The sequence below is a fragment of the Streptomyces sp. NPDC046261 genome, from assembly GCF_040646235.1.
Classification (GTDB): domain Bacteria; phylum Actinomycetota; class Actinomycetes; order Streptomycetales; family Streptomycetaceae; genus Streptomyces.
The window spans coordinates 1-57,671 of the sequence record NZ_JBEYZU010000028.1 but is presented as its reverse complement, the minus strand read 5'-3'; the positions used below and the strand labels follow the sequence as shown (position 1 = coordinate 57,671).

40 protein-coding genes, 1 other RNA gene and 2 pseudogenes (1 of these 43 running past the window's edge) are annotated in these 57,671 nt (G+C 73.2%); 32 read left to right on the top strand and 11 right to left on the bottom strand.

Translation table 11 applies throughout. The features are described 5' to 3' along the window. The 4 genes and pseudogenes from ABZ956_RS29110 to ABZ956_RS29095 form a co-directional block, all read left to right on the top strand. On the top strand, nucleotides 1-635 hold the end of the coding sequence (locus ABZ956_RS29110) for an LpqB family beta-propeller domain-containing protein (RefSeq protein ID WP_361899981.1). The gene continues 1,201 nt to the left of window position 1, outside the view; only the last 635 of its 1,836 coding nucleotides appear in the window; its start codon lies off the left edge, out of view; its stop codon occupies nucleotides 633-635. 135 nt (nucleotides 636-770) lie between these two features. Next, nucleotides 771-1,496 (top strand): phosphoribosyltransferase family protein, encoded by a 726-nt coding sequence (locus ABZ956_RS29105; RefSeq protein WP_361899978.1) that lies wholly within the window; start codon nucleotides 771-773, stop codon nucleotides 1,494-1,496. 350 nt (nucleotides 1,497-1,846) lie between these two features. Then, nucleotides 1,847-2,536, top strand: a complete 690-nt coding sequence (gene raiA, locus ABZ956_RS29100; protein WP_361899975.1) for a ribosome-associated translation inhibitor RaiA — start codon at nucleotides 1,847-1,849, stop codon at nucleotides 2,534-2,536. Nucleotides 2,537-2,837: 301 nt separating this feature from the next. Further along, a pseudogene (locus tag ABZ956_RS29095) lies at nucleotides 2,838-3,506 on the top strand (response regulator transcription factor); the annotation flags it as partial. A 13-nt stretch (nucleotides 3,507-3,519) separates the two neighbouring features. On the opposite strand, the gene ABZ956_RS29090 reads toward ABZ956_RS29095, so the two are convergent. Together ABZ956_RS29090 and ABZ956_RS29085 are read right to left on the bottom strand one after the other, a co-directional pair. Beyond that, nucleotides 3,520-4,692, bottom strand: coding sequence for a crosslink repair DNA glycosylase YcaQ family protein (locus ABZ956_RS29090; RefSeq protein WP_361900002.1), 1,173 nt, complete (start codon nucleotides 4,690-4,692; stop codon nucleotides 3,520-3,522). An 80-nt stretch (nucleotides 4,693-4,772) separates the two neighbouring features. After that, nucleotides 4,773-5,366, bottom strand: a complete 594-nt coding sequence (locus tag ABZ956_RS29085) for a GNAT family N-acetyltransferase (RefSeq protein ID WP_361899972.1) — start codon at nucleotides 5,364-5,366, stop codon at nucleotides 4,773-4,775. A 224-nt stretch (nucleotides 5,367-5,590) separates the two neighbouring features. Here ABZ956_RS29085 and secA point away from each other — a divergent pair, with 224 nt between their 5' ends. After that, entirely contained in the window at nucleotides 5,591-8,419 is a 2,829-nt protein-coding gene (gene secA / locus ABZ956_RS29080) for a preprotein translocase subunit SecA (protein WP_361899969.1), read from the top strand. A 66-nt stretch (nucleotides 8,420-8,485) separates the two neighbouring features. Here the strand turns inward: secA and ABZ956_RS29075 are convergent, their stop codons facing one another. Continuing rightward, entirely contained in the window at nucleotides 8,486-8,926 is a 441-nt protein-coding gene (locus ABZ956_RS29075) for an Rv3235 family protein (protein WP_361899966.1), read from the bottom strand. 295 nt (nucleotides 8,927-9,221) lie between these two features. On the opposite strand from ABZ956_RS29075, the gene ABZ956_RS29070 reads away from it, so the two are divergent. The 4 genes from ABZ956_RS29070 to ABZ956_RS29055 all read left to right on the top strand — a co-directional run bounded on the left by ABZ956_RS29070 (nucleotide 9,222) and on the right by ABZ956_RS29055 (nucleotide 17,058). Next, nucleotides 9,222-9,725, top strand: a complete 504-nt coding sequence (locus ABZ956_RS29070) for a hypothetical protein (RefSeq protein ID WP_361899963.1) — start codon at nucleotides 9,222-9,224, stop codon at nucleotides 9,723-9,725. Between the two features lie 97 nt (nucleotides 9,726-9,822). Next, nucleotides 9,823-10,485, top strand: a complete 663-nt coding sequence (locus ABZ956_RS29065) for an HAD hydrolase-like protein (RefSeq protein ID WP_361899999.1) — start codon at nucleotides 9,823-9,825, stop codon at nucleotides 10,483-10,485. A gap of 328 nt (nucleotides 10,486-10,813) precedes the next feature. After that, nucleotides 10,814-15,820 (top strand): NAD-glutamate dehydrogenase, encoded by a 5,007-nt coding sequence (locus tag ABZ956_RS29060; RefSeq protein WP_361899960.1) that lies wholly within the window; start codon nucleotides 10,814-10,816, stop codon nucleotides 15,818-15,820. 83 nt (nucleotides 15,821-15,903) lie between these two features. After that, a complete protein-coding gene (locus tag ABZ956_RS29055) occupies nucleotides 15,904-17,058 on the top strand; it encodes a hypothetical protein (RefSeq protein WP_361899957.1) in 1,155 nt (384 codons plus the stop codon). On the opposite strand, the gene ABZ956_RS29050 is transcribed toward ABZ956_RS29055, so the two are convergent. Then, nucleotides 16,986-17,483 (bottom strand): GtrA family protein, encoded by a 498-nt coding sequence (locus ABZ956_RS29050; protein WP_361899954.1) that lies wholly within the window; start codon nucleotides 17,481-17,483, stop codon nucleotides 16,986-16,988. The two genes, ABZ956_RS29055 and ABZ956_RS29050, sit on opposite strands and share 73 nt — an antisense overlap. A gap of 174 nt (nucleotides 17,484-17,657) precedes the next feature. Between ABZ956_RS29050 and ABZ956_RS29045 the strand changes: the two genes are divergently transcribed. The 6 genes from ABZ956_RS29045 to ABZ956_RS29020 all read left to right on the top strand — a co-directional run bounded on the left by ABZ956_RS29045 (nucleotide 17,658) and on the right by ABZ956_RS29020 (nucleotide 26,414). Beyond that, nucleotides 17,658-18,737, top strand: a complete 1,080-nt coding sequence (locus tag ABZ956_RS29045; protein WP_361899951.1) for an NDP-sugar synthase — start codon at nucleotides 17,658-17,660, stop codon at nucleotides 18,735-18,737. A gap of 71 nt (nucleotides 18,738-18,808) precedes the next feature. After that, nucleotides 18,809-19,648 (top strand): polyprenol monophosphomannose synthase, encoded by an 840-nt coding sequence (locus ABZ956_RS29040; RefSeq protein WP_361899948.1) that lies wholly within the window; start codon nucleotides 18,809-18,811, stop codon nucleotides 19,646-19,648. A 15-nt stretch (nucleotides 19,649-19,663) separates the two neighbouring features. Further along, nucleotides 19,664-21,157, top strand: a complete 1,494-nt coding sequence (locus ABZ956_RS29035; RefSeq protein ID WP_361899946.1) for a hypothetical protein — start codon at nucleotides 19,664-19,666, stop codon at nucleotides 21,155-21,157. After that, a complete protein-coding gene (locus tag ABZ956_RS29030) occupies nucleotides 21,154-22,404 on the top strand; it encodes a glycosyltransferase family 87 protein (RefSeq protein WP_361899943.1) in 1,251 nt (416 codons plus the stop codon). Before ABZ956_RS29035 ends, ABZ956_RS29030 begins: the two co-directional genes overlap by 4 nt. Nucleotides 22,405-22,407: 3 nt before the next feature. Further along, nucleotides 22,408-25,263 (top strand): CDP-glycerol glycerophosphotransferase family protein, encoded by a 2,856-nt coding sequence (locus ABZ956_RS29025; RefSeq protein ID WP_361899940.1) that lies wholly within the window; start codon nucleotides 22,408-22,410, stop codon nucleotides 25,261-25,263. Continuing rightward, a complete protein-coding gene (locus ABZ956_RS29020; protein WP_361899937.1) occupies nucleotides 25,260-26,414 on the top strand; it encodes a glycosyltransferase in 1,155 nt (384 codons plus the stop codon). The genes ABZ956_RS29025 and ABZ956_RS29020 overlap by 4 nt, the downstream gene beginning before the upstream one ends. A gap of 44 nt (nucleotides 26,415-26,458) precedes the next feature. Here ABZ956_RS29020 and ABZ956_RS29015 read toward each other — a convergent pair whose 3' ends face one another. Beyond that, nucleotides 26,459-28,111, bottom strand: a complete 1,653-nt coding sequence (locus ABZ956_RS29015; RefSeq protein WP_361899934.1) for a glycosyltransferase family 2 protein — start codon at nucleotides 28,109-28,111, stop codon at nucleotides 26,459-26,461. Between the two features lie 218 nt (nucleotides 28,112-28,329). On the opposite strand from ABZ956_RS29015, the gene ABZ956_RS29010 reads away from it, so the two are divergent. Beyond that, nucleotides 28,330-29,802: a glycosyltransferase family 39 protein gene (locus tag ABZ956_RS29010; protein WP_361899931.1), complete on the top strand. Its 1,473-nt coding sequence runs from the start codon at nucleotides 28,330-28,332 to the stop codon at nucleotides 29,800-29,802. A gap of 42 nt (nucleotides 29,803-29,844) precedes the next feature. Here the strand turns inward: ABZ956_RS29010 and ABZ956_RS29005 are convergent, their stop codons facing one another. The 4 genes from ABZ956_RS29005 to ABZ956_RS28990 all read right to left on the bottom strand — a co-directional run bounded on the left by ABZ956_RS29005 (nucleotide 29,845) and on the right by ABZ956_RS28990 (nucleotide 36,858). Then, nucleotides 29,845-30,729, bottom strand: a complete 885-nt coding sequence (locus tag ABZ956_RS29005) for a carbohydrate ABC transporter permease (protein ID WP_361899929.1) — start codon at nucleotides 30,727-30,729, stop codon at nucleotides 29,845-29,847. After that, nucleotides 30,729-32,072, bottom strand: a complete 1,344-nt coding sequence (locus ABZ956_RS29000) for a sugar ABC transporter permease (RefSeq protein ID WP_361899926.1) — start codon at nucleotides 32,070-32,072, stop codon at nucleotides 30,729-30,731. The genes ABZ956_RS29005 and ABZ956_RS29000 overlap by 1 nt, the downstream gene beginning before the upstream one ends. An 18-nt stretch (nucleotides 32,073-32,090) precedes the next feature. Next, nucleotides 32,091-33,500 (bottom strand): ABC transporter substrate-binding protein, encoded by a 1,410-nt coding sequence (locus ABZ956_RS28995; protein ID WP_361899924.1) that lies wholly within the window; start codon nucleotides 33,498-33,500, stop codon nucleotides 32,091-32,093. Between the two features lie 157 nt (nucleotides 33,501-33,657). Continuing rightward, entirely contained in the window at nucleotides 33,658-36,858 is a 3,201-nt protein-coding gene (locus ABZ956_RS28990; protein ID WP_361899996.1) for an FtsK/SpoIIIE domain-containing protein, read from the bottom strand. Between the two features lie 481 nt (nucleotides 36,859-37,339). Here ABZ956_RS28990 and ABZ956_RS28985 point away from each other — a divergent pair, with 481 nt between their 5' ends. The 4 genes from ABZ956_RS28985 (at nucleotide 37,340) to ABZ956_RS28970 (ending at nucleotide 43,253) form a co-directional block, all read left to right on the top strand. Further along, on the top strand, nucleotides 37,340-39,151 hold the full coding sequence (locus ABZ956_RS28985) for a serine/threonine-protein kinase (RefSeq protein ID WP_361899921.1): 1,812 nt from the start codon (nucleotides 37,340-37,342) through the stop codon (nucleotides 39,149-39,151). Nucleotides 39,152-39,333: 182 nt separating this feature from the next. Further along, nucleotides 39,334-40,707 carry a serine/threonine-protein kinase gene (locus tag ABZ956_RS28980; RefSeq protein ID WP_361899918.1) on the top strand — a complete coding sequence of 458 codons (1,374 nt, stop codon included), beginning with the start codon at nucleotides 39,334-39,336 and terminating at the stop codon, nucleotides 40,705-40,707. A 200-nt stretch (nucleotides 40,708-40,907) separates the two neighbouring features. Beyond that, a complete protein-coding gene (prfB, locus tag ABZ956_RS28975; protein WP_361899916.1) occupies nucleotides 40,908-42,014 on the top strand; it encodes a peptide chain release factor 2 in 1,107 nt (368 codons plus the stop codon). A 252-nt stretch (nucleotides 42,015-42,266) separates the two neighbouring features. Beyond that, nucleotides 42,267-43,253, top strand: coding sequence for a hypothetical protein (locus ABZ956_RS28970; protein ID WP_361899913.1), 987 nt, complete (start codon nucleotides 42,267-42,269; stop codon nucleotides 43,251-43,253). Between the two features lie 88 nt (nucleotides 43,254-43,341). Here ABZ956_RS28970 and ABZ956_RS28965 read toward each other — a convergent pair whose 3' ends face one another. Continuing rightward, nucleotides 43,342-43,536, bottom strand: a complete 195-nt coding sequence (locus ABZ956_RS28965) for a hypothetical protein (RefSeq protein ID WP_361899910.1) — start codon at nucleotides 43,534-43,536, stop codon at nucleotides 43,342-43,344. A gap of 275 nt (nucleotides 43,537-43,811) precedes the next feature. Between ABZ956_RS28965 and ftsE the strand changes: the two genes are divergently transcribed. From ftsE to ABZ956_RS28935, 6 genes are all read left to right on the top strand, one after another. Continuing rightward, nucleotides 43,812-44,501 (top strand): cell division ATP-binding protein FtsE, encoded by a 690-nt coding sequence (gene ftsE, locus ABZ956_RS28960; protein WP_071961958.1) that lies wholly within the window; start codon nucleotides 43,812-43,814, stop codon nucleotides 44,499-44,501. 19 nt (nucleotides 44,502-44,520) lie between these two features. Beyond that, complete coding sequence (gene ftsX, locus ABZ956_RS28955; RefSeq protein WP_361899906.1) at nucleotides 44,521-45,432, top strand: permease-like cell division protein FtsX; 912 nt, start codon at nucleotides 44,521-44,523, stop codon at nucleotides 45,430-45,432. A gap of 120 nt (nucleotides 45,433-45,552) precedes the next feature. After that, the gene (locus ABZ956_RS28950; RefSeq protein ID WP_361899904.1) at nucleotides 45,553-46,773 is read left to right on the top strand and encodes a S41 family peptidase; all 1,221 of its coding nucleotides are present in this window, start codon (nucleotides 45,553-45,555) and stop codon (nucleotides 46,771-46,773) included. 18 nt (nucleotides 46,774-46,791) lie between these two features. Next, nucleotides 46,792-47,295: an SsrA-binding protein SmpB gene (smpB, locus tag ABZ956_RS28945; protein ID WP_361899901.1), complete on the top strand. Its 504-nt coding sequence runs from the start codon at nucleotides 46,792-46,794 to the stop codon at nucleotides 47,293-47,295. 132 nt (nucleotides 47,296-47,427) lie between these two features. Next, nucleotides 47,428-47,797, top strand: a transfer-messenger RNA (tmRNA) gene (ssrA, locus tag ABZ956_RS28940). Nucleotides 47,798-47,923: 126 nt separating this feature from the next. Next, nucleotides 47,924-49,111: a hypothetical protein gene (locus ABZ956_RS28935; RefSeq protein WP_361899898.1), complete on the top strand. Its 1,188-nt coding sequence runs from the start codon at nucleotides 47,924-47,926 to the stop codon at nucleotides 49,109-49,111. A gap of 42 nt (nucleotides 49,112-49,153) precedes the next feature. Here the strand turns inward: ABZ956_RS28935 and ABZ956_RS28930 are convergent, their stop codons facing one another. Beyond that, nucleotides 49,154-50,980 (bottom strand): FAD-dependent oxidoreductase, encoded by a 1,827-nt coding sequence (locus ABZ956_RS28930; protein WP_361899895.1) that lies wholly within the window; start codon nucleotides 50,978-50,980, stop codon nucleotides 49,154-49,156. Nucleotides 50,981-51,218: 238 nt separating this feature from the next. On the opposite strand from ABZ956_RS28930, the gene ABZ956_RS28925 reads away from it, so the two are divergent. From ABZ956_RS28925 to ABZ956_RS28900, 6 genes and pseudogenes are all read left to right on the top strand, one after another. Continuing rightward, the gene (locus tag ABZ956_RS28925; RefSeq protein ID WP_361899892.1) at nucleotides 51,219-52,175 is read left to right on the top strand and encodes a LysR family transcriptional regulator; all 957 of its coding nucleotides are present in this window, start codon (nucleotides 51,219-51,221) and stop codon (nucleotides 52,173-52,175) included. A 443-nt stretch (nucleotides 52,176-52,618) separates the two neighbouring features. Beyond that, on the top strand, nucleotides 52,619-53,215 hold the full coding sequence (locus ABZ956_RS28920) for an ABATE domain-containing protein (protein WP_361899889.1): 597 nt from the start codon (nucleotides 52,619-52,621) through the stop codon (nucleotides 53,213-53,215). Between the two features lie 194 nt (nucleotides 53,216-53,409). Continuing rightward, nucleotides 53,410-53,931 (top strand): sigma-70 family RNA polymerase sigma factor, encoded by a 522-nt coding sequence (locus ABZ956_RS28915; protein WP_361899886.1) that lies wholly within the window; start codon nucleotides 53,410-53,412, stop codon nucleotides 53,929-53,931. Then, complete coding sequence (locus ABZ956_RS28910) at nucleotides 53,928-54,671, top strand: zf-HC2 domain-containing protein (protein WP_361899883.1); 744 nt, start codon at nucleotides 53,928-53,930, stop codon at nucleotides 54,669-54,671. The genes ABZ956_RS28915 and ABZ956_RS28910 overlap by 4 nt, the downstream gene beginning before the upstream one ends. Nucleotides 54,672-54,827: 156 nt before the next feature. Continuing rightward, complete coding sequence (locus ABZ956_RS28905) at nucleotides 54,828-57,134, top strand: UvrD-helicase domain-containing protein (protein WP_361899993.1); 2,307 nt, start codon at nucleotides 54,828-54,830, stop codon at nucleotides 57,132-57,134. A gap of 379 nt (nucleotides 57,135-57,513) precedes the next feature. Next, nucleotides 57,514-57,671 (top strand): annotated as a pseudogene (locus ABZ956_RS28900) (NAD-dependent malic enzyme); the annotation flags it as partial.

Here is a 57,671-nt window from a genome sequence, read left to right as displayed (position 1 = left end):
CGCTGGGCGATGCCCGGTTGAACGTGCAGGGCGGTACGCCCGCGAAGGCGGGGCTGACGGCGCCGAGCTGGGACGGGCTGGGTGATCTGTGGGTCGCCGACCAGGACCAGGAGCGGCCGCGGCTGCTGCGGCTGGCCGGCGGTACGGGTACGCCGGAGGAAGTCCGGGTGCCCGGGCTCGACGGCGGGCGGATCACGGGCCTGCGGGTGTCGGCGGACGGGGTACGGATCGCGCTGCTGGTGACGAAGGGCGACCATACGGTCCTCAAGCTTGGCAGGGTCGAGCGGCAGGGGAGCGCGGGGCGGCCGAGCCTGTCGGTGCAGGAGCTGCGCTCCGTCGCGCCCCGGCTTGAGGAAGTGAACGCCGTTTCGTGGGCGGGCGCGAGCCGACTGCTGGTGGCGGGCAGCGAGCAGGGCGGACTGCAGCAGTTGCAGTACATCGAGACGGACGGTTCCCAGACCAACGGTTCGGGGCTGCCGGGCATCACCAGTGTGCGCGGTGTGGCCGCTCCTGAGACCCCCGGCAAGGCGCAGACGCTGGTCGCCGAGGGCGAGGGCGGGATCGTGCGGCTGCAGCCGGACACGAACTGGAAGCTCGTGGGCAAGGAAGGCTCGGCGCCGGTCTACCCGGGGTAGGGGCCGGTCACCGGGCGTACGCGCGTACACGGCTCCACGGAGGTGTCCGGCCCGCGCGGAGCCGCTGGTCATGGGGCCGTGCGGGAGTTATCCACAGGGGTGGCGGGCTCGCGGCGGCGGCGGGACAGTGGGTGCATGGGCGGGTGGTGGCAGGAGATCGCCGGTTTGGTGCTGCCGGCGGATTGCGCGGGGTGCGGCAGGCCCCGGGTTGTGCTGTGCGGTGAGTGCCGCGACGCGCTGTGCGGACGGGCGGCGCGACGAGTGTGGCCGGACCCGGTGCCGGCGGGGTTGCCGCCCGTGCACGCCGCCGCGCGGTACGGCGACGCGGTGCGGTCGGTGCTGCTCGCGCACAAGGAGCGGGGTGGACTGCCGCTGGCGGAACCGCTGGGCGCCGCGCTGGCGGGCGCGGTGCGGGTGGCCGGTTGCTCAGGTGCGGGGTGGGGCGTACGGGCCCGCAGAGGCCCATTGCTGCTCGTCCCGGTGCCTTCCGCGCGGCGCGCGGTGGCCGGGCGGGGCCACGATCCGGGACGGCGGATCGGCCTGGCGGCGGCCCGGGCGCTGCGGTCGGCCGGGGTGCCCGCGCGGGTGGCGGCGGTGCTGCGGCTGTGCCGGGCCGTCGCAGACCAGTCGGGGCTCGACGCCGGGCAGCGCAGGGTGAATGTGTCGGGGGCGATGGGGGTAGTCGGGGGCGTGGACCGCCTCTGGAGGGAAGGAGGGCCGGTCGTGCTGGTCGACGATCTGATGACGACCGGAGCCTCGCTGGCGGAGGCCGCGCGTGCGGTCTCGGGGGCCGGCGGGCGGATCGTGGGAGCCGCCGTGGTCGCCGCTGCTCCACGAGCTTTCGAATCCAACCGGAACTGACGGAGAACGCCCTTCGTTCCTGATGGAAACGGCGGGAAAACACCTGAATGGAGGTACGTTGAGGTAGGGGGTACCGACGGGCTTCCGAGCGAGATATGTTCGGTTGTGAGGAATGGCAAGGGCTATGCCTCATATCTCCGATTGGCGCGCTTCGTATGCCTTCGATGAAGCTTGTGACAAGTACGTGTGACAAGCGGGAAGCGCCAGGAAGCGATGGGGTGCAGATCTTGTCGACGGGGGAGGAGGAGGTGAAAACCGCCTAGTCGGTGGCTCCGGGTATCCCCGGGGCCTGATGCAAGAGGGATGCGCTCCGCAACCTTCGGCGGGGCGATCCGGGAACGGAGTTCTGCGTGGACATCGTCGTCAAGGGCCGCAAGACAGAGGTCCCCGAGCGGTTTCGCAAGCACGTGGCCGAGAAGCTGAAGCTGGACAAGATCCAGAAGCTTGACGGCAAGGTGATCAGCCTCGACGTGGAGGTGTCCAAGGAGCCCAACCCCAGGCAGTCTGACCGCTCCGACCGCGTGGAGATCACCGTGCGTTCCCGTGGACCGGTGATCAGGGCGGAGGCCGCAGCGACGGATCCCTACGCCGCGCTCGATCTGGCCGCGGGCAAGCTCGAGGCGCGGATGCGCAAGCAGCACGACAAGCGTCTCGCCCGCCGGGGCAACGGACGCATCCCGGCGAGTGGCGTCGGGGCGCTGGTCAACGGTGCGGCGGAACTCAACGACAGGGGCGAACTCACCGCGGAGCAGGAGACGGGCGAGGTGCCCGTCACCCATATGGGACCGCTGGAGATCCGGGGCGAAGGCCCCCTGGTGGTCCGCGAGAAGACGCACTCCGCGGCCCCCATGGCGCTCGACCAGGCACTCTACGAAATGGAGTTGGTCGGCCACGACTTCTATCTGTTCGTCGACTCCGAGACGAAGATGCCCAGTGTCGTCTACCGGCGGCACGCCTACGACTACGGCGTCATCCGTCTCAACAGCGACCCCTTCTACACCGGTGAGCCCGGTGGTGCGGGCGGTGAGCTCGGCGGCTGATCCGCGGTGCCCCGGCCGCCGTGTGCGGCCGGGGCGCGCGTGAGCCGCCGGCCCGCCCCGGTGCCCTCGGAGCGTTGACGCGCTCCCGGGGCACCGATCCATGCGGCCATGGAAGAGCGGTCCGGCATGAAATCATGGTCGAGGCCAACCGCCGGTCCGCCGGAACGGGTTGGCGCGGCGCAGACAGTGCAACCGCAAGGGGCCATGGCCTTCTGGGGGAGGAACGATGGCGGACAGGTTCGGGCCCGTGAGCGTGCCCGGCGAGGACGACGACGAGAGCGCCCGCGCGGACCGGGGCGCCACGCGGGAGGAACCCATCCGGGTCCTGGTCGTGGACGACCACGCCCTCTTCCGCCGGGGGCTGGAGATCGTGCTGGCGCACGAGGAGGACATCCAGGTCGTGGGCGAGGCCGGGGACGGCGCGGAGGCGGTCGACAAGGCGGCCGACCTGCTGCCGGACATCGTGCTGATGGACGTGCGGATGCCCAAGCGCGGTGGCATCGAGGCCTGTACCTCCATCAAGGAGGTGGCGCCCAGCGCGAAAATCATCATGCTGACGATCAGTGACGAGGAAGCCGACCTCTACGATGCCATCAAGGCCGGGGCCACCGGCTATCTCCTGAAGGAGATCTCCACCGACGAGGTGGCGACCGCGATCCGGGCGGTGGCGGACGGCCAGTCCCAGATCAGCCCGTCGATGGCGTCCAAGCTGCTCACCGAGTTCAAGTCGATGATCCAGCGCACCGACGAGCGCCGGCTGGTGCCGGCGCCCCGGCTCACCGACCGCGAGCTGGAGGTGCTGAAGCTCGTCGCGACGGGCATGAACAACCGTGACATCGCCAAGGAGTTGTTCATCAGCGAGAACACGGTCAAGAACCACGTCCGCAACATCCTGGAGAAGCTGCAGCTGCACTCCAGGATGGAGGCGGTGGTCTACGCGATGAGGGAGAAGATCCTCGAGATCCGGTGATCCGCCGAGCGGATCAACCGAGGGCGGACCTCAGCGCGGCGGCCAGCTTCGCGTCGTCACAGCGCTCGATGCGCACGGCGTCGCACCCCACCCACGCGGCCGCCTCCCACAGCGCCCGGGCCATGGGTTCCACGGCCTTGGGCCCCGCCATCGACACCTGCCGTGCCACCAGCGTGCGGCCCTCGCGCGCCGGGTCCACCCGCCCCGCCAGCCGGCCGCCCGTCAGCAGCGGCATGGCGAAGTAGCCGTGCACCCGCTTCGCCTTGGGGACGTAGGCCTCCAGCCGGTGCGTGAAGCCGAACAGCCGCTCGGTGCGCGGCCGGTCCCAGATCAGCGAGTCGAACGGTGACAGCAGCGTCGTGCGATGCCGCCCCCGGGGCTCGTCGGCCAGCGCCGCCGGGTCCGCCCAGGCCGGCTTGGGCCAGCCCTCCACCTCCACCGGCACCAGGCCTGTCCCGCCTATGACGGCGTCGACCTGATCGCCCCTGAGCCGGTGATAGTCCGCCAGGTCGGCCCGGGTGGCCACCCCCATCGCGGCGCCGGCCTGCGCGACCAGGCGCCGCACGCACTCGGCGTCGTCGATGTCGTCGTGCAGGAGGGCGTCCGGGACCGCCCGCTCGGCCAGGTCGTACACCCGCTTCCAGCCGCGCCGACGGGTGCAGACCACCTCGCCGGTGTCCAGCAGCCACTCCACCGCGATCTTCGTCTCGGACCAGTCGTACCACTCGCCGCCGTTCTTGGCGCCGCCCAATTCCGTTGCCGTCAGGGGGCCCTCGGCCCTGAGCCGGTCCCGGACGTCCGCGCACGAGCGCTCGGAGTCCCGCATCACGTGCCAGCGGTGGCCGCGCGCCTTCATGGCCCGGCGCCGGAAGGCGAAGTGCGGCCACTCCTCGACCGGCAGTACGCACGCCGCGTGCGACCAGTACTCGAAGGCGTGGTCGCCGCTCCAGTACGCCGACTCGACCGCTGAGCGCCCGACGGCGCCCAGGCGCGCGTACGGCACCAGTTCGTGGGAGCGGGCCAGCACCGAGATCGTGTCCAGCTGCACCGCGCCCAGCCGGCGCAGCACCCCACGGGCGCCCGCCCGCCGGTCGGGGGCCCCGAGCAGGCCCTGGGCGCGCAGCGCCAGGCGCCGGGCCTCGTCGGCGGAGAGCCGGAGCCCGGCCCCGGCCGTACGTCCTGACATGGCCGTACGGCCCTTGGCGGTGGCGGCAGTTGTCATACGGGTCACCCTAGAGGCGGCCACTGACAGTCCCCGGGAAACGGTCAGCCGCGCCCGGGAAACGGCAGGTAGGGGGTCCGCGTCGGCATCCCCAGGTCCGAGGGGAGCAGGGAGCCGGTCCAGGCGTCGCGCCGGGTGCCGTTGTAGACGATCTTCGAGCGCATGGTGCCCTCCATCCGGAAGCCCGCCTTGAGGGCGACGCCGCGCGAGCCCTCGTTGCCGGCCTCGGCGTACCACTCCATCCGCTCCACGCCCAGGTCCTCGAAGGCCCAGCGGATCACCTCGCGCGCCGCCTCCGCGGTGTGGCCCCGGCCGCGCTGCTCCTTGGCCGTCCAGTAGCCGAGCTCCGCCTGCCGCTCGGGGGTGCGCAGCTGCGCGAGCCGCACCAGGCACATCGAGCCGGCCAGGTGGTCCCCGTCCCGGGTGAAGACGCCGAACGTGTACATGGAGTCGTCGGCCCAGCCGCGCGGGCAGGTCTCCTCGACGAAGACCCGGGCGTCCTCCGGCGTATAAGGCGAGGGCACACTGGTATAGCGCGGAATGTCCGGATCCTGGCAGGCGGCGTGCACGGCGGGGACGTCGGCGGAGGTGAAGGGGCGCAGCTCCAGCCGCTGGGTGGTCAGACGTATGGGCTCCATGGACGGAGTCTAGATTCGGCGGCGGAAACCGTGTCCGAATATCGGTGCCCGGCACTTTCCGGACGCGGCATTCGTTCTCACTGCGGGTGACACCCGGCCTCGGTGACGACGGACCTCCCGGCGCGGTGGGGTCCTCGCTTACGATGGCCGTTGCGGCGGGGACTGTCCCGTCGTGCCCGCGCACCCGACCGTGCCCAGGCCCGACCGGCAAGGAGCCAGCCTACGTGTCCGTCTTCGGCAAGATCATGCGTGCAGGAGAAGGCAAGATCCTGCGCAAACTGCACCGCATCGCGGACCAGGTCAATTCCATCGAAGAGGACTTCCTGAACCTCTCCGACGCCGAGCTGCGCGCGCTGACCGAGGAGTACAAGCAGCGGTACGCCGACGGCGAGAGCCTCGACGACCTGCTGCCCGAGGCGTTCGCGACCGTCCGTGAGGCGGCCAAGCGCGTGCTCGGCCAGCGTCACTACGACGTCCAGCTCATGGGTGGCGCCGCCCTGCACATGGGGTACGTCGCGGAGATGAAGACCGGTGAGGGCAAGACCCTCGTCGGCACCCTCCCGGCGTATCTGAACGCGCTGTCCGGCAAGGGCGTGCACCTGATCACGGTCAACGACTACCTCGCCGAGCGCGACTCCGAGTTGATGGGCCGGGTGCACAAGTTCCTCGGCCTGTCGGTCGGCTGCATCCTCGCCAACATGACCCCGGCGCAGCGCCGCGAGCAGTACGGCTGCGACATCACGTACGGCACGAACAACGAGTTCGGCTTCGACTACCTGCGCGACAACATGGCCTGGTCGCAGGACGAGCTCGTCCAGCGCGGCCACAACTTCGCGGTCGTCGACGAGGTCGACTCCATCCTGGTCGACGAGGCCCGTACGCCGCTGATCATCTCCGGCCCGGCCGACCAGGCCACCAAGTGGTACGGCGACTTCGCCAAGCTGGTCACGCGGCTCACCAAGGGCGAGCCCGCCAACCCGCAGCGGGGCATCGAGGAGACCGGCGACTACGAGGTCGACGAGAAGAAGCGCACCGTCGCCATCCACGAGGCCGGTGTGGCCAAGGTCGAGGACTGGCTGGGCATCGACAATCTGTACGAGTCGGTCAACACCCCCCTCGTCGGATATCTGAACAACGCCATCAAGGCGAAGGAACTGTTCAAGAAGGACAAGGACTACGTCGTCATGGACGGCGAAGTCATGATCGTCGACGAGCACACCGGCCGTATCCTCGCCGGCCGCCGCTACAACGAGGGCATGCACCAGGCGATCGAGGCGAAGGAAGGGGTGGACATCAAGGACGAGAACCAGACCCTCGCCACGATCACCCTGCAGAACTTCTTCCGCCTCTACAGCAAGCTGTCCGGTATGACCGGTACGGCCATGACCGAGGCCGCCGAGTTCCACCAGATCTACAAGCTCGGCGTCGTGCCGATCCCGACGAACCGGCCGATGCAGCGCCAGGACCAGTCGGACCTGATCTACCGCACCGAGGTCGCGAAGTTCGCCGCCGTGGTCGAGGACATCGCCGAGAAGCACGAGAAGGGCCAGCCGATCCTGGTCGGCACCACCTCGGTCGAGAAGTCCGAGTACCTCTCGCAGCAGCTGGCCAAGCGCGGCATCCCGCACGAGGTGCTCAACGCCAAGCACCACGAGCGCGAGGCCCAGATCGTCGCCCAGGCCGGCCGCAAGGGCGCCGTCACGGTCGCCACCAACATGGCCGGCCGTGGTACCGACATCAAGCTCGGTGGCAACCCCGACGACCTCGCCGAGGCGGAGCTGCGCCAGCGCGGCCTGGACCCGGAGGAGCACATCGACGAGTGGGCGGCCGCGCTGCCGGGCGCCCTGGAGAAGGCCGAGGCCGCGGTCAAGGCCGAGTTCGAGGAGGTCAAGTCGCTCGGCGGCCTGTACGTCCTGGGCACCGAGCGCCACGAGTCGCGGCGTATCGACAACCAGCTGCGCGGTCGTTCCGGCCGTCAGGGCGACCCGGGCGAGTCCCGCTTCTACCTGTCGCTGGGCGACGACCTGATGCGTCTGTTCAAGGCCCAGATGGTCGAGCGCGTGATGGCCATGGCCAACGTGCCCGACGACGTGCCGATCGAGAACAAGATGGTCACCCGCGCCATCGCCTCCGCCCAGTCGCAGGTCGAGCAGCAGAACTTCGAGACGCGTAAGAACGTCCTGAAGTACGACGAGGTCCTCAACCGCCAGCGCGAGGTCATCTACGCCGAGCGCCGCCGCGTCCTGGAGGGCGAGGATCTGCAGGAGCAGATCAAGCACTTCATGGACGACACCATCGACGACTACATCCGCCAGGAGACCGTCGAGGGCTTCGCGGAGGAGTGGGACCTGGAGCGGCTGTGGAGCGCGTTCAAGCAGCTCTACCCGGTGAAGGTCACCATCGAGGAGCTGGAGGACGCGGCCGGCGACCGTGCGGGCATCACCGCCGAGTTCATCGCCGAGTCCATCAAGGACGACATCCACGAGCAGTACGCGGCCCGCGAGGAGCAGCTCGGCTCCGAGATCATGCGTGAGCTGGAGCGCCGCGTCGTGCTGTCCGTCCTGGACCGCAAGTGGCGTGAGCACCTCTACGAGATGGACTACCTCCAGGAGGGCATCGGCCTGCGGGCCATGGCCCAGAAGGACCCGCTGGTCGAGTACCAGCGCGAGGGCTTCGACATGTTCACCGCCATGATGGAGGGCATCAAGGAGGAGTCCGTCGGCTACCTGTTCAACCTGGAGGTCCAGGTCGACCAGCAGCTCGAGGAGGTCCCGGTCGAGGAGGGCGCGCAGGTCCCGTCCCTGCAGAAGGCCGGCGCCGAGAACGCCGTGCCCGCCGCCCGGCCCGAGATCCGCGCCAAGGGCCTCGACGTCCCGCAGCGGCCCGACCGGCTGCACTTCTCCGCCCCCACGGTGGACGGCGAGGGCGGCGTGGTCGAGGGCGACTTCACCAACGACGACACCGGTGAGTTCCGCTCCGAGGCGGACGGCATGACCCGCGCCGAGCGCCGCAAGGCGCAGAAGAACGGTGGCGGCCGCCGCCGCAAGAAGTAATCGCCGCAGTGGCTCCGGAAGGGGGCGGGACACCTCACGTGTCCCGCCCCCTTCCGCATGCGCCGGTCAGGTGCGGGCCCCGCCCAGCTCCACGGCCGCGCAGCGCCACCTGTGGTCCGGGCAGTGCTCCAGCCGGAAGGCCAGCGCCTGCAGCCGGTCGCCGGCGGCGATGCGGGCGAACGCCTCGATCACCCCGGGCCGGGGCTGGAACTCGTCGCAGTGGCGTACGAACGGGATGGCGCGCTGCGGCGGCGCGGGGCGCAGGGGCGCCCCCGGCGCCAGCCGGGCCAGCTGGTCGTAGGCCGGGGGAAGGGTGTGCCCGAGCATCCAGTGCACCGGACGCTGCCCGCTGAGGGTGAGCAGCAGCCGCTCGGCGAACCAGTAGCGCGGGTGCCGCCGCTCCCGCTCGCGGCGCCGGGCCGCGGGGTCGGCTCCCGGGCGCCGGGCGTCCGTACGCCGCGGCGGCCCCACGTGCCTGGTGCCTGCCGGTCCCCTGGTCCTGTACATGCGATCGCCCCCGCGACGCCGGGCCCGGGGCGGTGTGCCATACCGGGCGGTAGCTTCGGTCGGTGATCTTCTACCGGCGTCCTCGGGCGGGCGGCAAGGAGGAGCGGGCGGCCGCGGAAGGGCCGGCCGTGTTCACCTATCCGGGGGAGGCGGGCCGTGCCGGACGGGCGCGGCGCGCGGAGGAGGGGTCCGGCGGCCCCGTGCACCGGGGGCCACCGGCACTTCGAAGGGGTACTCGCGCCCGTATGCTGGCACCACCATCCGTAAGTCGTCAGGAATCAGGAAAGCGGCGGTCATGCGCGTCTACGTCCCTCTGACCCTCCATGGTCTCGCCGAGGCGCACAAGGCGGGCCAGCTGGGCCCGGCCCCGCTGGACGCCTACGCCGTCACCCCCGCCCTGCGCGAGTGGTACGTCTCCGACGACATCGAGGAGCTGGAGTACGCGGCGCTCAGCCGGGCCGCCCTGGGCTCGCTGCGGCAGCTGGCGGCCGAGCCGGGTGCGCCGCGCCGGCGCGTGGTCGTGGCCGTCGACGTGCCGGACGGCGCCGTGAGCGTCGAGGCGGAGCGCGGCCTGGACCAGTCGGAGTTCGGCGCGGTGCGCCTGAAGGAGCCGGTGCCGCTGAAGAAGGCCGCGGCCGTGCACATCGACGCCGACGACGCGGAGGAGGACGTGGCCGCCGCGGCCGCCGCGCTGGGCGCGGCGGACCAGGGCGACGACGACGCGCAGTTCACGGTGGACGGCGCCGAGGACCACGAGCTGATGTGGTTCGGCGTCCAGGAGATCCCGAACCTCGTCTGACGGCGTCGGCCGGGTCGCTCGCGCCGGTCCCCTTGGCCACGTCGGCCCCGTTGTCATAGCCTCCCGGTACCGTCGACGCATGGGGACGCACAGCAGCATGGGCAAGCACACGGCGCACATCGTCTGGGACTGGAACGGCACCCTCTTCCACGACATCGACGCGGTGATGTCGGCGACGAACGCCGCCTTCGCGGAGATCGGCCTGGAACCCATCACCCTGGCCCGGTACCGGGAGCTGTACTGCGTGCCGATCCCGCGCTTCTACGAGCGGCTGATGGGCCGCCTGCCCACCCAGGCCGAGTGGGACCACATGGACGTGGTCTTCCACCGCCACTACCAGGACCATCACATACGCTGCGGCCTCGCGGACGGCGCGGAGTCGCTGCTGGCCGGCTGGCAGAAGACCGGCGGCACCCAGTCGATCATGTCGATGTACGGGCACGAGGACCTGCTGCCGCTGGTCCGGGGCTTCGGCATCGAGCGCATGTTCATCCGGGTGGACGGGCGCACGGGGCCTTCCGGCGGCAGCAAGACCGAGCACATGGCCCGCCATCTGTCGGGGCTCGACGGCATCACCGCCGGCCGCACGGTCGTCATCGGCGACGCGGTGGACGACGCGGTGGCCGCGGCCCACGTGGGCGCCCACTCCGTGCTGTACACGGGGGGTTCCCACAGCCGGGAGAGCCTGGCGGAGGCGGGGGTGCCGGTCGTCGACACCCTGGCCGAGGCCGTCGCGGAGGCCGAGCGTCTCGTCGGCTGAGCCGTCGCTGTCCAGACCGTCAAAGTTCTGCCCCCTGATTTGTACAGAAGCAGCTCGTGACGTCATCGGGGGGAAGAGCGATAGCCTTACCAGGTGATCAGCGCGATATCCCGCAGGGGCGCCGATGCCTCTGTCCTGCGCCCGGGCCGCCACAGCGCCCGGGTCGCCGCTGGTCCCTGGAACCGGGCGCGGATGACGAAGTTCTCCCGGAATGGCCCGGCCACCCCTCATCCCGGCATACCGTCGATGACGACCGGAGACCCCGCGTCGCGACGGGTAGCCATCACCACCTATGTCACGCAACGGCGCGCGACAGGAGCCAGAGGACATGCAGACCAAGCTGGACGAAGCCAAGGCCGAATTGCTCGAGCGGGCGGCCCGCGTCGCTGAGAGCGGTCCGGCCGGGGGGCCACACCCGACCGGACCCAAGGGTGAGGGCGGGCTCGACCAGGCGACCCTGGCCGCCTACCTCCAGCGCTATTACCTGCACACCGCCCCCGAGGACCTCACCGGACGGGACCCGGTCGACATCTACGGCGCGGCGATCTCGCACTACCGGCTGGCCGAGAACCGGCCGCAGGGCACGGCCAACGTGCGCGTCCACACCCCGACCGTGGAGGAGAACGGCTGGACCTCCAGCCACTCCGTCGTCGAGGTCGTCACCGACGACATGCCCTTCCTGGTCGACTCCGTCACCAACGAGCTCTCCCGGCAGAGCCGCGGCATCCACCTGGTCATCCACCCGCAGGTGATCGTCCGCCGCGATGTGACCGGCCGCCTCCTCGAGGTCCTGGGCTCCGCCTGCGACGCGCACGGCGCCGGCAAGGACGCCGAGCTGCCCCACGACGCGCTCATCGAGTCCTGGATCCACGTCGAGATCGACCGCGAGACCGACCGCGACGACCTCAAGCAGATCGCCGCCGACCTGCTGCGCGTCCTCAACGACGTCCGCGAGACCGTCGAGGACTGGGGCAAGATGCGCGACGCCGCCCTGCGCATCGCCGACGGCCTCGCCGACGAGCCGACCGACGACATCCCCCGCACCGAGCTCGACGAGGCCCGCGAGCTGCTGCGCTGGCTTGCCGCCGACCACTTCACCTTCCTCGGCTACCGCGAGTACGACCTCACCAAGGCCACCACCGAGAACGGCGAGGAAGACGTCCTGTCGGCCGTTCCCGGCACCGGCCTGGGCATCCTGCGCTCCGACCCCTCCCACACCGCCGACGGGCACCACGACGGCCACCACGCGCCCCTGGCGCGCCCCTCCTCGCCGTCCTTCAGCCGGCTCCCCGCGGACGCCCGGGCCAAGGCCCGCGAGCACAAGCTGCTCGTCCTGACCAAGGCCAACAGCCGCGCCACCGTGCACCGCCCGTCCTACCTCGACTACGTCGGGGTCAAGAAGTTCGACGCCGAGGGCAACGTCGTCGGCGAGCGGCGCTTCCTGGGCCTGTTCTCCTCCGCCGCGTACACCGAATCCGTCCGCCGCGTCCCGGTCATCCGCCGCAAGGTCGCCAAGGTCCTGGACGACGCCGGCTTCAGCCCCGACAGCCACGACGGGCGCGACCTGCTCCAGATCCTGGAGACCTACCCGCGCGACGAGCTGTTCCAGACGGAAACCGACCAGCTCAGGGCCATCGCCACCAGCGTGCTCTACCTCCAGGAGCGCCGCCGGCTGCGGCTGTACCTGCGCCGCGACGAGTACGGGCGCTACTACTCCGCGCTGGTCTACCTGCCGCGCGACCGCTACACCACCGGCGTGCGGCTGCGCCTGATCGACATCCTCAAGGAGGAGCTCGGCGGCACCAGCGTCGACTTCACCGCCTGGAACACCGAGTCGGTCCTCTCCCGGCTGCACTTCGTCGTCCGCGTCGAGCCCGGTGCCACCCTGCCCGACCTCACCGACGCCGACGTCGAGCGCATCGAGGCCCGCCTGGTGGAGGCCGCCCGCTCCTGGGCGGACGGCTTCGCCGAGACCCTGACCGCCGAGATCGGCGAGGAGCGCTCCGCCGAGCTGCTGCGCCGCTACGGCCAGGCGTTCCCCGAGGGCTACAAGGCCGACCACACCCCGCGCAACGCCGTCTCCGACCTCGGTCACCTGGAGAAGCTGACCGCGGCCGGCGGCGACCACGACTTCGACCTCAGCCTCTACGAGCCGGTCGGCGCCGGCCCCGGCGAGCGACGCTTCAAGATCTACCGCACGGGTGAGCCGGTCTCCCTGTCCGCCGTGCTGCCGGTCCTGCACCGGCTCGGCGTCGAGGTCGTCGACGAGCGCCCGTACGAGCTGCGCTGCTCGGACCGGACGACCGCCTGGATCTACGACTTCGGGCTCCGGATGCCCGAGCGCATCGAGGGCGACGACGCCCGCACCCGCTTCCAGGAGGCCTTCGCGGCCGTCTGGACCGGCGAGGCGGAGAACGACAACTTCAACATGCTCGTGCTGAAGGCCGGCCTCGACTGGCGCCAGGCCATGGTGCTGCGCGCCTACGCCAAGTACTTGCGGCAGGCCGGTTCGCCGTTCAGCCAGGCGTACATGGAGGACACCCTCAGCAACAACGTCCACACCACCCGCCTCCTGGTCAACCTGTTCGAGGCCCGGATGTCGCCCGCGCTGCAGCGCGCCGGCAACGAGCTGATCGACGGGATGCTGGAGGAGCTGGACGGCGCCCTGGACCAGGTCGCCAGCCTGGACGAGGACCGCATCCTGCGGGCCTTCCTCACCGTCATCAAGGCCACGCTGCGCACAAACCACTTCCAGCGCGACGCGGCCGGCGACCCGCACCCGTACCTGTCGATCAAGCTGGACCCGCAGGCCATCCCGGACCTGCCGGCCCCGCGCCCGGCGTTCGAGATCTGGGTCTACTCCCCCCGCGTCGAGGGCGTGCACCTGCGCTTCGGCAAGGTCGCCCGCGGTGGTCTGCGCTGGTCCGACCGGCGTGAGGACTTCCGCACCGAGGTCCTGGGCCTGGTCAAGGCGCAGATGGTCAAGAACACCGTCATCGTGCCCGTCGGCGCCAAGGGCGGCTTCGTCGGCAAGCGGCTGCCGGACCCGTCCGTGGACCGCGACGCGTGGCTGGCCGAGGGCATCGCCTCGTACAAGACCTTCATCTCCGGCCTGCTCGACATCACCGACAACATGGTCGCCGGCGAGGTCGTGCCGCCCAAGGACGTCGTGCGCCACGACGAGGACGACACCTACCTCGTCGTCGCCGCCGACAAGGGCACCGCGACCTTCTCCGACATCGCCAACCAGGTCGCCGAGTCCTACGGCTTCTGGCTCGGCGACGCCTTCGCCTCCGGCGGCTCGGCCGGCTACGACCACAAGGGCATGGGCATCACCGCCCGGGGTGCCTGGGAGTCCGTCAAGCGCCACTTCCGGGAGCTGGGCCACAACACCCAGACCGAGGACTTCACGGTCGTCGGTGTCGGCGACATGTCCGGTGACGTGTTCGGCAACGGCATGCTGCTCTCCGAGCACATCCGCCTGGTGGCCGCCTTCGACCACCGGCACATCTTCCTCGACCCCACCCCGGACGCGGCCGTCTCCTACGCCGAGCGCCGCCGTCTGTTCGAGCTGCCCCGCTCCTCGTGGGCCGACTACGACACCTCCCTGCTGTCCGCGGGCGGTGGCGTCCACCCCCGTACCGCCAAGTCGATCCCGGTCAACGCGCACGTACGCCAGGCCCTCGGCATCGAGGCGGGCGTCACCAAGATGACCCCCGCCGAGCTGATGAAGGCCATCCTCAGCTCGCCGGTCGACCTGCTGTGGAACGGCGGCATCGGTACGTACGTCAAGGCGTCCACCGAGTCGCACGCCGACGTGGGCGACAAGGCCAACGACGCCATCCGCGTCGACGGCCAGGACCTGCGCGTCAAGGTCGTCGGCGAGGGCGGCAACCTGGGCCTGACCCAGCTCGGCCGCATCGAGTTCGCGCTGTCCGGCGGACCGGAGTCCACCGGCGGCAGGATCAACACCGACGCCATCGACAACAGCGCCGGCGTGGACACCTCCGACCACGAGGTGAACATCAAGATCCTGCTCAACGGCCTCGTCACCGAAGGCGACATGACCGTCAAGCAGCGCAACAAGCTGCTGGCGGAGATGACCGACGAGGTCGGCGAGCTGGTCCTGCGCAACAACTACGCGCAGAACGTCGCGCTGGCCAACGGTGTGGCCCAGGCCCCCAGCCTGCTCCACGCCCACCAGCGGATCATGCGCAGGCTCACCCGCGACGGCCACCTGGACCGCGCCCTGGAGTTCCTGCCCTCCGACCGGCAGATCCGCGAGCGGCTGTCCGCCGGCCGCGGGCTGACCCAGCCCGAGCTGGCCGTCCTCCTCGCCTACATCAAGATCACCACGGCGGAGGAGCTGCTCGCCACCGAGCTGCCCGACGACGTGTACCTGCAGCGGCTGCTGTACGCCTACTTCCCGCAGGCGCTGCGCCAGTCGTTCGGCGAGCAGATCGACAGCCACGCGCTGCGTCGCGAGATCATCACGACCGTCCTGGTCAACGACACGGTCAACTCCGGCGGCTCGACCTTCCTGCACCGTCTGCGGGAGGAGACCGGGGCGTCCCTGGAGGAGATCGTCCGGGCGCAGACCGCCGCCCGGGAGATCTTCAGCCTGAACGCCGTGTGGGACGCCGTCGAGGCGCTCGACAATGTCGTCACCGCCGACGTCCAGACCCAGATCCGGCTGCACTCGCGTCGTCTGGTCGAGCGCGGCACGCGCTGGCTGCTCAACAACCGGCCGCAGCCGCTGCAGCTGGCCGAGACGATCGACTTCTTCCGCGACGACGTCGACACGGTCTGGGGCGAGCTGCCCAAGCTGCTGCGCGGCGCCGACATGGAGTGGTGGCAGTCGATCCACGACGAGCTCACCGCCGCCGGGGTCCCCGACGACCTGGCGACGCGTGTCGCCGGCTTCTCGTCGGTCTTCCCGGCGCTGGACATCGTGGCCACCGCGGACCGCACCGGCAAGGCGCCGCTGGACGTGGCCGAGGTCTACTACGACCTGGGCGACCGGCTGCACATCTCGCAGCTGATGGACCGGATCATCGAGCTGCCGCGGTCCGACCGCTGGCAGTCCATGGCCCGTGCCTCCATCCGTGAGGACCTCTACTCCGCCCACGCGGCGCTCACCGCCGAGGTCCTGTCCGTCGGCAACGGCACCTCCACGCCGGAGCAGCGGTTCCTGGCGTGGGAGGAGAAGAACGCCGCGATCCTCACCCGGGCGCGCACGACGCTGGACGAGATCCGCGGTTCGGACGCGTTCGACCTGGCGAATCTGTCGGTGGCCATGAGGACGATGCGCACGCTGTTGCGTTCGCACGCCTGAGGCGCCGGCTCCGTATTCAAGTAAAAGGGGCGGCTCTGGGGAAAACCCCTGGAGCCGCCCCTTTCGCGTGCTAAGAGAGATGGATGAGAGTCGTTTCGCGGCTTGTGTCCACCCCGGCGCGCCGGGAGACGGCCGGCGCGGTGGCCGTCCATCTGGCGGTGGCCGGCATCGGCTTCACCGTCCTCCTGCTGATCAACCGTCACCTCGGACACGACGTGGAGTGGCTGCTGTACCGCTGGGACAGCGGCAACTACCTGCGGGTCGCCGAGCGCGGCTACCCGAGTTTCATCCCCTACCGGCCCGACGGGACGCCCGCGTACAACCGGCTGGCCTTCTTCCCGCTCGTCCCCGCGCTGATCCGCGGCGTGCACGTACTGACGGGGCTGTCCTTCGCCCACGCGGGGGTGCTGATCTCCTGGTGCGCGGCGGCGGTGGCCGCGGCGGGCGTGTACCGGCTCGTACGGTCGGCCGGGGGCGGGTCCGGCGCGGGGTACGCGTGCGTGGCGCTGTGGTCCTGTTCGCCGTACGCCTTCGCGCTGTGGGTGCCGTACTCGGAGGCGGTCTTCAGCGCGCTCCTGGTGTGGGCGCTGGTGGCGCTGATGGCGGGCCGGTGGGTGACGGCCGGTGTGCTGTGCCTGCTGGCCGGTGCCGTGCGGCCGACGGCGGTGGTGCTGATCGCGACGCTGGTGCTGACGGCCGGCTGGGCGGCGGTGCGCGGCCGGGACGGCTGGCGGCCCTGGGTGGCGCTCGTGCTGGCGCCGCTGGGGCTCCTGGGCGGCTGGCTGTACCTGGGCAGCCGGGTGGGCCGCTGGGACGGCTGGTTCGAGGCGGAACGGGCCTGGGGGCAGTCCTTCGATTTCGGCAGCGGCACGGTGCGCTACATCGGCGAGCTGCTGATCTACGGCGACGACCCGCCCGAGGACATCCGGCACGCGGCCGTGCTCGCCGTGGTGCTGCTGACGGCCGTGGCGGTGCTGGCCCTGGCGCTGGACAGGGACGTGCCGCGGGTGCTGGTGGTGCTGGCCGCGGGGGCGTGGGTGCTGATGATGGGCACGCCCGGCTCGCACTACTCCAAACCCCGTTTCATCCTGCCGTTCCTGCCGGTTCTGCTGCTGTTGGTGGCCCGGCCGCTCGCGCGTGCTCCGCTTGGTGTGCGGATCTGTCTCTACGGTGGAGGTGCGGTGGTCTCGGGTTGGTACGCGGCCGGATTGCTCGTGCTGTTCGAGGGATCGCCGTGACGGGTGCCGTGCCGGGTGCCGCGGCCGGGCAGGGTCCTGAAGACCCAGGCCCGGTAGGACCAGAAGCGGAACAGGGTGGCCGTGCCGATGCCCAGGAACTTGAAGAGGTTGCCGAGCAGGGGGCCGTCCCAGCCGAAGCCGTAGGTGGCGATGTACAGGACGCCGTTCTCGATGACCAGCCCGATGACGCTGAAGACCGCGAAGAGGGCGATCTCCCGGCTGCGGTGGCTCTTGTCGCGGTCCCGATAGGTGAAGTAGCGCAGCCCCAGGTAGTTGAAGGCGATGGCGACCGCGGTCGCGATCACACTGCACCGCACCACCGGCAGTCCGGTGGCCCCCCGGCAGATGTTGAAGACGCCGAGGTTGACGAAGATCCCCAGTCCGCCCACCGTGCCGAATTTGGCGAACTCGTGTCCGAGTGCCATCAGGCGGGTCCGGCCGGGCGGGCGCTTGTCCCCCGAATGCGTCGGTCGCAAGGGCATCTCCAGATACGGTCGCCACGCGTAGCGGACATTTCACGTAGACAGCAGATTGTAGTGTAAATTGCCGCAAAAACTGACGCAGTGCGACGGGGTGACCACAGTGGGCGAGGATCCGGCATGACAGAGGCGGTACTGCTGGTCGGCGGCAAGGGCACACGGCTCCAGCCGCTCACCATCCATACGCCCAAACCGATGGTTCCGGCCGCCGGGGTGCCCTTCCTCGCGCACCAGCTGGCCCGCGCCAGAGCCGCCGGCGTCCACCACGTCGTCCTGGCCACCTCCTACCTCGCCGAGGTCTTCGAGCCCTACTTCGGCGACGGCTCCGCCCATGGCATCCGCCTCACCTACGTGCACGAGGAGGAGCCCCTCGGCACCGGCGGCGCGATCCGGCACGCGGCCGGGGCCCTGACGGCCCGGCCGGGTGAGCCGGTGCTCGTCCTCAACGGCGACATCCTCACCGGCCTCGACATCCGGGGCCTGCTCCGGCACCACGAACGGGCGCAGGCCGACGTCACCCTGCACCTGACGCGCGTCGCCGATCCACGCGCCTTCGGGCTCGTCCCCACCGACGCCGACGGCCGCGTCCTGGCCTTCACGGAGAAGCCGCGCCGGCCCGAGGAGATCGTCACCGACCAGATCAACGCCGGCTGCTACGTCTTCCGCCGCGAGATCATCGACACCATCCCCGCCGGCCGCCCGGTCTCCGTCGAGCGGGAGACCTTCCCCGCCCTGCTGGCCGGCCGCGCGCTGCTGCACGGCGTGGTCGACGCCTCGTACTGGCTGGACCTGGGCCGCCCCGCCTCCTTCGTCCAGGCATCCGCCGACCTCGTGCGCGGCATCGTCCGCTCCCCGGCCGTCCCCGGCGAGCCGGGCGAGTACCTCGTGCTGCCCGGCGCCCACGTCGAGAGCGGGGCCAGGCTCGGCGGCGGCACGGTCGTCGGCGCCGGGGCGCACGTCGCGGCGGGCGCCGATGTCGAGGGGTCCGTCGTGCTGGACGGGGCCCGCATCGAGGCGGGGGCGCGCGTACGGGCGTCCATGGTCGGCACCGGTGCCCGGGTGGGGCCGCGGACCGTGCTCGACGGCGCGGTGATCGGCGACCACTCCGAGATCGGCGCGGACAACGAACTGCGCGAGGGAGCGCGCATCTGGTGCGGCACCGCCATTCCTGACGCCGCCATCCGCTTCTCCGCCGTGTGACCCGCCGCCCCCCGTTTTTGAACAGCCGTTTGAACTCTGCCCCCCACACGTTCCCTCACAAGGACCAGCCCATGAGTTCTCCGCGCACCCCCGCCGCCCCGCTGTCCCTGCCCGCCGAGTGGGGCCGCACGCCGCTGACCGTCGTGATGCCCACGTACAACGAGGCACAGAACCTGCCCACCATGACCGAGGCCCTCATGGCCCTCCCCCTGGAGGGACTGCGGCTGCTGGTCGTCGACGACAACAGCCCCGACGGCACCGGCACCATCGCCGAGCAGCTCGCCGACAAGTACAACGAAGCCGAACGGCGCGACGAGACCGGCCGCGTCCGCATGGGCGTCCTGCACCGCACCGCCAAGGACGGACTCGGCCGCGCCTACGCCGCCGGCATGGAACGGGCCGTCGCCGAAGGCGCCGCCTACGTGCTCCAGATGGACGCCGACGGCAGCCACCCCGCCGACAAGATCGCCGAAATGCTCGGCGTCGCCCTGGCCACCGGCGCGGACGTCGTCGTCGGCAGCCGGTACGTCCCCGGCGGCACGCTCTCCGACGCCTGGAAGACCCACCGCAAGCTGCTCTCGCGCTGGGCCAACGCCTACGCCAGCGGCATCCTCGGCACCCGCGTGCGCGACATCACCAGCGGATTCAACCTATGGAGCGCGAAAGCGCTGCGCGCCATCGACCTCGCCGGCGTCGACAGCGCCGGCTACAGCTTCCAGGTCGAGACCAAATACCGCGCCCTGCGGGCCGGTTTCACCGTCATGGAAGTGCCGATCCACTTCGAGGACCGCACCGCGGGCGAGTCGAAGATGAACCTGGCCGTCCAGCTCGAATCCGTGGCCATGCCCTGGCGGCTGCGGTCCAAGACCCTCCGCGCCCCGGCGGCCGGCACCGGCAAGCACACCCGCTGACCGGTGAAGGCGGCCATGGCCTTCAGGGCGCACCTCCCGCAGCGGACGGCCGCCGTCGCGGCCCTCCTGCTGGCCGTCCTGCTGCTGCTCATGGTGGTCCGGCTGCCCTGGTCAGGCGACCTGGGGATGCACGGCGCGGTGCTGGAGCGGCTGCGCGCCGACCTGTTCCACCCGGGCAACCCCCTGGTGGACGCCGATACCCCCAGCGCCTACTACTCGCCCTGGACGGTCGCTCTGGCCCTGGTCGCGACGGCGAGCGGCTGGGGCACCTTCGGGGTGCTGCGGCTGGCCGGCCTGGCCGGCCTTGTCCTGCTCGGCACGGGCATCGCCGCCTTCGTCCGTACCTTCACCCGCCGGCGGGCGGCCGTTCCGCTCGCGGTGCTGTGCGTGCTGCTGCTGTACGGAGTGCGGGTCTTCGCCTGGAGCGGAGTGCCCGGGCTGAGTTCGCTGTGCCTGACCCTGGCCTATCCGAGCACCTTCGCCCTGGGCCTCGCCTTCCACCTGTGGGCGCTGCTGCGCCGGGGGCTGCGAGAGCGGTGGGGCCTGCCGGGGTTCCTGGGGCTGGGGGTGCTGCTGGCCGGGGTGCTGCTGACCCATCAGTTCACGGGGGCCGTGGCGCTGCTGGGCGTGGCCGCCGTGCTGCTCGGAGCGCGACCGCTGCCTAACCGGGAGCTGTGGCTACGGGCGGGGGCGGGGGCCCTGCTCGCCTCGGCGCTGCTGCTGTGCTGGCCGTACTACCCCGTCCTCGCCCTGGTGGGCGGGGGCGGGCTGGACGCCGTCCACCGGCCGCTCTACAGCCATATGGCGCAGAGGTTCTGTCTGGTCGCGGCGCTGGGCGTGCCCGTGCTGGCCGTGCGCTGGCGGCGTGACCACCGCGATCCGCTCGCCCTGTTCTTCGCGCTGGGGGCCGTGGTCTTCGCCGCCGGCTGGCTGAGCGGGCACTACGCCTGGGGGCGGGTCCTGCCGGCCCTGCTGCTCCCCGCCCAGCTCGCCCTCGCCCTCGAGGTCGCCGGGGCGGGCGGCGGCGGGCTGCGCCGCGCGCTGCCCGCGGTGACCGCGGTGGCCCTGCTGGCGGGGGCGTGGACGCAGGCCGGGGTGCTGACCTACGTCCTGCGGAAGGACGCCATTCCGCCCGTGCTGCGCGAGGTACGCGCCATCGGCCTGTGGCCGGGCTTCGGCTGGGCGACGGCCCATGTGCCCAAGGGGGCCACCGTGATGACGGACGACTACTACGCCCTGCGCACCCTCCCCGCCTACGGCCCCTACACGGTCGCCCCCGCCTACCCCGATCTGTTCCTTCCCGACGAACGGCGGCGCCGGGAGGCGACGCGTCGCTACTTCGCCCCTGCCACTTCCCGGGCCGAACGGCTCGGCATCCTCAAGGAGTACGGCGTGCGATGGGTGCTGCACAAGAACGGCGGCGCGGGGCGGGCCCCGGCCGATCCCGCGCTCAGGACGGTGGCGCGGGGGCCGGGCGGGCTCGTCCTGCTGGAGGTCGTGCGACCGTGACCGTAGCCGTAGACCCGGTGTCCCGCACCGGCTTCCCCGACGTCGCCGGCTGGCTGCGCGGCCGCGCCCCGCGGCCGGTGCTGACCGCGGCGGTGCTGCTGTTCGTGCTGAGTTCGATCCGGGCGTACGGCAAGGACCGCACGGGCATCGACAACGCGGTGGTGGTGCGGGCGGCCCGCGCGCTGCTGGAGGGCGGTTCGCCGTACGCGGACAAGCGGTTCCTGTACCTGCCGGGGGCGGTTTTCGCGGCCGTGCCGCAGACGGTGTTCTCCGCACGGGTGCTGTTCTACGCCGTACCGGTGGTCACCGGTGTGCTGGTGGCGGTGGGCGCGGTGCTGGCGCTGCGGATCTTCGACGTGCGGGCGGACAGCCGGCTGGCGGCGGCGACGGCGGCCGGCATCGCGCTCTTCCTGCCGTTCCACAGCCTGGTCATCCTCGGCAACTGGACGGCGGCGTCGGTGGCCGCCTTCCCGGCGGCGCTGCTGCTGGCCCGGCGCGGGCAGTGGTCCGGGGCGGGCATGGTGGTGGGGGCGGCGATCGCCCTGAAGCCGATGCTGGTGCCGCTGCTGCTGCTGTTCGTCCTCGCCCGGCGGTGGCGGGGGCTGGGCTGGGCGGTGGCGCTGCCGGTCGGCATCTCCCTGGCGGCGGCGTCGGCGATGCCCCGGCCGGGGCTGTTCTTCACCCGGACGCTGCCGTTCCTGCTGCACGGGCAGGACGCGTACGCCCGCCCGTACGACGCCTCCTGGCCGGCCGTCCTGCCCCGGCTGGGGGTGCCGCAACCGGTGGCGTTCGCGCTGGCGGCACTGGTGGGGGCGGCGGTGCTGGGCTTCGCGCGGACGCGGTGGCGGAACGGGGGCGGGGAGGGGCTGCGGCTGGTGGAGTGCGCGTCGCTGCTGATGCTGGCGGCGTTCGTGGTCTCGCGCCCGTCGTTCCTGAACTACGCGCTGGTCGTGGTCCCTTCGCTGGCCGCTTCGGTGGTGGAGCGGGGGGCGGCGGTGCGGTCGGTGTGGTTCTGGATGCCGCTGGTGCCCCAGCTGGCCGGGGTGCCGTGGCCGGGGCTGGACACCGCGCAACGGCACGCCTTCCGGGACGTCGTGATGTTCGGGGGGCTGGCCGCGGTGCTGGCGCTGACGGCCTGGCGGGGGCGGTGGGGGCGAGAAGAGCCGGACGGGGTGGTCACTGTCAGTGATGGAGGTTACTCTCTGTGTAGTGATCGCGTGTCCCGCGTGGATCCCGAAATGAGGTGAGGTATGTCCGCCGCCGCTTCTGACTCCGCCGCTGCCACTGCTCCTGGCGCTGTCGCTGCCGGGGTCGGCGCCGAGGGGGGCGTCGACGTCAGCGTCGTCGTGATCGTCTACAACGACGCCGAGCGATTGTCGCGCGCCGTCCGTTCGGTCCTCGCCCAGTCGCTGCGCCACCTCGAAGTGATCATCGTCGACGACTGCTCGACGGACGCCACCCCAGGTGTTGCCCGGGAGCTGGCCGCCGCCGACCCCCGCGTGCGCTGCCTGCGGCTGCCGGCCAACAGCGGCGGGTGCGGCGCGCCCCGCAACGCCGGCATCGACGCCGCCCGCGCCCCGTACGTGATGTTTCTCGACAGCGACGACGAACTGCCCTACCACGCCTGCAAGTCACTGCTGCTGGCCGCCGAGGACACCGGCGCCGACTTCGTCACCGGCGAGGTCACCCGGCTCTTCGAGGAGACCGGCGCGACCGGACTGTGGTACCCCGAGCTCTTCCAGGACGCCCGGCTCGTCGACGGCATCCGCACGGCCCCCGAGTACTTCCTGGACCACCTCTCCACCAACAAGCTCTACCGCGCCGACTTCATCGCCCGCCACCACCTGCGCTTCCCCGAGGACGTGCACTACGAGGACCAGCTCTTCACCGCCAAGGCCTTCACCCTCGCGCGCACCTTCGCCGTCGTCCCGTGGCCCGTCTACACCTGGCGGCTCGCCGGCGACCCGGCCGCCGGACCGTCCATCTCCTCCAGCCGGCACAAGATCCAGAACGTGGCGGACCGCGTCGCCGTGGCCCGGCTCATCGACACCTTCCTGGAGGAGAGCGGCAACGCCGGCCTCCGGCCCGCGAAGGACGCCAAGTTCCTCCGGCACGACCTCCGCCTCTACCTCGGCGACCTGCCCTTCAGGGACCCCGCCTGGACCGAGGCGTTCGCCGCCACGGTCACCCCCTACCTCGCCGGCCTCGCCGCCGAGGCCTTCGACGCGGTGCCACGCGAACAGCAGATCTGCCAGTACCTGCTGCAGGCGGGCCGCCTCGCAGAGGCCGCCGAGTGCGCCCGCACCCTGGACCGGCCCCTGCTCGCGCCCCGCCACGCCGTGCGGGCCGCCACCGGACGGACCTACTGGGGGTCCACCCTCCCCGAGGACGAACGGGCCGCAGCGGCACTGGACATCAGCGCCTGGCGGCTGCACGACCAGCCCTTCGCCACCGGCCCCCTGCGGCACGAAGTGACGCGGCTCGACCCGGCGGGGGCGAGCCTGCGCGTCTCGCTGCGCACCTACGACCCGGCGCGCCTGCTCGGCGGCACCGCGCCCGTCTCGGCGGAACTGCGCGTCGCCACCACCGGCCGGCCCCTGACCGTGCCCTTCCGCTACGCCCCCGCCCAGGACGGGCCGGCCGGGCCGGTGCACACGGCCGAGGTCGAACTGGACCTGCGCCGGGTGCCCATCGGCCCCAAGGGGTTCCACGGGCGCCGGCACCCCCTGATCGTCCTGAACCGGCTGGGGCTGACCCGCGGCGACCCACTGCTGGCCCCCGCCGCGCTGCCGCCCCTGCAGGCGCGGACCGGCCTGCACACGGTGCGCGCCGCCTGCGAGGGACACGGCGCGGGGCGGCTCGAACTCACCTGGGAGCGCGCGGGCGTCCTCGGCCGCGCCGAGACCGTGGGCCCCGGACTGATGCCCGTACGCCGCCGCCTGAACCGGCTGACCCGCCGGGTCACCGGGCCCCGGGCCAAGGCCCTGACCTACCACGAGCTGCAGAAGCTGCCCATCGACGACACCCTGGTCGTCTTCGAGGCCCTGGAGGGCCGCGGCTACGCCGACAGCCCCCGCTACATCCACGAGGAACTGCGCCGTCGCCGGCTCCCCCTGCGCGCCGTCTGGTCGTACTCCGGCAGCCGCGGCTCCTACCCCGAGGGCGTCGAACTCATCAGACGCGGCAGCTGGGAGTACGTCCGCACGGTCGCCCGGGCCCGCTACTGGGTCGACTCGCACGGCTTCCCCGTGCTCTTCGCCAAGCGGCCCGGCACGCGCTATCTGCAGACCTGGCACGGCCAGGCCCTCAAGCACATGGGCTTCGACACCCCCGAACTGCGGCTGGCGAACGCCGAACGCCGGCGCCTGCACCAGGAGATGGTCGCCCGCTGGGACGCCCTGATCGCCCCCAGCGAGGAGTTCGAGCGGACCTTCGTCCGCGCCAACGGCTACACCGGCGAGCTGCTGCGCACCGGGCTGCCCCGCAACGACGTCCTCGTCCGATGGAACGACCCCGAACAGCGCGACCGCGCGGCCGCCACCCGCGAACGGCTGCAGATCCCCGACGGCCGCAAAGTGCTCCTCTACGCCCCCACCTTCCGCGACGGGGCGCGCGGCAGCGGCGAGTCCATCCGGGTGGACCTGGCGGAGCTGGTGCGGGCCACGGGCGAGGAATGGACGATCGTGGTCCGGCCGCACTACTACGAGCGGTTCACCGTCCCCCGCGAGCTGGGGCACGCGCTGCGCGACGGCCGGGAGTTCACCGACCTCAACGACCTGCTGCTCGCCTCGGACGCGCTGCTCACGGACTACTCGTCGGTGATGTTCGACTACGCCAACCTCGGCCGCCCCATCCTGCTGTACACCGACGACTACGCCGACTACCGCTCCCTGGCGCGCGGCACGTACTACGACCTGGCCGACATCGCGCCCGGCCCGCTGCTGTCCACGACGGGTGAACTGGCCGCCGCGCTGCGGGATCCGGCGGAGCTGCGCGAGCGGTGGGCGGGGGCCTACGCCCGCTTCCAGGCGAGGTTCAACCCCCACGAGAGCGGACGGTCGAGCAAGGCCGTGGTCGACCTGTTCTTCGAGGGGAGTGCCCGGTGAGGCGACGGCACCTATTCCTCGTCGGCATCGACGTCGACTCCATGGGCGGCTCCCAGCGCGTGCTGCACACCCTGGCCCAGGGGTTCGCCGAGCGCGGCCACCACACCGAGCTGATCGGCATCCGGCCCAGCCCGGAGCCCCACACCTACCGCACCGACCCCGCCTACCGGCGCACCACGCTCTACGACGCCCCCGCCTCGCCCGCCTGGCAGGCCGCGTCCCTCGCCGAACGGCTCAGCCCGGCCCGGCTGCGCCGGGCGCGCGGCGAGCGGGCGGCCCGCAACCGGGCCCGCGGCCGGCTGGCCCGGAGGTTCGCGGCGGTGCCCGAGGGCGCCGAGGGCCTGGTGATCGTCGGCTCGCCCTGGGCGGCGGTGTGGCTGGACTCCGTCGAGTGGCCGCCACACCTCAGGGCAATCGGCCAGTACCACGAGTCGTTCCCGCAGGCCCTGCACTCCGTCAACCTCCGGCTGATCCTGCGGTACTACCCGGCCCTGGAGAAGGCGGTGTTCCTCAGCGAGCAGGACGCGGCGGAGTTCCGCCGCAGACGGCTGCCGAACGTCGCCGTGATGCCCAACCCCCTGCCCTTCACCCCCCTCGAACCCGCGCCCCTGACGGCCCGGCGGGTCGGTGCCGTCGGGCGGCTCGACCCGGTCAAACGCCTGGACCGGCTGATCGACGCCTTCGCCGCCGCCTGCCCCGCCCACCCCGGCTGGGAGCTGCACTTCCTGGGCGAGGGCCCCCTGGAGCCCGAGCTGCGGGCCCAGGCGGTAGGGCTGGGCATCGGCGACCGGGTCCGCTTCCGCGGCGGCGTCCACGACATGGCCGCCGCCTACCGGGATCTGTCGGTGGTGGCCCTCACCAGCGAGCGCGAGGGCCGCCCGATGGCTCTCGCGGAGGCCTCCGCCGCCGGGGTGCCCTGCGTGAGCTTCGACCTGTCGGGCGGAGTGCGCGAACTGGTCGTCCACGGCCGCACGGGCACGCTGGTGCCGCACGGCGACACGGAGGCGTTCGCGGCGGCGCTGGCGCGGCTGATGGCGGACGGCGAGCTGCGCGCCCGCTACGGGCGGGCGGCGCGGGAGCACGTCGCACCGCTGGCCCTGCCGGCGGTGCTGGACCGGTGGGAAGCGCTGTTCGAGGAGGTGGACCGCTGATGAGGGCGCGGACGGGCGGCGCCCCGGTCACGGCAAGGGGCACGTCAGGGCAGAAGCCTCCGCCCCAGCCGGCGCAGCCTGCGCAGCGCGATGCCGAGCGCGCACCGCACACCGGGCGCCAGCCGCAGGGCGAGCGACCCGCTCCCGGTCACGTACGGCCGCGCCAGCAGCACGCCGTAGCGCGCGCTGGGCAGGACCGCCGGGCGCCGGCCGGTGGCGCCGTCGGGGGGCGCCGCCCGTACGGCCGTGTGCAGCGTGCCCCCGTGCGCGCACCGGATCCGCACCCGGATGTCCCACGCCTGCGGGGCGCGGCTGCGGTCGCCGAGGGCGGCCAGCGTGCCCAGGCCGAGGCCGATGCCGGCGGTCCAGGCGGTGCCGTCCGCGGCCAGCGGCACGGTGTGCTCGACGGCCGTGCCCTCGTCCCGCAGCCGCAGTTCGACGTCGACGGTGTGCGGGCGGGCAGCCGCCAGCCGGCCGTAGAGGTCATGGACGCGCAGGCGCAGCTCGGCGCGGGGGCCGTGTCCGGTGCGCAGGGTCGCGTCGACGGTGACCGGCAGCCGGCGGGCCGGCTTCGCGCCGGGCCCGGTGAGGCCGTCGAGCGGCACCTGCGGCAGGTCCGGCGCCCACACCGGCCGGCCCGCCGCCTCGGCGTACGGCGGCAGGAGCCGGGCGGGGCGGGCGGCGAGCTGGGCCAGGCGGTCCAGGTCGCGCGGGGCCGCGGAGGCCAGGACGACCCGGGCGATCCAGCGGGCCGGGGCGCGGGCGGCGCACAGGTCGGCCTCGTCGTAGGCGGCCAGGCAGGCCCGGGCCACGCGCCACCAGGCGCGCCGGTAGGCGGGGCCGTGGGCGGGCAGTTCGCGGACGTACATGCGCAGGTCGTGGTCGAGGAACTTCACGCGCGCCGCGTGGGCGAGCGGCTTGCTGCCCGCGTCGAGGAAGACCTCCACGCCGCGCTGGTGGGCGAGGACGCGGGCCTGCCAGTTGGCGACGCGGCCACGGTCGAGGGAGATCGACGGGCGGGCCGCGTCCCGCCGTACGTGCCAGATGTAGACGGGGTCCGGTACGGTCGCCACGCGCGGGCCGGCCGCGAGGACCCGGGCGGTGAAGACGAAGTCCTCGTAGGGGAAGGCGCCTTCCGGGAACGTGATGCCGTGCCCGGTCAGGAAGGCGCGCGCGTAGAGCTTGTTGACGCACAGGGTGTCGTGCAGCAGCGCGGGGTGCGCCTCGGGGGAGGCGTGGACGGCGGGGTGCCGGTAGAGGCCGTGCTGCCAGGGGGTGTCGCGGTGCCGGGGGAGTTCGCGACGTACGCACAGGCCCGCCGCGACGGGGACGTCGTGCCGCAGCGCGGCCCGCAGGAGGGCGGTCACCGCGCCCGGGGGGAGCACGTCGTCGCTGTCCAGGAACATCACATACGGGGCGGTGGCGGCCCGTACGCCGTCGTTGCGCGGGGTGCCGCAGCCGCCGCTGTTGACGGTGCGGTGCAGGACGCGCAGGCGCGGTTCGCGCTCGGCCAGCCGGTCGAGGACGGCTCCGGTGCGGTCGGTGGAGGCGTCGTTCACGGCGATGACCTCGGCGACGGCGGGGCCCTGTGCGAGGGCGGAGCGGACGGCATGCCCGATGTGGGCGGCGTCGTCATAGCCGATGACGACCACGCTGACCTGCGCGGCGGCAGAGGTTCCGCTCCCGTTCACTGTCACAGCACTCAGCTGTACCCAATAAGTACGACAAACCAGATCATTCTTCACCCGTGCGTGGACGGCGGGGCCGGGGGCGGGGACGGGAAGGGGCGGGGATGGGCCGGGCAGCACAGGTGTTTCTGCGAACGTCATCACTGGGGAGGGGGCTGAGAGCCCCGGCCGGCCGACGCCCCGCGGCGGCCTCGTCCCCACACCCGCACCCGCGCCCGCACGCGCCCTTGTCCGCCGGACGCGCGACGGCCGTGCTGGTGTCCGCCGTGCCCGCCGCCGTCATGCTGGTGCTCGGCCTGTGGGGGCTGGACCGGGGCACGATGTGGCGGGACGAGGGGGCCACGTTCCAGGTGGCGCGCCGCTCCCTGCCGGAGATCTGGCACCTCCTCGGCAGCATCGACGCCGTGCACGGCCTGTACTACGTCCTGATGCACCCCGTCCTGGCCCTGCGGGCCGAGGAGACGGCGCTGCGGCTGCCGTCCGTCCTGGCGGCGGCCGCCACCGCCGCCCTGATCGCCGCGATCGGCCGCCGGCTGGCGCGGCCGCGCGTCGGCCTGTGGGCCGGGCTGCTGTACGCGGTGACCCCGTTCGTGAGCCACTACGCACAGGAGGGCCGCTCGTACGCCCTGGTCGGGGCGGGCGCCGCGCTGGCCACCTGGCTGCTGATACGGGCGGCCGAGGACGGCGCCTCCCATCGGCGCTGGGCGGCCTACGGGTCGGTGGTCGCGGTGACGGCGCTGCTGCACGAGTTCGCCGTGCTGCTGCTCGCCGCGCACGCCGTGACGCTGGCCGTCTCCCGCGTGCCGTGGCACACCCTGCGCCGCTGGGGGTGCGCGGCCGCCGGAGTGGGCGCGGTGCTGGCACCGCTGGTGGTGATCTCCCGGCGCCAGAGCGAGCAGGTCTCGTGGATCCGGACGCCCGGCTACGAACAGGCCCAGGCGCTCCTCCACGCCTTCGCGGGCCCCGGCGAGGCCGTACTGACCGTCACCGTGGCCCTGGCCGTCGTCGCCCTGCTCGTACCGCTGCCCCGCACCGGGCCGCTGCGGCTGGACGCGGTCGCCCTGCCGCTGGCCCTCGTCCCGCCGGTGCTGCTCTACCTCGCCTCCCAGCGGCAGCCGCTCTTCCTCGACCGCTATCTGCTGTTCAGCCTGGCGGGCGTGCCGCTGCTCGCCGCGGCCGGAGCCGAGCGGCTCCTGGGACGTCTGCCGTGGCGGCGGGCGGTGACGGCCGCCGGAGCCGGCGCGGTCGCCGTGGCCTTCGTCGCGCAGCTGCCCTTCCACGAGCGGGAGCGGCTGCCGGCCTCCCGGGGCGACGAACTCGCCCGGGTCGCCGCGGTGGTCGGGCGGGTGGCGCGGCCGGGCGACGCGGTGCTGTTCCTGCCGCTCCACGAGCGGCGCGTATCCCTCGCGTACCCACGGGAGTTCGCCGGGCTGCGCGACCTCACGCTCCGTCGGTCACCTGCCGCGTCCGGCACGCTGTTCGGCACGGAAGTGGGGGCGGGGGAGCTGGAGGGCCGGCTGCGGGGGCTGCCGGCGCGGCAGCGGGTGTGGGTGGTGGCGGATGCGACCACGGTGGGGACGGGGTGGTTCCGGGGGCAGCGGGGGGAGGTGGCTAAGGTACGGGCGCTCGAGGCGTTGTACCGGGAGGAGTCGGTGGTGTTCGTACGGGGCGGGGCGGTGTCGTTGTACGTCCGGCGCTGACAGCGCCGGGCGGGCCGAAGGCCGGGCCCGCCCGGGGGCCCGCTACTTCACCGCGCCTGCCATCACGCCGCTCACGAACTGACGCTGGAACGCGAAGAAGACCGCCAGCGGCACGATCATCGAGAGGAAGGCGCCCGACGCGAGGATGTCGACGTTGTCGCCGAACTGGCGGACCTGTTGCTGCAGGGCGACCGTGATCGGCGGGTTGCCGCTGTCCGCGAAGATCAGGGCGACCAGCATGTCGTTCCACACCCACAGGAACTGGAAGATGCCGAGCGAGGCGATGGCCGGCCCGCCCAGCGGCAACACCACGCGCGTGAACAGCCGGAGTTCGCCCGCCCCGTCCAGGCGCGCCGCCTCCAGGAGCTCGCGCGGAATCTCCGCGAAGAAGTTGCGCAGCAGGAACACCGCGAAGGGCAGCCCGAAGGCGGTGTGGAAGAGGACGACGCCCACCGTGGACTCGAAGATGCCCAGCGTGTTGAAGAGCTTGGCCACCGGGATGAGGGCCACCTGCACCGGAACCACCAGCAGGGCCACGACCACCATGAACCACCAGTCCCGGCCGGGGAAGTCCAGCCAGGCGAAGGCGTATCCGGCGAGGGCGCCGATGACGATCACCAGGGCCGTCGCCGGAACGGTGATCAGCGCGGTGGTCAGGAGGGACTGCATGACGGTGTCGTTGCTGAAGAGGTTGCGGTAGCTCTCCGTCGTCAGCTGCGCCGGATCGCCGAAGACCCGCCACCAGCCCGAGGCCGCGATGTCGGACTTGTCGCGCAGCGAGGACAGCAGCAGCCCCACCGTGGGCATCAGCCAGAACAGCCCGACCAGGATGAGGACGACGCGCGTCGCGCCACCGCCGAGGCGGGCGGCGACGCGGGCCGGCAGCGACTGCTCGGCCCGTACGACCGTGTTCGTGGTGGCGGCCATCACCGGCCCTCCCTCTCCCTGCGGATCCGGCGGATGTTCACGATCACCACGGGGGTGACGAGCAGCAGCAGGAAGACGGCGATGGCGCTGCCCACCCCCTGGTTGACGTCGGTGCCGAAGGACGACTGGTAGAGCTGGAGGGCGAGGACGTTGGCGTTGTCGAGGCTGGAGCCGGGCGCGATGATGTACACGAGGTCGAAGATCTTCAGCACGTTGATCATGAGGGTGACCACGACGACCGCCAGGACCGGCGCCAGCAGCGGCACCGTCACGCGCCGGAAGACCTGCCACTCGTTGGCGCCGTCGACCCGTGCCGCCTCCAGCAGCTCCCGCGGCACGCTCGCCAGGCCCGCGGCGATGAGGACCATCGCGAAGCCCGCCCACATCCAGATGTACGCGCCGATGATGGCCGGGGTCACGAGGGAGGGGCCCAGCCAGTCGACGCCGTTGTAGGCGGCGGCGAAGTTGGAGGCGGGCAGGCGCAGCCGGGCGCCGTCCGCGGACCGGGGCAGGGTGAAGGTCCCGTCGGAGGCCGTCGTGGCCGAGGCGACGGTCCTGCCGTCCTTCACCGCCTGCACCGTGATGCCCGCCAGCGCCCGCTCGCCCGCGTCGATCCTGCCGGCGGTCCCGCCGCCGCCCCGGGTGAAGTCCATCCACACCGTGCCGGTGACCTTCCCGGCCACGTCCCGGGAGGGGATCGCCTCCTTCGCGCCGCCCACGTCCTCCGGTTTCACGGCGACCAGCGGCAGGGCGACGGCCGTGCCCGCCCGCACCGCCGTCTTCGTGGTGTACGAGCCGCCGCCGCTCGCGGCCAGATCACCGGTCGGGCGGGGGCGGGCGCCCGGATAGGGGGCGGGCGCGGCGAAGGTGTCGTGGACGCCCACCCATACGGCGTTGGCGACGCCGCGGTCCGGGTTCTGTTCGTACACCAGCCGGAAGATGATGCCCGCGGCGAGCATCGAGATCGCCATCGGCATGAAGACCACCAGCTTGAACGCGGTGCCCCAGCGGACGCGTTCGGTCAGCACGGCGAAGATCAGGCCGAGGGCGGTGGCGACGGTCGGGGCGACGACGACCCAGATGACGTTGTTCTTCAGGGCCGTGCGGATGCGCTCGTCGGTGAAGACCTCCTGGTAGTTGTCGATGCCGACGAAGCCGTCGCCCGAGGCGTCGAAGAGGCTGCGGTAGAGGGAGTAGCCGATGGGGTAGACGACGAGGGCGCCCAGCAGCGCCAGCGCGGGCAGCAGGAAGCAGGCGGCCACCCAGGGGCGGGTGCCCAGCACGCTCTTGCGGGGTTTCCCGGCCGGTGCGGCGGGCGGTGGGGGAGCGGTCGCGGTGGTCACGGTGCCGGTCCCGTCCCGTCAGCTCTTGAACGCCTTGGCCGCGTCGGACTCCAGCCGCTGCTGGGCGCCCGCCACGTCCTGGGGGTTGCGCAGGAAGTCCTGCAGGTGTTTCCACTCGCCCTGGCCGGGTTTGCCGCCGAAGGACGCGGGGGCCTGGTCGGACATGTCGAAGCGGAAGTCGTCCCCGGCGGCGACGAGCGCCTTGGCGATGGAGCGCAGCACGTCGTCGGGGTAGGCGGCGGGGTCGAGGTTCTTGTTGGCCGAGACGAAGCCGCCCTCCTTCGCCCAGATCCCGGCGGCGTCGGAGGAGGCCAGGAACGTCAGCAGGGCCTGCGCGGCCTGGCCGTCCTTGAGCGCCACGCCCACGTCGCCGCCCGTCACCACGGGGGATTTGCCGCCCACCGCCGGGAACGGGAAGACCTTCGCGTCCGTGCCGATCTTCGCCTTGGCGCCGGTGATGTTGGCCGCGGCGAAGTCGCCCTCGAAGACCATGGCGGCCTTCGCCTTCTCGCCGTCGGCGAAGGTCTGGGTGACGGAGGCGGGGAACGCGGTCTGCAGCGCGCCGTCGTTGCCGCCCGCCAGCAGCTCCTTCTTGCCGAAGAGCTGGCCGAGGGTGGTCAGCGCGTCCTTGACGGACGGATCCGTCCACTTGATCTTGTGCTGTGCGAGCTGGTCGTACTTCTCCCGGCCCGCCTGGGAGAGGTAGACGTTCTCGAACCAGTCGGTGAGGGTCCAGCCGTCCGCCCCGCCGACCGAGACCGGGGAGACGCCGAAGTCGGCGATGGCCTGCGCGGCGCTCAGGAACTCCTGCCAGGTCCTGGGCTCCTTGGCCCCCGCCGCCTTGAAGATCTTGGTGTTGTACCAGACGAGGGACTTGTTGGTCGCCTTGAAGTACACGCCGTACTGCTTGCCCTCGTACGCGCCGAGCTCCCGCCAGCCCTTGGCGAAGTTCTTGTCCAGCTGCCCGGTGGCCTCGCCGCCGAGCGGCTTGAGCCAGCCCTTCTGCGCGAATTCGCGCAGCACGCCCGGCTGTTGCAGCATCGCCACGTCCGGCGGGTCGCCGCCGGCCACCTTCGAGCCGACGAAGGAGGACATGTCGTCGCCGCTGGGCACGAAGGAGACCTCGGCGCCGGTGCGCTTGGCGAACTCGTCCAGGACCTTGGTGAAGCTCTTCTGCTCGGCACCCGTCCAGACGGCGGTCACCTTGAGCTTCTGGCCCTCGAGTTTGGGGAGTTGGACGGTATGGGAGATGACGTCGGACTTGCCGGGCACCGGTGAGGACGGCCGTTTGTCGCCGTCGTCCTTGCCGTCGCCCCCGCATCCCGCCGCGCCCAGGGCCAGGGCCCCCGCCGCGGCCAGTGCGATGGTTCCGCGCGCCGCGCGTGCCGCGCGGGTCGTGCCCAGTGATGTACGTGTCGCCGTGCGCATGGCCGTACCTCCCGTGCCCGGTCCCCGTAGCCGGCCGTGCCGCACGTCGCCCCGGCGTACGGCCGCACTCCCGTGCGACAGTCCTACGCCCGGTGACGATCCGCCGCAATACCGTCTCCGGTGTCAACTCTCCTATCGTGACCGGGCTGTGACGCTGCTACAGCAACGGAGGAGCCGCCTGTGCCCCCGCGGACTGGGCGGCGCGCTGCAGGGCGCTGGCCAGGAGGGCCAGGTCGGTGGGGCCGTTGCCCAGCTCGCGCAGCGGGCGGCGGGTGGGCGGGTCGCCCATGCGCTGCCAGTCCAGCGGTACCACGGTCGGGCGCAGGGTCGCGGTGCGCGGAATGCGGCCGGTGACGCGGCCGGCCTGGAAGGGGACGGCCGCCGCGTCGTCCGGACGCTGCAACCTGCCGCGCCCCGGGGCCGGTTCGCCCGCGCCCGCGCAGCCGTCCTGCCCCGCCCCGGCCGGGCCGTCGGGCGTGGGGGGCGCGATCTCCAGCGTCGCGCGCAGCCCCGCGCGCTCGACCGCCGCCGTGTCCGCCGTGCGCTCCGGGCGGCCCGACGCGGCGATCAGATGCACCCCGAGCCGCTCGCCGTCCCGGGCGACGGCCTCCAGCGCCCGGACGACCGAACCGGCCGCCGGCCGCCCGGTGCTGCCCAGCGCGGGCGCGACGAGGGCGTCGAAGTCGTCGACGAGCACCACCAGGCGGGGCAGGGCCGTGTCCGCCGTGAGCGCCGGAGCGCCGCGCTGCGTACGGAGCTTGAGCGTGCCGCTGGGGGCCGGCTCCAGGTCGCCGGAGACCGGGTCCGACGGGCGCCTGGGCGCCACGACGGCCGGAGCCGGCGCCGGGGCGGGGTGCCGGTCGTGCCAGCCGGTGAAGTCGAGGGTGCCCAGCAGCTCGGCGCGGCGCTTGAGCTCCGAGCTGAGCGCCTGGGCGAACTCCCGCATCCGCACCGGGTCGGCGGCGGCCAGATACGTCGACACGTGCGGCAGGTCCGTGCACATCCGCAGGCCCTCGCCGCGCTCGGCGGCGGCGCCGTCGACCAGCACCAGGGAGAGCCGGTCCGGCCGGTCGGCGGCCGCGAGCGAGGCGGCCAGCGAGCGCAGCAGCTCGGTCTTGCCGCTGCCGGGGCCGCCCTCGACCAGCAGATGCGGCCCGTCCGCCGCCAGGTCGACGGTGAGCGGCCCGTGCGGCCCGGCGCCCAGCACCGCGACGGCGCGCCCGCCGGGCCGCGCGCCCCGGTCCGTGGCGGCCGCCCAGCGGGCGGTGAGCGAGGCGGGCGTGGCCCGGGCGAGGCCCAGCTCGTCCAGCAGCCGGGCCGTGCGCGGCAGCGCGGCGGCGATGCGCGCGGCGTGCGGGTCGCCGGCGCCGTCGGCCTTGCGCAGCGGGGCCAGCGCCCGGGCGAACCGCTCGGCCCAGGCGCCGGACACCGCGTCCAGGGCGCCGATGACGGCGGCGCCGGCCGGGGCGGCGGCCACCGGACGGGGAGCCTGACCGTGCCCGCCGACGGGCGGTACGGGCGCGGGGACGCGGTGGATGACCTGGACCACCGTGGCCACGTCGCCGCTGAGCAGCGCCACCGTGCCGCAGTGCGGGAACGCGGGGGAGACCGCCTCGGCCGTCGCGAGCGTGGCGGAGACCGGTGAGGCGGGTGTGGTGGCCGGGGCGTCGGCCAGGCACAGCAGGTGGACGCCCGCCGCCGGACCGCCCACGGCCAGCCGCGCGACCGTCTCGCGCAGCGCCGCCGAACCCGGGTCGCCGTCCACGATCAGGACCGTGTACGGGCCGCGGTGGCCCGCGGCGGCCGTGGCGACGGCCTCGGGCGAGGCGGTGGCCCAGTGCGGGCCCAGCGGGCCGTCGTCCAGGCGGCGCACGAGCTCCGCGGTGCGGGCCTCGGCCTGCTCGCGGTCGTAGGCCAGCAGCAGCCGGCAGTCCTGCCCGTGCGCGGGGCGCAGGTGCGGCAGCCAGCCCAGCCAGGACCACTCCGCCAGCCGCTCCTCGACCGGCCGCGAGCGGTCGGCGCTGATCAGGACGTACTCCAGCGTGGTGGGCGCGTGCAGCACGGCGAGCTGGGCGAGGACGGAACGGGCCAGCCCGGACAGCCGGGCCCGGGGGCCGGCCAGGCCGAGCGCCCCGGCCTGGCGCAGGGCGACCGTCACCGGCACGGACGGCAGCGGGCCGCTGCCGTCGGGGCCGTACCGGTCGGCCGTCCCCACGCGCACGGTCAGCAGGTCCGGGTGGCCGGGGCCGCGCTCCCACAGCCGGGGCCCGGGCCCGAGCGCGGTCAGCAGGACCGCCGCGGGGTCCGGCCAGCGCTCGCGCAGCGCGGCGGCGGTGGTCAGGGCGCTTCCGGCACCGCCGGCGTCGCCGGGATCGAGGCCCTCGGCGGCGTCGCCCGGAACGCGCTGCGCGCCGCCGAGCCCGCCGGCCAGGCGGCGGGCCCAGGCCCCTATGCCGCGGTTGCGGCGCCTGCCCTCGGTGGACGGCGCCTCCGCGGCGGCCCCCGGCGCGGGGGTGCCGTCGCCGGCGGGGTCGGCGGGGTGAGAGAGGTGGGCGAACCCGGCGGCGTGCGAGGTGTGGCCGGGGGCCACGGGATCGGGGCCGTGATCCGCCGTCGCGCCGAAGCGGGCCAGGCCCGTGGCGCTGGAGGTGGCGGCCCCGGCGGAAGGGGCGTCGGCCGGCGCGCCTGCGGCGGCCATGGCCAGCCGCAGGTGTCCCTCGCCGTCGGGGGCGGCCGGCAGCGGCTCGGGGGAATCGGTCCCATACAGGCTCAGCGTCGACTCCCCGACCCGCACCAGCGCCCCCGGCGGCAGCGCGACGGGGGCGCCGTCGACGCTCTCGCCCTCCAGGGTCGTGCCGTTCGTCGAGCCCAGGTCGTGCAGGGTGACGCTGCCGTCGTCGGCGAGGGTCACCGCGCAGTGCAGGCGCGAGACGTCGGGGTCGTCCAGCGGGACGTCCGCCGAACTGGACCGCCCGACGCGCACCTCACCGCCGTGCAGCAGGTGGACGCCGCCGGCGTCCGGGCCCGAGACGACGTGGAGGCTGGCGACGGCGTCCGGCATCCCGGACGGCAGCACGCCCGCGTGCCGCTCGGGGTCGGCGGGGGCGCCCAGCGAGAGCACCGCGCCGTCGATCAGCGGGGGCTCGCCCAGCGCGCAGCGCTGCGCGTCGAGCCGCTCGGTGCCCGCGTGGACGACGACGGCACCGCCGCCGAGGTCGGAGCCGGCCGCGGCCACGGCGGCCGCGAGGCCACTGGCCACCGCGGCGAGCGCGGTCCCCGAGGGGGCGGTCACGAGCACATCGCAGGCGCACGTGGTGTGGCCGCTGAGCGGCCCGAGGACGGTCAGCCGGATCTGCATCGCCGTCAACGGTCCCTTCCTGCCCCAGGTGAAAGACAGGGGCAGGCGGCCTTCCCCCACCTCGCACGGGCGCGTCGGCACGTACAGGTCACCACGTCGCGCGGGGTTTCCCGCTCCCTCCCCGGCGCATCCGTGCTGCGAGCATCCTCGCACCTGCCACCGACAACTCGCCCGGCGAGAGTCGATTCGTGATCTTGAACGACCATCCGAGTATGCGGAAGCTCCAGGTCACCGTCGGGCGATGGCTGAATTCTTCTCTGAGTTGTCCAGTCTCGACCCATTTCTTGCCGTTATTTACGACAGTCCGGCGCGCCCGGCAACCATCCGTCCGTGGGTCGCGTCTTTCCCTGGAGCCTCACCGGATTCGCCAGAACGGCGGTCCGCGTCGCGGCACTACAGTGGGCGGAAGGCGAAAGCGGTATCGCAAGGGCCCGGACAAGCCCGGACAGACAGCTCGGATCACGACCAGGGAGCGCATGACGTGCGGCCGGTAGGCAGCAAATACCTGCTCGAGGAGCCGCTCGGACGCGGAGCCACGGGCACCGTCTGGCGAGCGCGCCAGCGCGAGACGGCCGGAGCCGAGGCGGCGGTGGCCGGACAGCCGGGCGAGACCCTGGCGATCAAGGTCCTCAAGGAGGAGCTGGCCAACGACGCGGACGTCGTGATGCGGTTCCTGCGCGAGCGCTCCGTCCTCCTCCGGCTCACCCACCCCAACATCGTGCGCACCCGCGACCTCGTCGTCGAGGGCGATCTGCTCGCGCTGGTCATGGACCTGGTCGACGGCCCGGACCTGCACCGCTACCTGCGGGAGAACGGCCCGTTCACGCCCGTGGCGGCCGCGCTGATCACCGCGCAGATCGCCGACGCCCTGGCCGCCAGCCACGCCGACGGCGTGGTCCACCGGGACCTCAAGCCCGCCAACGTCCTCCTCAAGAGCGACGGCGGCCAGCTGCACCCGATGCTCACCGACTTCGGCATCGCCCGCCTCGCGGACTCGCCCGGCCTGACCCGCACCCACGAGTTCGTGGGCACCCCGGCCTACGTCGCGCCCGAGTCGGCCGAGGGGCGCCCGCAGACCTCCGCCGTCGACATCTACGGCGCCGGCATCCTGCTGTACGAGCTGGTCACCGGCCGTCCGCCGTTCGGCGGCGGCACCGCGCTCGAGGTGCTCCACCAGCACCTCAGCGCCGAACCGCGCCGCCCCACCACCGTCCCCGAGCCGCTGTGGACGGTCATCGAGCGCTGCCTGCGCAAGCGCCCCGAGGAGCGGCCGAGCGCCGAGAACCTCGCCCGCGCCCTGCGCGTGGTCGCGGCCGGCGTCGGCGTCCACGCCTCCCCGGCCCAGGCCGAGGCCGCCCTCGGCGTCGCCGCGCTGCTCACCCCCGACCCGGAGCCGACGTACGTGCCCGGTACGGGCCTGGGCGCGGCGCCCGGGGCCGGCGACGCCGACGCCACCCAGGTCCTGCCCGCGGGCCCCGGCGCCCCCGGCGCGTACGACCCCGACGCGGCCACCAGCCTCCTGCCGGGCACCCCGCCCGGCCCCAACGCCGACCCCACCCAGGTCCTGCCCGCAGGATCCGGCCCGCAGGGTGCCGGCTCCGACCCCACCCGGGTCATGCCGCCGGTGCCCCCGGGGCCCCCGCAGGGACACCGGGCGGAGGGCCCGGAGGGCGGCGACAGCCCGCACCCGTGGCAGACCCAGATGCGCGCGGCCCGGGACCGCAACGACCAGACCCAGGTGCAGTACCTCGACCCGAGCGAGGACCCGCTGCGCCGCCGTCCCACGCGTCGCCCCGGCCCCGCGCCCCAGCAGCCCCCGCAGCCTCCGCAGGGCCGCCCGCGCGGGCAGCAGCAGTACGGGCAGCAGCAGCCGTATCCGCCCCAGGCGCAGCAGCAGCCGCAGCCGCCCCAGCACTACGCGCCGCCGCGGCCGCCGCAGCGGCAGCAGCCCCAGCCCCGCTACCAGACGCCTCAGCCTCCCCAGCCGCCCCAGCAGCAGCCCCGGCCGCCGCAGCGGTACGCACCGCCGCCCGCGCCCGAGCCGGCCCCCGCGCCGCGCCGGGAGCCGCGCCCGCAGCGGCAGCGCAGCGCGAACCCCATGCGCATCCCGGGCCTCGGCTGCCTCAAGGGCTGCCTGTTCATGATCGTTGTCCTGGTGGTCGGCTCCTGGCTGGTCTGGGAGTTCACCCCGCTCAAGGACTGGGTCGCCGACGGCAAGAGCTTCTGGGACGCCACCTGGGACTGGGTCACCGACACGAAGGACTGGATCTCGGATCTGGTCTCCAGCCGGTAGCCCGCCGAGGGGCCGACACGCCCATGACCGGGGGATGAGGTGGTCGACATGTCGACACCCGACGGGTGTTTTCTGCCTCAGAAGTGACGGTTGGCACCGAATCGGTGTCCCCAACGCCCCCTCGGCCGCGTAGCTTGGTCGCCAGCGAGCCTGTCGGATGACGGAGGAGTCGGGGAACAGTCTTGGCACGGAAGATCGGCAGCCGGTACACCGCCCACCAGGTCCTGGGCCGCGGCAGCGCCGGGACGGTGTGGCTCGGCGACGGCCCCGAGGGCCCGGTCGCCATCAAGCTCCTGCGCGAGGACCTCGCCTCCGACCAGGAGCTCGTCGGCCGCTTCGTGCAGGAGCGCGCGGCCCTGCTCGGCCTGGACCACCCGCACGTGGTCGGCGTCCGCGACCTCGTCGTCGACGGCGCCGACCTCGCCCTGGTCATGGACCTCATCCGCGGCACGGACCTGCGCACACGGCTCGACCGCGAGCGGCGACTGGCCCCCGAGGCGGCCGTCGCGATAGTCGCCGACGTCGCGGACGGCCTCGCCGCCGCGCACGCCGCCGGCGTCATCCACCGCGACGTCAAGCCGGAGAACGTCCTCCTCGACATGCAGGGCCCGCTCGGGCCCGGCGGCGCGCACCCCGCGCTGCTCACCGACTTCGGCATCGCCCGCCTCGTCGACTTCCCCCGCCCCGCCCGCGACCGCTCGGAGCGCTCCGAGCGCCCGGCCGGCGCGGCCCGCAGCGTCATCGGCACCCCCGACTACCTCGCGCCGGAGATCATCGAGGGCCTGCCGCCGCGCGCGTCCGTCGACGTCTACGCCCTGGCGACCGTCCTGTACGAGCTGCTGGCCGGCTTCACGCCCTTCGGCGGCGGCCACCCCGGCGCGGTGCTGCGCCGGCACGTCACGGAGACCGTGGCCCCGCTGCCGGGCATCCCCGACGAGCTGTGGCAGCTCGTCGTCCAGTGCCTGGCCAAGGCGCCCGCCTCCCGGCTGCGGGCCTCGGAGCTCGCGGCGCGGCTGCGCGAGCTGCTGCCCGGCCTGGCCGGGATCCCGCCGCTCGACATCGACGAACCGGACGAGAGCGGCGCCGACGGCACGGAGCGCGAGAGTACGTACGAGGCCGGGGCCGGCGGGTCCGGCGCGGCCGCCGCCGTTCCCGGGCCGCGGCGCCGGGGCGCGGTGCCGCTCGTACCGGCCGCCGTCTCCGACTCCAGCCGCGACACCCACACCAGCATGCGTGTGCCCGGCCCGGAGGAGCTGGCCGGCGGGGCGCACGGCACGGCCCGCGCCCCGCGCTCGCCCGGGCAGCGCCGGGCCGGCTCGGCGCGGCACCGTTCCTCGGCGGAGATCCGGCGCCGCCGCATCAGGCTCGGCGCGGCGGCGGTCGCCCTGGCCGCGGCCGCCGGGGTGGGTGGCTGGTTCGCCACGGGCGGCGGCAACGACGCGGGCGACGCGAAGCCGGGCGGCAAGCAGCCGGGGGTCCACCGCACGGAACCGGCCCACGGCCCCGGCGCCCCCGCCCAGGACCCGGCCCAGGGCTCGGTGGCCCCCCTGCGGTAGCCGGCGCCCGCGTACCCCTTTCTTTTTCCTCCCGCCGTGACCGCGAGGGGGAAATCCCGCCCTTGACGTGGTGTCCGACGGTCCCGGACCGGCCGTCGGCCGGGCTTCCGGGGCCGTCCGGCGGGCCGAAAGGCCGGGTTGGAGGAGGAAGGCGTGGCCCTTCGGACCGGGGAAGCCGGCGTAGCCGTTAGGCTGGGTGCGTGGCAGTCGTTGATGTATCCGAAGAGCTGAAGTCCCTCTCCTCGACCATGGGGTCGATCGAGGCCGTTCTGGACCTCGACAGGATGAGGGCCGACGTCGCCGTGCTCGAGGAGCAGGCGGCCGCCCCGTCCCTGTGGGACGACCCGGACGCGGCACAGAAGATCACCAGCAAGCTGTCGCACCTCCAGGCGGAGCTGCGCAAGACCGAGGCGCTGCGCGCCCGCATCGACGACCTCGGGGTGCTCTTCGAGCTCGCCGAGGCCGAGGACGACGCGGACGCCCTGGCCGAGGCCGAGGCGGAGCTGCTCTCCGTCCGCAAGGCGCTGGACGAGATGGAGGTCCGTACCCTCCTCTCCGGCGAGTACGACTCCCGTGAGGCGCTGGTCAACATCCGTGCCGAGGCCGGCGGCGTCGACGCCTCCGACTTCGCCGAGCGCCTGCAGCGCATGTACCTGCGCTGGGCCGAGCGCCACGGCTACAAGACCGAGATCTACGAGACCTCGTACGCGGAAGAGGCCGGCATCAAGTCGACCACCTTCGCCGTCCAGGCCCCGTACGCCTACGGCACCCTCTCCGTCGAGCAGGGCACCCACCGCCTGGTGCGCATCTCGCCCTTCGACAACCAGGGCCGCCGCCAGACGTCCTTCGCGGGCGTCGAGGTGCTGCCCGTCGTCGAGCAGACCGACCACGTCGACATCGACGAGTCCGAGCTGCGCGTGGACGTCTACCGCTCCTCCGGCCCCGGCGGCCAGGGCGTCAACACCACCGACTCCGCGGTGCGACTGACGCACATCCCGACCGGCATCGTCGTCTCCTGCCAGAACGAGCGCTCGCAGATCCAGAACAAGGCGACCGCCATGAACGTCCTCCAGGCCAAGCTCCTCGAGCGCCGCCGCCAGGAGGAGCAGGCCAAGATGGACGCGCTCAAGGGCGACGGCGGCAACTCCTGGGGCAACCAGATGCGTTCGTACGTCCTGCACCCGTACCAGATGGTCAAGGACCTGCGCACCGAGTTCGAGGTCGGTAACCCCACCTCCGTGCTCGACGGCGACATCGACGGCTTCCTCGAGGCCGGTATCCGCTGGCGCAAGCAGCAGGAGAAGTAAACACCCCGGGCCGACAAACCCGATCAACCCCTGCGTAGCCGGACATCACGCCCGTAACTTCCTTGACGCTGCCCGCAAAACTGGGAAGGCTGGCGTGCGGCATGCGTATCACTGGGGCACGTGTGGCGGGGGGCGAGCGCCCCGGCTCGTACGACACTGTGTACGGCCGGTTCGGTCACGCCGCCCCCGGAGCGCCACCGCCCCGTGCATAGCTGCTCCATTGACGAGATCGGCTACTGGGGGTAGCAGGCAATGACGAACAAGACGCGGCTGCGCGTTGCGCGCATAGCGGCCGGCGCGATGATCGCCGCGGGCGCTTCGCTGACGGCCGCCGGCGCGGCTTCGGCCGCCGGTGTCGGGGTCGACGTTCCCGGGCTCGGTGTGAGCGTGGACGTCCACACCGCCGCCGGCGACCCGACGTCCGGCCCGACCACGATCCCGCAGCCCACCACTCCCGGTGGCACCACGGGCGGTACGACGGGCGGCGGCACGACCGGTGGTGAGACGGCCGGCGGCACCACGGGCGGCATCACGGGTGGCACCACGGGCGGTGAGACCACGGGCGGTGGTACGACCGGTGGCGGGACCACCGGCGGTGGCATCACGGGTGGCGGCACCACGGGCGGTGAGACCACCGGTGGCGGTACCACCGGCGGTGGCACCACGGGCGGTGGTACGACCGGCGGTGAGACCACGGGCGGCGGCACGACGGGTGGCGGCACGACCGGTGGCGGCACCACGGGCGGCGGGACCACCGGTGGCGAGACCACGGGTGGCGGCACCACGGGCGGTGGCACGACGGGTGGCGGGACCACCGGTGGCGGTACGACCGGCGGTGGCACCACGGGCGGTGGCACGACCGGTGGCGGCTCCACCGGCGGCGACCACGGCTCCACCGGTGGCAGCGGCTCCACCGGCGGTTCGACCGGTGGTTCGACCGGCGGCGACCACAGCGGCTCCGTCACCGGTGGCACCGGTGGTGGCAGCGGCGAGGGCGGCGACGACGCCCGTACCTGCCCGGTGGACACCGACGGCAACTGCAACACCAGCCCCGACAGCGCCGGCTCCCAGCCCGTGCAGCAGGGCAAGCCCAAGGAGGAGCTGGCCCAGACCGGTGAGCTGGCCCAGACCGGTGCAGGTCAGACCGCCTTCCTCGTGGCCGGTGCCGCGACGATGATCGCGGGTGGCGTCGGCTTCCGCATGCTGCCGCGCCTGATCAACCGCAGCTCGGCCGCCTGACGACGGCACACGCCGCAGCGCGAGACGACCGAGGCCCGGGGCGCCCAAGCGCCCCGGGCCTCGGCCCTTGCCACGTGTAATCCCCCCGCTACCCCGCGAAACCGCGAACGAGCACCATCACCGCGACGAGCGCCACCAGCAGCACTATGAGTGCCGCCGGGGTCAGCCCGCCGAAGATGCCTTCCTGGTGCTGCAGCCGCTCGCGGCTCGCCCGGCACACCGGGCACCTGCCCTCGCTGACGGGGGCCGCGCAGTTGGCGCACACCAGTCGGTCGCATGTCATGCGATGTCCTCCTCCGGTACGTCCAACGCGCGGGAGCGCTCTGCGGTTCCCCTTACCACTGTGCCAGCTTTCCCGCCGTTCGGCGCGTGCGGCCCCGCAAACCGGGAAACGGAGGCCAATTGTCCAGGGTTTGTCCCCGATGGTGCCGGTAATGGTGGCGTCAACCCCGGATGCCGACTGCGCGTACACGGACGGTTCGGTATGGTCACGCACACCGACGGGCGCCGTGAACGCGGCGTTCCGTGCCGCTCTCCAGGTCGACGCGTGGTGCATTCGTGATCCGATTCGACAACGTCTCCAAGTCCTACCCCAAGCAGAACCGTCCGGCACTCCGGGACGTCTCGCTCGAGATCGAGAAAGGCGAGTTCGTCTTCCTGGTCGGTTCCTCCGGTTCCGGGAAGTCCACGTTTCTGCGGCTGCTGCTGCGCGAGGAGCGGGCCAGTCACGGCCAGGTCCATGTGCTCGGCAAGGACCTCGCCCGCCTCTCCAACTGGAAAGTGCCACAGATGCGCCGCCAGTTGGGCACCGTCTTCCAGGACTTCCGGCTGCTGCCGAACAAGACGGTCGCGCAGAACGTCGCCTTCGCCCTGGAGGTGATCGGCAAGCCGCGCGGTGAGATCCGCAAGGCCGTCCCGCAGGTCCTGGAGCTGGTGGGACTGGGCGGCAAGGAGGAGCGGATGCCCGGCGAGCTCTCCGGCGGTGAGCAGCAGCGCGTCGCGATCGCCCGCGCGTTCGTCAACCGCCCGATGCTGCTGATCGCCGACGAGCCCACCGGAAACCTGGACCCGCAGACCTCCGTCGGCATCATGAAGCTGCTCGACCGCATCAACCGGACCGGCACCACGGTCATCATGGCCACCCACGACCAGCAGATCGTCGACCAGATGCGCAAGCGCGTCATCGAACTCGAGCAGGGCCGTCTCGTGCGCGACCAGTCGCGCGGCGTCTACGGCTACCAGCACTGAAAGGCAGTGAGAGGACGCCATGCGCGCCCAGTTCGTCCTGTCGGAGATCGGCGTCGGTCTCCGCCGCAATCTCACGATGACCTTCGCGGTCATCGTCTCCGTCGCCCTGTCGCTCGCCCTGTTCGGCGGTTCCCTGCTCATGCGTGAGCAGGTCAGCACGATGAAGGGCTACTGGTACGACAAGGTCAATGTCTCGATCTTCCTCTGCAACAAGATCGATGCCGAGTCGGACCCCGCCTGCGCCAAGGGCGTGGCGACCGACGAGCAGAAGAAACAGATCAAGACCGACCTGCAGAAGATGTCGGTGGTCCAGAGCGTCCAGTTCGAGACGGCCGACGAGGCGTACAAGCATTACAAGGAGCAGTTCGGGAAATCGCCGATCGCCGGCTCCCTCACGCCGGACCAGATGCAGGAGTCCTTCCGCGTCAAGCTCAAGGACCCGTCCAAATACGCGGTGATCTCCAGCGCCTTTTCGCAGCGGCCCGGCGTGCAGGTCGTGCAGGACCAGAAAACCCTGCTCGAGAACCTCTTCAACCTTCTCAACGGCATGAACTACGCGGCGCTCGGCGTGATGGGCCTGATGCTGGTGGTGGCCCTGATGCTGATCGTCAACACGGTCCGCGTCTCGGCGTTCAGCCGCCGGCGCGAGACCGGGATCATGCGGCTGGTCGGCGCGTCCAGCTTCTACATCCAGATCCCGTTCATCATGGAGGCGGCCTTCGCCGGTCTGCTGGGCGCGGGCTTCGCCTGCGTGCTGCTCGTCGGCGGCCAGTACTTCCTGGTGAACAACTGGCTCGCCCACCACATCGACGTCATCCAGTTCATCGGCTGGGACGCGGTGCTGGCCAAGCTGCCGCTGGTGCTGGCCATCGGCCTGCTCATGCCCGCCCTGGCGGCCTTCGCGGCCCTGCGCAAGTACCTCAAGGTCTGACCGGCCCTACCGCGCCCCTCCCGCGCGCCTCCCTGAATTACCTCAACATCCTTCACATGCCAAGGGCGCCGTGCGGTCAACTCCCCGTGCGGCGCCCTTCGGTGTCCTAGACTCACGCGCATGCCCGGCCCGACGATGTTCGTTCCGCCGCGCCGCGTCCGCCGCGGGGCGGCTCTGACATTGGTCTTCGTGGGTGTGCTGACAGCGGGTGCCGCCGTGGGTTCCTGGGGCGGGGAGGCACAGGACGGCCGGACCCCGTCGTGGCAGCGCACCCCGCCCCGTACCGCCGCCCGGGCCGTCGACCGCAGCGCCCTGGAGGCCGCGGCCGAGGAGGCCGCGCAGGACGGCAGGTCCGGCTCGGAGGCGGCCTCCGAGGTCCTCGACCGCAGCGGCGACGCCTGGAGCGCCGTCTACAGCCCCCGCGAGTACGAGGGCTTCGCGCTCGCGCTGGACGGCGCCTACGTCGGGGTCGGCCTCACCACCCGGCGCGCGGCCGGCGGCCGCATGGAGGTCGACAGCGTCCGGCCGGGCGGCCCCGCCGAGCGGGCCGGGGTCCGGGCCGGCGACCGGATCCGCAGCGTGGACGCCGTCGACGTCACCGGCCGGCCGGTGACCGAGGTCGTCTCCCTGCTGCGCGGCGACGGCCGGGCGCTCACCGCCTGGCCCGCCGCCGCGCCCGGCACGCCCGTACGCGTCGGCCTGCAGCGCGGGGACCGGCGGTGGGAGCGGACGCTGCTCCGGGAGCGGCTGGCCACCGAGAGCGTCGAGGTCGGCCGGCTGGCCGGGCCGGGATCCGCGGGCGCCCCGGCGACCCTGATCAAGGTGGCGGCGTTCACCAAGGGCACCGGCGAGCGGGTCCGCGACGCGGTACGGGCCGCGGCGCCCCGCGAGGGCGTGCTCCTGGACCTGCGCGGCAACTCCGGCGGACTGCTCGCCGAGGCCGTCACCACCGCCTCCGCCTTCCTCGACGGCGGCCTCGTCGCCACGTACGACGTCCACGGCCGGCAGCGGGTCCTGCGGGCCGAGCGCGGCGGCGACACCCGGCGCCCGCTGGTCGTCCTCGTCGACGGCGGCACCATGAGCGCCGCCGAGCTGCTGGCCGGCGCTCTGCAGGACCGCGGCCGGGCGGTCGTCGTCGGCACCCGCACCTTCGGCAAGGGCTCCGTGCAGATGCCCAGCCGGCTCGCGGAGGGCTCGGTCGCCGAGCTCACGGTCGGCCACTACCGCACGCCCGCCGGACGCTCGGTCGACGGCTCCGGCATCGCGCCCGACCTGGTGGTCCGCGGTGACGCCGAGCAGCGGGCCCGCACAGTATTGGGTGGCCTCGGGGGTGGGTCCTAGTGCGAGAATGGCGGCGCTATGGCTAAGAAAGAGAAGACGGGTCGCAAACTGGTCGCGCAGAACAAGAAAGCGCGCCACGATTACCACATTCTGGACACCTATGAGTGCGGCATGGTGCTGACCGGCACCGAGGTGAAGTCGCTGCGCCAGGGTCGTTCCTCGCTGGTGGACGGCTTCGTCCAGATCGACGGCGGCGAGGCCTGGCTGCACAACGCCCACATCCCCGAGTACGCCCAGGGCACGTGGACCAACCACAGCGCGCGCCGCAAGCGCAAGCTGCTGCTGCACCGGGCGGAGATCGACAAGCTCGACTCGAAGTCGCAGGAGACGGGCCACACCATCGTGCCGCTCGCCATCTACTTCAAGGACGGCCGGGCCAAGGTCGAGATCGCCCTGGCCAAGGGCAAGAAGGAGTACGACAAGCGGCAGACGCTGCGCGAGAAGCAGGACACGCGCGAGTCGAACCGGGCGATCGCGGCGGCCCGCAGGCGCCAGCACGCCCAGCGGGCGCAGCGGGTCTAAGGCGGGCCCGGGCGGGCCTGGGCGGATCTGCTCACGTCGCGGGAATTAGCTGGCACCGTCGTGCGTTGGTCACGTACGATGGGCTCACAGCACACCGGGTGGTGCCGCGTGCGTACATTGAAAAATCAACATGGGGATGATCGGTTTCGACAGCGGATGTCGAAGCAGGGGAAGCGAGCCGAGGAAGCGGCAATGATCTCGTAAACCATATGTCGCAACCAATAATCGCCAACACCAAGCGCGATTCCTTCGCCCTCGCTGCCTAAGTAGCGACTTGCGAAGTGTCAGCCCGGGGCTGTTCCCGACCCGGATCCTGGCATCAGCTAGGGGACTAAACCACTAGGTCCGGTCACGGGACCTGGTGGGAAATCAAACAGTGACTGAGCCCGTCGGAGACTTGTTCGCGTGATCTCCGGGGCCGAGAAAATCGCAGCGAACTGCGCTCGGAGAAGCCCTGATTCTGCACCGTTGGACGCGGGTTCGATTCCCGCCATCTCCACTCATCCCATGTGAGGCGAAGGCCCCGCTGTCCCAGGACAGCGGGGCCTTCGTCATTCCCTCCCGGGGCAACCGACGACGCGGGACGGGCCTCTTACAGGGGGACCCAGGGGCGACCGAGGGGGGCCCGGTGAACCCGGTGAAGTGGACACGGACAGTGGCCGGCGTCGCGGTGGGCGCGGGCGCCCTGTGGCTGGGCACGGCCCCCGCCGCCGTCGCCGACGAGAGCCCCGGCGCGGCGCACCTCCTGCTCAACGGCGCCTTCGACAACCGCCCCGGCGAACTGATCGACATCGATGTGCGGGGCCTGCGCGAGCGGGGCGGCGTCACCGTCACCTCGCCCGTCTTCCGCCGCCCGGTCCAGCTGACCCCCCACCGGCACGGCGGCCACCGCCACCACGCGCGGCCCGCGATCGCCATGGACGTCGATCCCGGCACGTACCCCCTCACCGTCCACGCCGGCGGCCGGGTGGTGGCCGAGGACCGCGTGGAGGTCCGGGCGCCCCGTCCGGCGGTGTTCCGGGTGAGCGCGCCGGACGACGTGCTGCGGCCCGGCGAGCGGCTGGGGCTGTCCTTCGACGATCTGTGCCCCGGCGCGCGCGGCGAGACCTTCACCGCGGCCTCCCCGGCCTTCCGCTCGAAGGTGCGGCTGACCCACGACCCCCGGGGACCGCACTGGAACAACCCCCGGATGTTCACCGCGCTCGTCGCCCTGCCCCTGGACGTCAAGGACGGTACGTACAAGGTCACACTCACCGGCCCCGACGGCCGCCGGGTCCAGGAGCGGCCGCTCGTGGTCCGGGCGGCCCGGCCCGGCGACCGGGACTACGTCGGCAGGGCCCGCGGCCCGGCCTTCTTCACCGCCACGGGCCGCCCTGACGCGGCCCGCACGCACGGCCACAAGGTGGCGGCGGGCGGGAGCGTCAACGTCCTGTGGCGCGACGCCTCCCCCGACCCGGGCGAGGAGGAGCGCCTGACCGCGACCTCCCCGGCCTTCGAGGCGCCCGTACCGCTGCGGCGCGACGACAGCAAGGCGGCCGACGGCGCGCCGCCCCGCTACGTCGGCCCGGCACGCGTCCGCACGGGCCTGGAATCCGGGCGCTACCCCGTCACCGTCATCAGCCACCACGGCCGGGTCAAACGCACGGGCCACCTCCTGGTCACCGGCGCCACCGGCCCGCACGCCGGGCCCACCGGCCCCGGCCCCGGCCGCGCGCTGCCGCTTGCGGGCGCCGCGGGTGCGGCGCTGGCGGCGGCGGGGGCTGTTGCGGTGCTGCTGCGCCGCCGGCGGCGGGCTGCGGCGGGGGCGCGCCAGTGATCGCCGGCTACCTGGAGGCACAGATGGCGGCGGCCTGACGTCTCACACCCGGGCCGTCCGTGGGGGCGCGTCGTCCAGGACGTGCGGCAGGCCCCGCCGGTAGCGGGCCGCGTCCTGGCGCTTGGCCTCCTCGAGCTCCGGCGGCCGGTAGCCCGCGAACAGCGGGACGCGCTCCTGGCGCGAACCGGTCGCCTCCAGCAGCGCGTTGACCGCCCGCCGGGCCGCCTCGTTGGCCGTCTCCATGCAGGCGAAGTCGACGTTGCTGTACGTACGGACGTACTCGGCGGCCAGGAACAGGTTGGGGATCGCCGTCGCCGCTTCCGGGCGGCGGTCCCAGGTGCCGACGTCGTTGCTCATGTACGGCTCGGTGTTGGCCCACTCGCGGGCGGCGGTGTTCCAGGCGAGCGCCGGGGACAGGGCCCAGGTGTGCAGGATGCTGTCGGGCAGGACGCCGCGCCCGGTGTCCTCCAGGGCCGCCTTCATCTGGGCCCACACCTCCCGTGCGATCTCCTGCCGGGTACAGCGGCGGGCGGGCTTGCCGTAGAGGAGGCCCGGGGCGTCCCAGTTGTTGATGTCCACCGACAGGCAGTCCCGCACCTGCCCGTCGCCCCACGTGCGGGCGAAGTCCTCCCGCCAGAACTGCCCCTGGCTCACCGAGACCAGGCACCAGGGGGCGTCGGGGTACAGGACGTGGCCGCGGATGACGGGTGCCGGGCGGCGCAGGTAGTACTGGATGCCCTGGCACCAGTTGGTCGGCAGGCCGTCCATCGCGGCCAGGCGCGGATCGGCCGCCCGGATGCGGGGGTTCCACAGCGGGCGTGCGCGCTCGGTGGGCACCGCCACCACGAACCAGTCCGCCTCGACGCGTGCCGTCCCCGTCGCCGTGCGGACGCGGGCCGCGCTGACGCGTCCGTCGCGCAGCTCCAGGGCGTCGACGGTGTGGCCCATCGCGAAGCGCACCCCCAGGCCGCGCAGGTGCCGTTCCCAGTGCGTGAACCACGCCTCGCTCGTCGGCCCGTCGAAGACCTGCGCCACCGGCCCGTCACCGCCCTGCGGCAACTGCGAGTAGAGCAGCGCCTCGAGCCCCTGCCCGCACGTGCGGGTGCTCGCCAGCGCCGGGTCGAGCGCGTCGTAGAGCCGGACCCGGTTGCCCCACAGCTTCCGGTACTCCGCGGACTTGCCCTCGACGGCCACGAAGTCGGCCCAGGGGACGTACTCCCACTGCCCCAGGCGCCGGTCGTCGCTGCTGGTCAGCAGGATCGCCATGCGGCGGGCGACGTACGCGCTCTCCCGCGGCGGCAGGTGCAGATGCCGGTCGACGAACCCCACCAGCATCCGCTGCAGCGCGTCCACGTCGAGCAGCGCGGCGCCGAGCGGGGGCAGCGGGCGCGCCGCGTCGGGCCGGCCGCCCGCGCGGGCCATGCACTGCCACGGCACCGCGACGAGGTTGCCGTGGACGCCGTCGGGCCGACCGGGGCACGGGATGCGCCGCAGGGTGTCGGGGAGGTGGCGGTAGAGCCCGAACACCGCCCGGTGGCCGAGCTCTCCCGGCAGGTCCCGCCGCCCGCCGGCCCCGGTGCCGGGCACGGGCACGCTGCGGGCCTTGCCGCCCAGCGCGCCGCGTTCGTGGACGGTCACCTCGAACCCGCGCTCCGCGAGCTCGTGCGCGGCCGTCAGCCCGCCGACGCCGCCGCCGAGGACGGCCACCGTCCGTGCGGCGCGCCGGCCCGGGGCGGGGGAGGGGCCGCTCCCGGAGGCCGGGCGCAGGGCGCCGGCGCCGACGGAGGCGGCGCCGTAGCGCAGGAAGGTTCTACGGGGTGGGGTGGGGGTGGAGGTGGGGGGTGTCGGCATGTGCCTCATGCGCGTCATGCGGGGGACGGTAGGACCGCGCGGCCGGGCCCCGGGCCGATATCGGCGCGCACCACCGGTGTGGGTGGCGCGGCCGCCGCCCCGCGCTCCGCGAGCTCGTGCCCGGCCGTCAGCCCGCCGACGCCGCCGCCGAGGACGGCCACCGTCCTTGCGGCGCGCCGGCCCGGGGCGGGGGAGGGGCCCGCGCACCACCGGTGTGGGTGGCGCGGGCGCCGCCGGGCGGGGTTGACTGCCGGGCGTGCCACACGACATAGAGCCGCGGCTGCTGAGGGCGTTCGCCGCCGTCGCCGAAGAGCTCCACTTCACCCGCGCCGCGGGGCGCCTGTTCGTCGCCCAGCAGGCCCTCAGCCGCGACATCCGCCGGCTCGAACAGCGGCTGGGCGCCGACCTGTTCGTCCGGACGACCCGCACCGTGACCCTCACCGCGGAGGGCGAGCGCCTGCTGCCGTACGTACGGCGGGTGCTCGCCGCCCACGAGGAGCTGGCGGCGGCCTGCGCGGGCGCCGACCGGCCGCTGCTCGTGGACGTCGGCGGCCCCGTCAGCACCGGGCACCGCGTGCTCGTGGCGGCCCGCCGCGCGGCGCCCGGGGCGGAGCTGGTCGCCCGCCACCACGGCGGCCTCACGGGCGCCGCCGCCGCTCTCGCGGACGGCCGGCTCGACGTCTCCTTCGGCCGCCTGGGCGGCCTGCCCGAGCCGCTGCGGGCCGGGCTGTCCCACCAGCCCGTGCGGCTGGAGCCGATGGCCGTGCTCCTGCGGGACGACCACCCCCTGGCCGCCCGCGAGCAGATCCCGCTGGCCGCCCTGCGCGGCGAGACGCTCTACGCGGCCGCGGGCAACCCCGCCACCGCGGAGTGGACGGACCTCGCCGCGCGGCTCTTCGAGGGGCGCGGCATCGCGATCGCCGAGCCGTTCCCCCGGATCGAGGGCAAGGAGGAGTTCGTCCGCCTCGTGCGCAAGCGGGGCTGGTCGGTGCTGGCCAGCGTCGAGTTCATCGAGGTGCCGGGCATGGTCCTGCGGCCGCTGACCGATCCGGTGCCACTGTCACCGGTGATGATGGTGTGGCGGCGCGGGCTGCGCCACCCCGGACTCGACGCCCTGCGCGCCGCCGCCCGGGACCTCGCCGCGGCACACGACTGGCTGGAGCGACCCGCCGGGGCGTGGCTGCCGCCGGCCGACGCGGCACTGCTGGGGTGACGGGCCCCTGACGAAGCCCGTCCGGCGGCCGAGGACCAGGTCGAGGTGACCGGGCCGGAACCGGGGGCCGATCGTCGGCATGCGCGTTCGCGGAGCCCATCCGGTGTGACCGAGGCCCGGACAGTGGTGACCGGGCCGGACCTGAGCCGATCCGTCGGCATCCGCTGAGGTGACGGGCCCCTCGCGGAGCCCGTCCGGCGTCCGAAACCCGGGCAGTGGTGACCGGGCCGGAACCGGGGCCGATTCGCCGGCATGCGCGTTCGCGGAGCCCGTCCGGCGGCCGAAACCCGGGTCGTGGTGACCGTGCCGGGCCCGGGGCCGATCCGCCGGCATCCGCTAGGCCCTTGGGGGCACCCCGTGCCCCCGGGGCTTCCGGCCGGGGGCGCGGCCGGGCACCCTGGGACGCGCGGGGGTACCACCCAGAGGGAAAAGGTGACACGCACATGGCAGCGGCCTCCTACGAGCTGCGGTTCGACACCGGGCGGCTCTGCCTCGACCTGGTGGCCACCGCGGAACCGGCGGAGCGGCTCGACAGTCCCCGGCGGTTACGGTCCTGGCTCCTGGGGGCCCGCGTGGTGCCGCCGGGCACCCCGCTCGACGCCGTGGACGCCGACTGGCTCGGGCGCTTCCAGGGCGTCCGCGACCTGCTGCACCGCGTCGTGCACGCCGAGGTCGCCGGCCGCGCCGCCGACCCCGACCTCGAGCGCGTCAACGCCCTCGCCGCCACCGCCCCGCCCGCGCCGCGGGCGGTCCGCGGACCGGGCGGCCTCCTCGTGCGGACCCTGGCCGCCGCCCCCGACTGCGGGGCGCTGCTGGGGCAGGTCGCCCGCGACGCGGTGGACCTGCTCACCGACCCCGCCGCGCGCGGCCAGTTGCGCCAGTGCGAGGGCGAGACCTGCTCGCTGGTCTACCTCGACACCTCGCGCGGCCGCCGCAGGCGCTGGTGCTCCAGCGAGGTGTGCGGCAACCGCGAACGCGTCGCCCGCCACCGCCGCCGCGCCGGCGCCCGGCCCGTCAACGGCAGCGCCCTGAACGGCTGATCGCGACCGCCCCGCCCCGCTTCCCCCGGCCCCTCTCTTCCCGGCCGCGAAAACCCCGCCCCACCCTGAACGCACGGCCCACCGCGTCCGTACCCCTCCCCAAAGGGGCCACCGCCCACCTGACACCCCCGCGGTCCGGGAACCACCGGACCGCGCTATCGACCCAGGGGGAAGGCTTGCGCAAGGATGCCGCCGTGGCTGACAGGACGAGTCCGGACGAGGACCTGATGCGGTCGCTCTACGACGAGCACGCCGGCCCCCTGCTCGCCTTCGTGCTGCGCCTGGTGGCGGGCGACCGCCAGCGCGCGGAGGACGTCGTCCAGGAGACCCTCCTTCGCGCCTGGCGCAACGCCGACCGGCTGCGCGGCGCGGCCGGCTCCGTACGGCCCTGGCTGGTCACCGTCGCCCGCCGCATCGTCATCGACCACCACCGCAGCCGGCAGGCCCGGCCCCGGGAGGTCGACCCGGGCCCCCTGGAACTGCTGCCCGCCACCGACGAGATCGACCGGGCGCTGCGCCTGATGACGATCTCCGACGCGCTGGGCGACCTTTCCGAAGCCCACCGAGAGGCACTGATCGAGACCTATTTCAAAGGACGTACGGTGAGCGAGGCAGCCGACGTGCTGGGCGTACCGGCCGGGACCGTCAGGTCCCGCGTCTTCTACGCCCTGCGCTCCCTGAAGCTCTCGCTCGAAGAACGAGGAGTGACGGCATGAACCGGCCGGCACCGGACCATGAGCAGGCCGGGCACACCGCCGTCGGCGCGTACGCGCTCGGCGTTCTCGACGACGCGGACGCCGCCCGCTTCGAGGAACACCTCGCCGCCTGCCCGCGCTGCGCCGCGGAGCTGGAGGACCTCATGGGCCTCACCCCCGTCCTCGGCGAGCTCAAGGAGTCCACGCCCGACCCGGAGCTCCTCACCACCACGCCCCGCCCCGAGCTGCTGGACCGGCTGCTGGAGGACGTCGCCGGCACCCGCAGGGCCCGGCGGACCCGCAGGCTGTGGCTGGTGGCCGCCGCCGTCGCGCTGATCGTCGCCGGGCCGTTCGCCGGCGCCGCCCTCACCGCACGCGACACCCCCGGCCACAGCAGCGTCAGCGCCGCCAAGGAGATGTACGAGGAGGGCGAGAAGAAGGGCGCGGTCGACCCGGACACCGACGTCGATGCGACCGTTTCCCTGCAGAGCAAGCCCTGGGGCACCCATGTCGCCCTCAAGCTGGCCCACGTCAAGGGGCCGCTGACCTGCGACCTCGTGGCCGTCGGCAGGAACGGCCAGGAGCAGACGGTCACCACCTGGGCCGTGCCGGCGGCCGGCTACGGCATGCCGGACGCGGCCACCGAGTGGGCCAGGGAGCCGCTCTACACGCACGGCGGCGCCGCCTTCGACCGGTCGGACATCGCCCGGTTCGAGGTGCGTACGCTCGACGGTCGGCACCTGGCGACGGTGCCCATGTGAACGCCCCCGGGCGATCCGTCAACAGGCGACACTCGTGGCAAACCCCTCATGTCCTGACAGGTGCGCTCACTACCCCTGTTCGCGTACGGTTGACGGCTGCCCTACGCACAGCAGAAGGGGGCCTGGGTGGCCGCGCAGAACGCCACAGACGCGCAGGTGGCGACAGGACGGGCGAAGGAGCCCGACGGGGTCCGCGACCGCGAGATCGGTGCCGAACAGCACCATCTGGACCGGGTGTACCGGCGCCTCGAGGAGAAGATCCACGAGGCCGAGTTCCTCATGGACGACGCCGCCAAGCGCGGCCAGGTCGGCACGCCCGGCGCACTCGCCGAGCGGGACGCCCAGGTGTTCCGCGCCGGCGTGCACCTGAACCGGCTGAACAACGAGTTCGAGGACTTCCTCTTCGGCCGCATCGACCTGCTCCTCGGCAAGGACGGCAAGAAGGGCCCGGACGGCGCGTACACCTCCGTCGAGCCCGCCGACGACGCGGTCCGCGGCGAGCGCGCCGAGATCGCCGAGACGCTGCACATCGGCCGCATCGGCGTCCTGGACGCCGACTACTCCCCGCTCGTCATCGACTGGCGGGCGCCGGCCGCCGCGCCCTTCTACCGCGCGACCCCCGTGGCGCCCGGCCGGGTCGTACGCCGCCGCGTCATCCGCTCCAAGGGCCGCAAGGTCCTCGGCGTCGAGGACGACCTGCTGCGCCCGGAGCTGTCCACGACCCTGGACGGCGCCGCGCTCCCCGTCGTCGGCGACGGCGCCCTGATGGCCGCCCTCGGCCAGGCCCGCAGCCACACGATGCGCGACATCGTCTCCTCCATCCAGGCCGAGCAGGACCTGGTCATCCGCGCCCCCGCCGCCTCGGTCACCGAGGTCGAGGGCGGCCCGGGCACCGGCAAGACCGCCGTGGCCCTGCACCGCGCCGCCTACCTCCTCTACCAGGACCGCAGGCGCTACGCGGGCGGCATCCTGGTGGTCTCCCCGACGCCGCTGCTCGTCGCCTACACCGAGGGCGTGCTGCCCTCCCTCGGCGAGGAGGGCCAGGTCGCCATCCGCGCGGTCGGCTCCCTGGTGGACGGCGCCGAGGCCGACACCTACGACGAGCCCGCCGTCGCCCGCCTCAAGGGCTCCTCCCGCATGCTCAAGGTGCTGCGCAAGGCGGTGCGCGGGGCGCTGGAGGTGCCGCAGGGCACCGCGACGGTGCCCGACCGGCTGCGCGTCGTCGCCTTCGGCGCCCGCGTCGAGCTGGAGGCCGAGGAGCTGCGCCGCATCCGGGCCGCCGCGCTCGGCGGGACCGCACCCGTCAACCTGCTGCGCCCGCGCGCCCGCCGGCTGATCCTCGACGCCCTGTGGTCCCGCGCCGGCGGCCGCAAGCGCTACACCGACCCGGAACTCGCGGCCGAGGCACGGGCGGCGTTCGACGAGGACATCACCACCGAGACCGTCTTCACCGACTTCCTCGACGCCTGGTGGCCCGAGCTCACCCCGCGCCGCGTGCTGGCCTGCATGGCCGACGAGAAGCGGCTGGGCCGCTGGTCGCGCCGGGTGCTCAACCCCCGTGAGGTGCGCCAGCTGGCCCGCTCGCTGCGCCGCCTGGACGCCGAGGGCCGCGGCCCGCTGTCCGTGCACGACGTGGCGCTGCTGGACGAGCTGGAGACGCTGCTCGGCGTGCCCTTCCGGCCCCGGCAGCCGCGCGAGGTGGACCCGCTCGACCAGCTCACCGGGCTGGAGGAGCTGATGCCCCAGCGCTCGGAGTCGCGCCGGGAGCGCGCCGAGCGCCTGGCGCAGGAGCGCCGCGACTACGCGCACGTCATCGTCGACGAGGCGCAGGATCTGACGCCCATGCAGTGGCGGATGGTCGGCCGCCGCGGCCGGCACGCCACCTGGACGATCGTCGGCGACCCGGCGCAGTCCTCCTGGTCCGACCCGGACGAGGCGGGCGCCGCCCGCGACGAGGCCCTGGGCACCCGCCCGCGCCGCCGCTTCCAGCTCACCGTCAACTACCGCAACCCCGCGGAGATCGCCGAGCTGGCGGCCAGGGTGCTGGCCCTGGCGATGCCGGGCATGGAGTCCCCGCGGGCGGTGCGCTCCACCGGCGTCGTGCCCTGCTTCACCGTGGCGGGCGACGATCTGGGCGCGGCCGTGCGCGAGGAGGCGCTGCACCTGCTGGGCGACGTGGACGGCACGGTCGGCGTGGTCGTCGCCATGGGCCGCCGGGCGCAGGCGCGCGAGTGGCTGGCGGACCTGGGCGACCGCGTGGTGGTGCTGGGCAGCCTGGAGGCCAAGGGCCTGGAGTACGACGCGACGGTGGTGGTCTCGCCCGCCGAGATCGCCGACGAGTCCCCGGCCGGCCTGCGGGTGCTCTACGTCGCCCTCACCAGGGCCACGCAGCGGCTGACGGTGCTCTCGGGCGAGAAGGACGACCCGGACGGGGCCGGGGTGCCGGACCTGCTCAGGGACTGACAGCCGCACGGCTCGGCGCCCGATCTGACGTTCTGAGAGCGGAACGTGCCCTACCGGAATCACTTCGGGGGCCCGTTTGTTAGCCTGGGTACGGCACCGGCTCGATCCAAGCCCCCGGGCCCAACCTTAGTCGCTTCGAGCGACCACTTGCCGCGAGGCGAGCATGGCGGGTCGGTGCCGCCACAGATGTCCTGAGCGGGCGTCCTCCCCTGACGGGGAGGGCGCCCGTTCGGCGTTTGGTCTTCTCGTATTCCGGAAGATTTGTTCCGCCATGAGGGCCTGGTTACCTCCTACCCGCCGGTAGGTGGGACGATCGGATGTCTCGCGTCTCCGTGACGCGCGCCACGAGCGAAACAAGCGAAAGCAGAGGAAAGCGGCCATGGCAACGGCGCCTAGCGTCTCGTACTCGATGACGGTCCGACTGGAGGTTCCCGCGGGCGGAACGGCCGTCAGCCAGCTGACCACGGCCGTGGAGTCCTCGGGCGGGTCGGTGACCGGTCTGGACGTGACCGCTTCCGGCCACGAGAAGCTGCGGAT

Coding starts and splice junctions, on each gene's coding strand:
- ABZ956_RS29105 (WP_361899978.1), top strand. CDS start 771: ATGGGCGGGTGGTGGCAGGAGATCGCCGGTTTGGTGCTGCCGGCGGAT.
- ABZ956_RS29090 (WP_361900002.1), bottom strand. CDS start 4,692: ATGTCAGGACGTACGGCCGGGGCCGGGCTCCGGCTCTCCGCCGACGAG.
- ABZ956_RS29085 (WP_361899972.1), bottom strand. CDS start 5,366: ATGGAGCCCATACGTCTGACCACCCAGCGGCTGGAGCTGCGCCCCTTC.
- ABZ956_RS29075 (WP_361899966.1), bottom strand. CDS start 8,926: ATGTACAGGACCAGGGGACCGGCAGGCACCAGGCACGTGGGGCCGCCG.
- ABZ956_RS29070 (WP_361899963.1), top strand. CDS start 9,222: ATGCGCGTCTACGTCCCTCTGACCCTCCATGGTCTCGCCGAGGCGCAC.
- ABZ956_RS29065 (WP_361899999.1), top strand. CDS start 9,823: ATGGGCAAGCACACGGCGCACATCGTCTGGGACTGGAACGGCACCCTC.
- ABZ956_RS29060 (WP_361899960.1), top strand. CDS start 10,814: ATGCAGACCAAGCTGGACGAAGCCAAGGCCGAATTGCTCGAGCGGGCG.
- ABZ956_RS29055 (WP_361899957.1), top strand. CDS start 15,904: ATGAGAGTCGTTTCGCGGCTTGTGTCCACCCCGGCGCGCCGGGAGACG.
- ABZ956_RS29050 (WP_361899954.1), bottom strand. CDS start 17,483: ATGGCACTCGGACACGAGTTCGCCAAATTCGGCACGGTGGGCGGACTG.
- ABZ956_RS29045 (WP_361899951.1), top strand. CDS start 17,658: ATGACAGAGGCGGTACTGCTGGTCGGCGGCAAGGGCACACGGCTCCAG.
- ABZ956_RS29040 (WP_361899948.1), top strand. CDS start 18,809: ATGAGTTCTCCGCGCACCCCCGCCGCCCCGCTGTCCCTGCCCGCCGAG.
- ABZ956_RS29035 (WP_361899946.1), top strand. CDS start 19,664: ATGGCCTTCAGGGCGCACCTCCCGCAGCGGACGGCCGCCGTCGCGGCC.
- ABZ956_RS29025 (WP_361899940.1), top strand. CDS start 22,408: ATGTCCGCCGCCGCTTCTGACTCCGCCGCTGCCACTGCTCCTGGCGCT.
- ABZ956_RS29005 (WP_361899929.1), bottom strand. CDS start 30,729: ATGGCCGCCACCACGAACACGGTCGTACGGGCCGAGCAGTCGCTGCCG.
- ABZ956_RS28995 (WP_361899924.1), bottom strand. CDS start 33,500: ATGCGCACGGCGACACGTACATCACTGGGCACGACCCGCGCGGCACGC.
- ABZ956_RS28990 (WP_361899996.1), bottom strand. CDS start 36,858: ATGCAGATCCGGCTGACCGTCCTCGGGCCGCTCAGCGGCCACACCACG.
- ABZ956_RS28970 (WP_361899913.1), top strand. CDS start 42,267: ATGACGAACAAGACGCGGCTGCGCGTTGCGCGCATAGCGGCCGGCGCG.
- ABZ956_RS28965 (WP_361899910.1), bottom strand. CDS start 43,536: ATGACATGCGACCGACTGGTGTGCGCCAACTGCGCGGCCCCCGTCAGC.
- ftsX (WP_361899906.1), top strand. CDS start 44,521: ATGCGCGCCCAGTTCGTCCTGTCGGAGATCGGCGTCGGTCTCCGCCGC.
- ABZ956_RS28950 (WP_361899904.1), top strand. CDS start 45,553: ATGCCCGGCCCGACGATGTTCGTTCCGCCGCGCCGCGTCCGCCGCGGG.
- smpB (WP_361899901.1), top strand. CDS start 46,792: ATGGCTAAGAAAGAGAAGACGGGTCGCAAACTGGTCGCGCAGAACAAG.
- ABZ956_RS28930 (WP_361899895.1), bottom strand. CDS start 50,980: ATGACGCGCATGAGGCACATGCCGACACCCCCCACCTCCACCCCCACC.
- ABZ956_RS28920 (WP_361899889.1), top strand. CDS start 52,619: ATGGCAGCGGCCTCCTACGAGCTGCGGTTCGACACCGGGCGGCTCTGC.
- ABZ956_RS28910 (WP_361899883.1), top strand. CDS start 53,928: ATGAACCGGCCGGCACCGGACCATGAGCAGGCCGGGCACACCGCCGTC.